This window comes from Sphingobium cyanobacteriorum, assembly GCF_030580935.1.
In the GTDB taxonomy this organism is placed as follows: domain Bacteria; phylum Pseudomonadota; class Alphaproteobacteria; order Sphingomonadales; family Sphingomonadaceae; genus Sphingobium; species Sphingobium cyanobacteriorum.
Genome location: NZ_JAUQOM010000003.1, coordinates 170309 through 227979, shown reverse-complemented (window position 1 = coordinate 227979; position 57671 = coordinate 170309). Strand labels below are relative to the sequence as shown.

The 57671-nt window shown below is 65.2% G+C and carries 50 protein-coding genes (2 of these 50 running past the window's edge); 16 read left to right on the top strand and 34 right to left on the bottom strand.

Annotation, left to right across the window (positions count from 1 at the left end):
• The 9 genes from Q4610_RS09515 to Q4610_RS09475 form a co-directional block, all read right to left on the bottom strand.
• A protein-coding gene (locus tag Q4610_RS09515; protein WP_304535711.1) for an MFS transporter crosses the window boundary here: on the bottom strand, nt 1-636 show its beginning. It extends 957 nt beyond the left edge of the window; only the first 636 of its 1593 coding nucleotides appear in the window; it begins with the start codon at nt 634-636; the stop codon falls past the left edge of the window.
• Between the two features lie 131 nt (nt 637-767).
• A complete protein-coding gene (locus Q4610_RS09510) occupies nt 768-3188 on the bottom strand; it encodes a Hint domain-containing protein (RefSeq protein ID WP_304535710.1) in 2421 nt (806 codons plus the stop codon).
• A gap of 195 nt (nt 3189-3383) precedes the next feature.
• The gene (locus tag Q4610_RS09505) at nt 3384-5384 is read right to left on the bottom strand and encodes an acetyl-CoA carboxylase biotin carboxylase subunit (RefSeq protein WP_304535709.1); all 2001 of its coding nucleotides are present in this window, start codon (nt 5382-5384) and stop codon (nt 3384-3386) included.
• Nucleotides 5385-5503: 119 nt separating this feature from the next.
• Nucleotides 5504-5743 carry a hypothetical protein gene (locus tag Q4610_RS09500; RefSeq protein ID WP_304535708.1) on the bottom strand — a complete coding sequence of 80 codons (240 nt, stop codon included), beginning with the start codon at nt 5741-5743 and terminating at the stop codon, nt 5504-5506.
• Complete coding sequence (gene bioB / locus Q4610_RS09495; RefSeq protein WP_304535707.1) at nt 5740-6738, bottom strand: biotin synthase BioB; 999 nt, start codon at nt 6736-6738, stop codon at nt 5740-5742. The genes Q4610_RS09500 and bioB overlap by 4 nt, the downstream gene beginning before the upstream one ends.
• The gene (locus Q4610_RS09490) at nt 6731-7030 is read right to left on the bottom strand and encodes a hypothetical protein (protein ID WP_304535706.1); all 300 of its coding nucleotides are present in this window, start codon (nt 7028-7030) and stop codon (nt 6731-6733) included. The genes bioB and Q4610_RS09490 overlap by 8 nt, the downstream gene beginning before the upstream one ends.
• On the bottom strand, nt 7027-9180 hold the full coding sequence (gene scpA, locus Q4610_RS09485) for a methylmalonyl-CoA mutase (RefSeq protein ID WP_304535705.1): 2154 nt from the start codon (nt 9178-9180) through the stop codon (nt 7027-7029). The genes Q4610_RS09490 and scpA overlap by 4 nt, the downstream gene beginning before the upstream one ends.
• Nucleotides 9181-9227: 47 nt before the next feature.
• Complete coding sequence (gene mce, locus Q4610_RS09480) at nt 9228-9665, bottom strand: methylmalonyl-CoA epimerase (protein ID WP_304535704.1); 438 nt, start codon at nt 9663-9665, stop codon at nt 9228-9230.
• Between the two features lie 108 nt (nt 9666-9773).
• The gene (locus Q4610_RS09475; protein ID WP_304535703.1) at nt 9774-11306 is read right to left on the bottom strand and encodes an acyl-CoA carboxylase subunit beta; all 1533 of its coding nucleotides are present in this window, start codon (nt 11304-11306) and stop codon (nt 9774-9776) included.
• 121 nt (nt 11307-11427) lie between these two features.
• Between Q4610_RS09475 and Q4610_RS09470 the strand changes: the two genes are divergently transcribed.
• Nucleotides 11428-12843, top strand: a complete 1416-nt coding sequence (locus Q4610_RS09470; RefSeq protein WP_304535702.1) for a helix-turn-helix domain-containing protein — start codon at nt 11428-11430, stop codon at nt 12841-12843.
• A 3-nt stretch (nt 12844-12846) separates the two neighbouring features.
• On the opposite strand, the gene Q4610_RS09465 is transcribed toward Q4610_RS09470, so the two are convergent.
• Nucleotides 12847-13818 (bottom strand): nucleoside hydrolase, encoded by a 972-nt coding sequence (locus Q4610_RS09465; protein WP_304535701.1) that lies wholly within the window; start codon nt 13816-13818, stop codon nt 12847-12849.
• A 272-nt stretch (nt 13819-14090) separates the two neighbouring features.
• Here Q4610_RS09465 and Q4610_RS09460 point away from each other — a divergent pair, with 272 nt between their 5' ends.
• Nucleotides 14091-14816, top strand: coding sequence for a 2OG-Fe dioxygenase family protein (locus Q4610_RS09460; RefSeq protein ID WP_304535700.1), 726 nt, complete (start codon nt 14091-14093; stop codon nt 14814-14816).
• Between the two features lie 100 nt (nt 14817-14916).
• Here Q4610_RS09460 and Q4610_RS09455 read toward each other — a convergent pair whose 3' ends face one another.
• From Q4610_RS09455 to phhA, 5 genes are all read right to left on the bottom strand, one after another.
• Nucleotides 14917-15840, bottom strand: a complete 924-nt coding sequence (locus tag Q4610_RS09455) for a fumarylacetoacetate hydrolase family protein (RefSeq protein WP_304535699.1) — start codon at nt 15838-15840, stop codon at nt 14917-14919.
• 159 nt (nt 15841-15999) lie between these two features.
• Nucleotides 16000-17235, bottom strand: a complete 1236-nt coding sequence (gene kynU / locus Q4610_RS09450; protein WP_304535698.1) for a kynureninase — start codon at nt 17233-17235, stop codon at nt 16000-16002.
• Nucleotides 17235-17891 (bottom strand): arylformamidase, encoded by a 657-nt coding sequence (gene kynB / locus Q4610_RS09445; RefSeq protein ID WP_304535697.1) that lies wholly within the window; start codon nt 17889-17891, stop codon nt 17235-17237. The genes kynU and kynB overlap by 1 nt, the downstream gene beginning before the upstream one ends.
• Nucleotides 17878-18777 (bottom strand): tryptophan 2,3-dioxygenase, encoded by a 900-nt coding sequence (locus tag Q4610_RS09440; RefSeq protein WP_304535696.1) that lies wholly within the window; start codon nt 18775-18777, stop codon nt 17878-17880. Before Q4610_RS09440 ends, kynB begins: the two co-directional genes overlap by 14 nt.
• A gap of 38 nt (nt 18778-18815) precedes the next feature.
• On the bottom strand, nt 18816-19964 hold the full coding sequence (phhA, locus tag Q4610_RS21795) for a phenylalanine 4-monooxygenase (RefSeq protein WP_425262544.1): 1149 nt from the start codon (nt 19962-19964) through the stop codon (nt 18816-18818).
• Between the two features lie 184 nt (nt 19965-20148).
• On the opposite strand from phhA, the gene Q4610_RS09425 reads away from it, so the two are divergent.
• From Q4610_RS09425 to Q4610_RS09400, 6 genes are all read left to right on the top strand, one after another.
• On the top strand, nt 20149-20640 hold the full coding sequence (locus tag Q4610_RS09425) for an Lrp/AsnC family transcriptional regulator (protein ID WP_304535695.1): 492 nt from the start codon (nt 20149-20151) through the stop codon (nt 20638-20640).
• Nucleotides 20641-20869: 229 nt separating this feature from the next.
• Nucleotides 20870-22345: a glucose-6-phosphate dehydrogenase gene (zwf, locus tag Q4610_RS09420; protein ID WP_304535694.1), complete on the top strand. Its 1476-nt coding sequence runs from the start codon at nt 20870-20872 to the stop codon at nt 22343-22345.
• Nucleotides 22338-24164 (top strand): phosphogluconate dehydratase, encoded by a 1827-nt coding sequence (edd, locus tag Q4610_RS09415; RefSeq protein WP_304535693.1) that lies wholly within the window; start codon nt 22338-22340, stop codon nt 24162-24164. Before zwf ends, edd begins: the two co-directional genes overlap by 8 nt.
• Before the next feature lie 89 nt (nt 24165-24253).
• A complete protein-coding gene (glk, locus tag Q4610_RS09410; RefSeq protein WP_304535692.1) occupies nt 24254-25222 on the top strand; it encodes a glucokinase in 969 nt (322 codons plus the stop codon).
• A 1-nt stretch (nt 25223) separates the two neighbouring features.
• The gene (eda, locus tag Q4610_RS09405; protein WP_304535691.1) at nt 25224-25844 is read left to right on the top strand and encodes a bifunctional 4-hydroxy-2-oxoglutarate aldolase/2-dehydro-3-deoxy-phosphogluconate aldolase; all 621 of its coding nucleotides are present in this window, start codon (nt 25224-25226) and stop codon (nt 25842-25844) included.
• A 38-nt stretch (nt 25845-25882) separates the two neighbouring features.
• Nucleotides 25883-26395: a hypothetical protein gene (locus Q4610_RS09400; protein WP_304535690.1), complete on the top strand. Its 513-nt coding sequence runs from the start codon at nt 25883-25885 to the stop codon at nt 26393-26395.
• An 80-nt stretch (nt 26396-26475) separates the two neighbouring features.
• Here Q4610_RS09400 and Q4610_RS09395 read toward each other — a convergent pair whose 3' ends face one another.
• From Q4610_RS09395 to Q4610_RS09365, 7 genes are read right to left on the bottom strand one after another with little or no spacing between them, the layout of a single operon-like run.
• Nucleotides 26476-27681 carry a class I SAM-dependent RNA methyltransferase gene (locus Q4610_RS09395; RefSeq protein WP_304535689.1) on the bottom strand — a complete coding sequence of 402 codons (1206 nt, stop codon included), beginning with the start codon at nt 27679-27681 and terminating at the stop codon, nt 26476-26478.
• Nucleotides 27678-29042, bottom strand: a complete 1365-nt coding sequence (locus Q4610_RS09390) for an NAD(P)H-hydrate dehydratase (RefSeq protein ID WP_304535863.1) — start codon at nt 29040-29042, stop codon at nt 27678-27680. The genes Q4610_RS09395 and Q4610_RS09390 overlap by 4 nt, the downstream gene beginning before the upstream one ends.
• Nucleotides 29043-29053: 11 nt before the next feature.
• Nucleotides 29054-29416 carry a hypothetical protein gene (locus tag Q4610_RS09385; RefSeq protein ID WP_425262550.1) on the bottom strand — a complete coding sequence of 121 codons (363 nt, stop codon included), beginning with the start codon at nt 29414-29416 and terminating at the stop codon, nt 29054-29056.
• Nucleotides 29417-29418: 2 nt separating this feature from the next.
• Nucleotides 29419-30135, bottom strand: coding sequence for an N-formylglutamate amidohydrolase (locus tag Q4610_RS09380; RefSeq protein WP_304535687.1), 717 nt, complete (start codon nt 30133-30135; stop codon nt 29419-29421).
• Nucleotides 30132-31013, bottom strand: coding sequence for a 4-(cytidine 5'-diphospho)-2-C-methyl-D-erythritol kinase (locus tag Q4610_RS09375; protein ID WP_304535686.1), 882 nt, complete (start codon nt 31011-31013; stop codon nt 30132-30134). The genes Q4610_RS09380 and Q4610_RS09375 overlap by 4 nt, the downstream gene beginning before the upstream one ends.
• Nucleotides 31000-32619, bottom strand: coding sequence for a tetratricopeptide repeat protein (locus Q4610_RS09370; protein ID WP_304535685.1), 1620 nt, complete (start codon nt 32617-32619; stop codon nt 31000-31002). The genes Q4610_RS09375 and Q4610_RS09370 overlap by 14 nt, the downstream gene beginning before the upstream one ends.
• A gap of 22 nt (nt 32620-32641) precedes the next feature.
• Nucleotides 32642-34294: an electron transfer flavoprotein-ubiquinone oxidoreductase gene (locus Q4610_RS09365; protein ID WP_304535684.1), complete on the bottom strand. Its 1653-nt coding sequence runs from the start codon at nt 34292-34294 to the stop codon at nt 32642-32644.
• Between the two features lie 134 nt (nt 34295-34428).
• Between Q4610_RS09365 and Q4610_RS09360 the strand changes: the two genes are divergently transcribed.
• From Q4610_RS09360 to Q4610_RS09345, 4 genes are all read left to right on the top strand, one after another.
• Nucleotides 34429-35160: a uracil-DNA glycosylase family protein gene (locus tag Q4610_RS09360; protein ID WP_304535683.1), complete on the top strand. Its 732-nt coding sequence runs from the start codon at nt 34429-34431 to the stop codon at nt 35158-35160.
• Entirely contained in the window at nt 35157-36938 is a 1782-nt protein-coding gene (locus Q4610_RS09355; protein ID WP_304535682.1) for a lytic transglycosylase domain-containing protein, read from the top strand. Before Q4610_RS09360 ends, Q4610_RS09355 begins: the two co-directional genes overlap by 4 nt.
• Nucleotides 36938-37465 (top strand): molybdenum cofactor biosynthesis protein B, encoded by a 528-nt coding sequence (gene moaB, locus Q4610_RS09350; protein WP_304535681.1) that lies wholly within the window; start codon nt 36938-36940, stop codon nt 37463-37465. Before Q4610_RS09355 ends, moaB begins: the two co-directional genes overlap by 1 nt.
• A 113-nt stretch (nt 37466-37578) precedes the next feature.
• The gene (locus Q4610_RS09345) at nt 37579-38646 is read left to right on the top strand and encodes a PA0069 family radical SAM protein (RefSeq protein WP_304535680.1); all 1068 of its coding nucleotides are present in this window, start codon (nt 37579-37581) and stop codon (nt 38644-38646) included.
• A gap of 14 nt (nt 38647-38660) precedes the next feature.
• On the opposite strand, the gene dnaE is transcribed toward Q4610_RS09345, so the two are convergent.
• Nucleotides 38661-42203, bottom strand: coding sequence for a DNA polymerase III subunit alpha (dnaE, locus tag Q4610_RS09340; RefSeq protein WP_304535679.1), 3543 nt, complete (start codon nt 42201-42203; stop codon nt 38661-38663).
• Between the two features lie 121 nt (nt 42204-42324).
• Between dnaE and Q4610_RS09335 the strand changes: the two genes are divergently transcribed.
• Nucleotides 42325-44133 carry a diguanylate cyclase gene (locus tag Q4610_RS09335; protein WP_304535862.1) on the top strand — a complete coding sequence of 603 codons (1809 nt, stop codon included), beginning with the start codon at nt 42325-42327 and terminating at the stop codon, nt 44131-44133.
• On the opposite strand, the gene Q4610_RS09330 is transcribed toward Q4610_RS09335, so the two are convergent.
• From Q4610_RS09330 to Q4610_RS09320, 3 genes are all read right to left on the bottom strand, one after another.
• The gene (locus tag Q4610_RS09330) at nt 44130-44807 is read right to left on the bottom strand and encodes an ABC transporter ATP-binding protein (protein ID WP_304535678.1); all 678 of its coding nucleotides are present in this window, start codon (nt 44805-44807) and stop codon (nt 44130-44132) included. The two genes, Q4610_RS09335 and Q4610_RS09330, sit on opposite strands and share 4 nt — an antisense overlap.
• Nucleotides 44800-46050 (bottom strand): lipoprotein-releasing ABC transporter permease subunit, encoded by a 1251-nt coding sequence (locus Q4610_RS09325; RefSeq protein ID WP_304535677.1) that lies wholly within the window; start codon nt 46048-46050, stop codon nt 44800-44802. The genes Q4610_RS09330 and Q4610_RS09325 overlap by 8 nt, the downstream gene beginning before the upstream one ends.
• A gap of 382 nt (nt 46051-46432) precedes the next feature.
• A complete protein-coding gene (locus tag Q4610_RS09320) occupies nt 46433-47872 on the bottom strand; it encodes a calcium-binding protein (protein ID WP_304535676.1) in 1440 nt (479 codons plus the stop codon).
• A gap of 299 nt (nt 47873-48171) precedes the next feature.
• On the opposite strand from Q4610_RS09320, the gene Q4610_RS09315 reads away from it, so the two are divergent.
• Entirely contained in the window at nt 48172-48642 is a 471-nt protein-coding gene (locus tag Q4610_RS09315) for an Hsp20 family protein (protein ID WP_304535861.1), read from the top strand.
• A 51-nt stretch (nt 48643-48693) separates the two neighbouring features.
• Here the strand turns inward: Q4610_RS09315 and Q4610_RS09310 are convergent, their stop codons facing one another.
• The 8 genes from Q4610_RS09310 to ccmC form a co-directional block, all read right to left on the bottom strand.
• Nucleotides 48694-50622 carry a potassium transporter Kup gene (locus tag Q4610_RS09310; RefSeq protein WP_304535675.1) on the bottom strand — a complete coding sequence of 643 codons (1929 nt, stop codon included), beginning with the start codon at nt 50620-50622 and terminating at the stop codon, nt 48694-48696.
• A gap of 121 nt (nt 50623-50743) precedes the next feature.
• Nucleotides 50744-51388 (bottom strand): tetratricopeptide repeat protein, encoded by a 645-nt coding sequence (locus Q4610_RS09305; RefSeq protein WP_304535674.1) that lies wholly within the window; start codon nt 51386-51388, stop codon nt 50744-50746.
• Nucleotides 51385-51795 carry a cytochrome c-type biogenesis protein gene (locus tag Q4610_RS09300; RefSeq protein ID WP_304535673.1) on the bottom strand — a complete coding sequence of 137 codons (411 nt, stop codon included), beginning with the start codon at nt 51793-51795 and terminating at the stop codon, nt 51385-51387. The genes Q4610_RS09305 and Q4610_RS09300 overlap by 4 nt, the downstream gene beginning before the upstream one ends.
• Nucleotides 51792-52319, bottom strand: a complete 528-nt coding sequence (locus Q4610_RS09295) for a redoxin family protein (protein WP_304535672.1) — start codon at nt 52317-52319, stop codon at nt 51792-51794. The genes Q4610_RS09300 and Q4610_RS09295 overlap by 4 nt, the downstream gene beginning before the upstream one ends.
• Nucleotides 52316-54244, bottom strand: coding sequence for a heme lyase CcmF/NrfE family subunit (locus Q4610_RS09290; protein WP_304535671.1), 1929 nt, complete (start codon nt 54242-54244; stop codon nt 52316-52318). Before Q4610_RS09290 ends, Q4610_RS09295 begins: the two co-directional genes overlap by 4 nt.
• Before the next feature lie 165 nt (nt 54245-54409).
• Nucleotides 54410-54856 carry a cytochrome c maturation protein CcmE gene (gene ccmE / locus Q4610_RS09285; RefSeq protein ID WP_304535670.1) on the bottom strand — a complete coding sequence of 149 codons (447 nt, stop codon included), beginning with the start codon at nt 54854-54856 and terminating at the stop codon, nt 54410-54412.
• Complete coding sequence (locus tag Q4610_RS09280) at nt 54853-54984, bottom strand: hypothetical protein (RefSeq protein WP_304535669.1); 132 nt, start codon at nt 54982-54984, stop codon at nt 54853-54855. Before Q4610_RS09280 ends, ccmE begins: the two co-directional genes overlap by 4 nt.
• A gap of 15 nt (nt 54985-54999) precedes the next feature.
• A complete protein-coding gene (ccmC, locus tag Q4610_RS09275) occupies nt 55000-55725 on the bottom strand; it encodes a heme ABC transporter permease CcmC (RefSeq protein ID WP_304535668.1) in 726 nt (241 codons plus the stop codon).
• Between the two features lie 204 nt (nt 55726-55929).
• On the opposite strand from ccmC, the gene purF reads away from it, so the two are divergent.
• Entirely contained in the window at nt 55930-57390 is a 1461-nt protein-coding gene (purF, locus tag Q4610_RS09270; protein WP_304535667.1) for an amidophosphoribosyltransferase, read from the top strand.
• An 87-nt stretch (nt 57391-57477) separates the two neighbouring features.
• Nucleotides 57478-57671, top strand: the 5' end (the start) of a protein-coding gene (locus Q4610_RS09265; RefSeq protein WP_304535666.1) for an SDR family NAD(P)-dependent oxidoreductase. The gene runs 517 nt beyond the window's last position; the window shows 194 of its 711 coding nt (coding positions 1-194); the start codon lies at nt 57478-57480; its stop codon lies off the right edge, out of view.

Here is a 57671-nt window from a genome sequence, read left to right as displayed (position 1 = left end):
CCGCATCCACAGCGATATGCCCAGCAACGCCAGCGACAGGATGAACGGGATGCGCCATCCCCATGCCGCCCACACCGCCGGCCCCACGATCGCCTGCGTGCCGACCACGACGATCAGCGACAGCACGAATCCGCCGATCACCCCCGCCTGGATGAAGCTGGTATAAAAGCCCCGCTTCCCCGGCGGCGCATGTTCGGCGACATAGATCGCCGCCCCGCCATATTCCCCGCCCAGCGCCAGCCCCTGCGCGATCCGCAGGCCGATCAGGATGATCGGCGCGGCGATCCCGATGCTGGCGGCGGATGGCGTCAATCCCACGCCCGCCGTCGCCACCCCCATCAGCACGATGGTCGCCAGAAACGTATATTTGCGCCCCAGCCGGTCGCCCAGATAGCCGAACAGCATCGCCCCGATCGGCCGGAAGGCGAAGCCGATGGCGAAACCGGCGAGCGTGTAGAGCAGCTCGACGGTCGGATTGTCGGTCGGGAAGAAGGTCCGCCCGATGATCGGCGCCAGAACGCCATAGATGTAAAAATCATACCATTCGAACACGGTGCCCAGCGCCGACGCGGTGATGACCAGCCGGTCGCGCCTTGCATCCATCACATAATCGCTGCGCACCATTCCCACGGCCATTGCTCTGCATCCCTCGCCCCATTCCGATCATCGCGGAATTTAGCGAAATGCGTCAGCGCGGCCAGCAATAATATCGCGGCGTCGGTTCAGGCGGCTTCCGCTTGTCCCATGCTCTTTGCGGCGCAAATATATCAGGCGCGCAGAGCGACCACATTGCTCGCGGGCATGGACATATCCTCTTGCTGCACTGGAGCCACCCAGCGACGGCCGCTGGACGCAAGCATGTCCAGCCGCAGAATGACATGCGACCGCAGGCCATCCCATAGCGCCGGGTCCAGGCGCATGGCGCCTTTGGTCCAGCGCCATTGGCGCCCGCCCCCTTGTTCCAGCGCGTGCTGGCTGTCGAACATTGCATGGTCGATCGTCACCGTCCGTTCGGCACGCAATCCGTCCGAAAGGGTGAGGCCGGTCAGGCAGATGCCCAACGCCCGCTGGTCGCCCTCAATATCCGCATGCGCCGGCACGAAACAGTGCGACCGCAGCACGACTTCGCGCGCCGTGGCGGGGAAGATGAAGCGCGCAAGGTCGCCGTCCATATCACCATCAACCCGCACGCCATCGACCACCAGATGCACATCCATGTCGCTGGTGTCGGCCCAGCCGATCCGCCGCGCCTGCTCCGCCAGCCGCAGCCGTATCGCCTCGACGATCGGACCATTATCGACAAACGGGCGGGCATATCGACCGGAATCCTGTGCCGCGGCATCGGGCAGATCCGTGCCAAGTCCTGAGAACCAGGCGCGGTTGCCGACGTCGAGATAGCTTTCACTGGGCAGGTTGTTGGACAGCAACACGTCGTGCTGGTCCAGTTCGACGTGCCAGTATGTAACCGTGTCCATTGGCACGCGTGCAATCGTGCCGCCGTTGACCAGCCGCCCGACCGGCACGAACATCTCGCCCATGACATCCACGCAGACGGCGTGGCCAGCCGACAGCAGCAGGTCGCGATCCGGCCGGTTCGTCCCGAACGCGCCTGCCTTGACCCGCACGGGCCACGCCGCCGCCTGCGCCGCGTCCGCAATGCCCGTCAATGTCCGCTGCCCGATCCAGGTGACGGGCTGCAACGCGCCGGAGGCCGTCATCACCCGATCCCCGACCGCCAGTTCCTCCACCGCCACGTCACCGCGATCGGTGCGGATCAGCGTACCCGTGACGAAGCAGACATAGTTGATGACGATCTTGGTCGTCGGTGGATCCGACGAGAAGGTGCGGCCTTCGCTCAGCGCAAAGCTGCTATTGTTAAAATTGCCGCTCAATTGGAGCGTCACGACGCTCGTGCCGTCATTGACGGTGAGCGTGCCGCCCGTGGCGCTGCCCAGATAGCTTGCAGTGGCGCTGGAGAAATTCACATCCTTCAGGACGACATTCCCTGCCAGCGTGCCGTCGGCCGTCCCTGCATAGGGCGTGAGCGTGCCGGTAAAACTGTCAGGATCACCGATGATGAGGGTGGCGCGGCTGTCGTCAAATATCACATCATTGCTGGACGCGCCGGCAATATTGAGCGTGTAGCCCGAACCGTAGGTAAAATGATCGCGACCGAAAATATGGATCACGCCATCGCCGGTCAGCGGACCTTGTATCGACAGGGATGAAGGTGAGAAGCCACCTGGCATACCGACATTGATGACGCCGTCATTATCGACTGGCCCGTTAATGACGCCAAGTCCACCTACGACGCCGGTGTCACTGATGTGAATACTTGAGGAGGAGACAAGGACGGAACCAGTGAGATTGAGCGCGCCGTCGATATCAAGCGCACCGAATTCAAAGCTTCCGTTACTCAGCGTCAGACTGCCCTCTTGCTGGATTTCCTGCAAAGTGGTTGTCATATCGACATAGCTGTTTGACGTCGTATCAAAGCTATAGATGGATGCATTGCCTTGCAGGCTGACGTCGGCCAAAAGGGAGGTGATATTCCCTCCGCCCACATTCAGCAAAATTCCCTGTGGGTCGCCCGGTTGGACGCCGGTGGTATCGGACGAAAGCCCGAAGTCTGTAGCGTTATAGGTGCCGCCATCCAGCACGCCGTTCACCAAGTTTGAAAAGGCACCTGGATCAGTTGTCAGACTGAGGTTGCCATAGGCTCCTCCCCCCAGAGAGCCGTCGTTCAGAGTGAGCGTATCAAAGGTAGCGACTACCCCTCCCTGTCCCGCCGTCATAGCACCGCCGTCCGCCAGAACCACATTGTCCGCCCCCAATGTGCCTGCTGCAATGATGGCGCCGCCCGTGACGGTAATGTCGCCCGCTGCCAGAGCGGCGCCTTCCGACATCGAGATCGATCCACCCCCACCCAGAGTCAGGTCTCCGGCCGTAAGGCTGCCCAGCAGAAAAACCGCATTATTCTCAACGAATAGCGAATTCACGGTAACTGACGAACCCGCCGCGATATTTATCCCGGAATTCTGCACCTCGCCTGTGCCGATATTCGTGATCGTGTTGATAAACACGTCCGCATCCGACGCATTCGGTACGGTCCCGGTGGACCAGATCAATGGATCGAACCAGCTCTTGCCGTAGCCAGGCGATGGCGGCGTATAAGTATAGGTTGTCATGATCCAGCTCCCAAGATGACAGGGGAGCTGGGATCATGCAGATCCAAGTAATAAAATCAACATATAATAATACGAAACATGCGGCCGGCAGATTTTTTTGCCGCATGTTTCCGATTTTGGCGGAAAGACAGAATCAAAAAATTGCGATCGATCATTAATCCATGATAAGAATATAAATCGTGTAGTAACTGGGCTTCATTCCAGTTCCAATATCACCGCATCCACCGGCAGGCTCTCGCCCTGTGCCGCCGACACGCTCTTGACCGTGCCGGCCTTGCCCGCGCGCAGGATATTTTCCATCTTCATCGCCTCGATCACGGCGAGCGGCTGGCCGATCTCCACCTTGTCGCCGACCTTGACGTTCAGCGCGACCAGCAGGCCCGGCATCGGGCAGATCAGGAAGCGCGACAGGTCGGGCGGGATCTTCTCGATCATGTGCCGCGCATAGGGTGCCGCATGGGCGGGCAGGATACGCAATTTATGGCTCGCCCCATGCGCCGTCAGGACAAAGCCCGACCGCACCGGCGCGATCCGCACCGCCAGCAATTCGTCGCCGAACTCCGCCTCGATCAGTCGGTCGCCCGGCGTATATTCCAGCGCCATGTCGATCGCCTGACCATCCACGGTCACATCGTCGCCGTCGATTTCTACATCATGGATGGCGTCCCCGATCTTGACCTGCCAGCCGGTCGGCGGGCTAAGGCGACGGCCCAGTTGCCCGTCGATCCGCCGCGCCCGATCCGCCTGCGCCATCGCCGCGAACGCGCCGATCGCCGACAGCCGCCGCAGCAGTTCGGGCGAAGCGGGTGCGCCCTGGAACCCGTCGGGATATTCCTCCGCGATGAAGCCGGTGGTGATATTGCCGGACCGGAACCGTTCATGCTGCATCAGCGCGGACACGAAATCGATATTATGCCCCGGCCCCTCGATCTCGAACTTGTCGAGCGCCTCGATCTGCTTGTCGATCGCCTCCAGCCGCGTGGGCGCCCAGGTGATCAGCTTGGCGATCATCGGATCGTAGAAAATCGACACTTCGCCGCCCTCGACCACGCCATCATCCACCCGGATCAGCGCACCATTGTCGTCCGTCCCGGTTTCGGGCGGATTGTAGCGGATCAACCGGCCGGTCGACGGCAGGAAGCCGCGATAGGGGTCTTCGGCATAGACGCGGTTTTCGATCGCCCAGCCGTTGATCTTCACATCATCCTGCGTGAAGCTGAGCTTCTCGCCATTGGCGACGCGGATCATCTGCTCGACCAGGTCGACGCCGGTGATCTCCTCGGTCACGGGATGCTCGACCTGCAACCGGGTGTTCATTTCGAGGAAGTAGAAGCCGTCGCCGGTCTTGTCCTCGCCCGACACGATCAGTTCGACCGTGCCTGCGCTGAAATAGCCGACCGCGCGGGCGAGCGCGACGCACTGCTCACCCATCTTGCGGCGCATTTCGGGGCTGACGAAGGGCGACGGCGCTTCCTCGACCACCTTCTGGTGGCGGCGCTGGATCGAACATTCGCGTTCGTTGAGGTAAACGATATTGCCATGCTGGTCGCCCAGCACCTGAATTTCGATATGGCGCGGGCTTTCGATGAACTTTTCGATGAACACGCGATCATCGCCGAAGCTGGCGAGGCCTTCGCGCTTGGTCGCCTCGAACCCTTCGCGCACATCCTGCTCGGAATAAGCGAGGCGCATCCCCTTGCCGCCGCCGCCGGCCGACGCCTTCATCATCACCGGATAGCCGATCTCGTTGGAGATGCGGACGGCATGTTCGGTGTCGTCGATCACGCCGACGAAGCCGGGAACGACATTGACGCCCGCCTCCAGCGCCAGCTTCTTGGATTCGATCTTGTCGCCCATCGCCGCGATGGCGTTGGCCGGGGGTCCGACGAAGATGATGCCTTCCGCGTCGAGCGCGTTGCGGAAACTTTCACGTTCCGACAGGAAGCCATAGCCCGGATGCACGGCGTCCGCGCCGGTCTGCTTGCAGGCCGCGATGATCTTGTCGGCGATCAGATAGGATTGGGCGGCGGGCGACGGGCCGATATGCACCGCCTCGTCCGCCATCAACACATGCGGCGCGCGCGCATCCGCATCGGAATAGACCGCGACGGTCTTGATGCCCATCTTCTTGGCCGTGCGCATGACACGGCACGCAATTTCGCCACGGTTCGCGATCAGGATCTTGGTGATTGCCATGTTATTCCCTGTCCCAGTCCTATCCTATCAGCCGTTCGGGCTGAGCCTGTCGAAGCCCCGTTCTTTACTTCGAGAAGAAGTGCGCCCCTTCGACAATCTCAGGGCGAACGGATATTGAATTATTGCTTATCCACTCCCGAAAGCCGGGCCTTGAAAAAGCCAAAAGCAAGTCCAGCGAAAATCAGGAACGAAAGCACTCCTGTAATTGCTGGCGAGATACCATCGCAGTCGGCCGGAGCATCCGGCCCCATCCCGCAATTGCCGATTGACGCCAGCAGAATGACGATCATAGCAATCAGCCAATAGGCTATGCTGAGCACCACAAAGAGTCCGATCTTCAAGGCGCTCGGCTTGCTCACTCCGCCGCCTCCATCGCAACCTTCACCTCCGCCTGCATCGGCACGACGCCCAGCTTCGCGAACAGCGCGGCATCCGCATTGTCGCCCGCATTGGCCGTGGTCAGCAGCTTGTCGCCAGTGAAGATGCTGTTCGCGCCCGCCATGAAGCAGAGCGCCTGGCACGCATCCGACATGCTCTCACGTCCCGCCGACAGCCGCACCATCGACTCCGGCATCACGATCCGTGCCACCGCGACCGTGCGGACGAACTCGATCTCGTCGATCTTGGCGAGCGGCGTGTCGGCCAGCATATCGCCCAGCACCGTGCCCTTGACCGGCACCAGTGCGTTGATCGGCACGCTCTGCGGATGGGTGGGCAGCACCGCCAAAGCGTGGAGGAAGCCGACGCGGTCCTCGCGCGTCTCGCCCATGCCCACGATGCCGCCGGAGCAGACGTTGATGCCCGAATTGCGCACATTTTCCAGCGTTTCCAGCCGGTCGTCGAACGTCCGGGTGGTAATCACCTTCTCATAATGTTCGGGCGAAGTGTCGATGTTGTGGTTGTAATAGTCGAGGCCCGCGTCGGCCAGCACCTTGGCTTGGCTCTCGCTGAGCATCCCCAGCGTCATGCAGGTTTCCATGCCCATCTGGCGCACGCCCTTCACCATCGCCACGATGGCGGGCATGTCCCGTTCCTTGGGATTGCGCCAGGCCGCGCCCATGCAGAAGCGCGAGCTGCCCGCATCCTTGGCCTGCGCCGCCGCCTGCATCACCGCCTGCACGCTCATCAGCTTTTCAGCCTTGAGGCCCGACTCCGCCGATGCCGACTGGTTGCAGTACCCGCAATCCTCCGGGCAGCCGCCGGTCTTGATCGACAGCAGCGTCGACAACTGCACCTCGTTGCGCGGGAAATTCGCGCGATGGATCGACTGCGCCTCGAACATCAAATCATTAAAGGGCAGGTCGAACAGCGCGGCGATTTCTTCGCGGGTCCAGTCGGTGCGGGCTTCAGTCATGAGAAGTCTCCAGGCGTCCGGCAAGACGCTTGAGGAGAAGCGCACCGGCGAAGAAAATTACGATGGCTCCAACCCATGCGAGGTTTTCAGCGGTCGCGCTACAGTCGATGCGGCGGGTGCCTTCATCATCACACATCGCACGAAGGTGAGCAGCGTAATTCGCCAATGCCGCAATCAGGAAAGCCCATCCGGCAAAGGCAAGCAAAAAGGCGACCTTGCCGCGTACCGACATGCCCTCCCCTAATCCCTCCCGCAAGCGGGAGGGGGACTTTTCGGTCAGTTTGTTACTCAAGCGGCGTCCTCCAGCCCGGCGGGGGGCATGTTGTGGCCGAGGAGGCGCAGCACGTCGGCGGCGCATTCCACGACATTGGAGCCTGGTCCATAAATGCCCTGGACGCCCGCGTCACGAAGGAAGTCATAATCCTGCGGCGGGATGACACCGCCCGCAATCACCTTGATATCGCTGCGCCCCGCTGCGCGCAGCTTGGCGATCAGGTCCGGGATCAACGTCTTGTGCCCCGCCGCCAGCGACGATGCGCCAACCACATCGACGCCGTTTTCCAGCGCCAGCACCACCGTTTCCTCCGGCGTCTGGAACAACGGCCCCGACACCACATCGAACCCCATGTCCCCGAAAGCGGACGCGATCACGTTGGCGCCCCGGTCGTGCCCGTCCTGGCCCATCTTTGCGACGAGCAATTTGGGCTTGCGGCCGAGGCGCCGCTCGACGGCCTGCACGCCGTCAAGAACCTGTTGCCAGCGGCTGTCGCCGGCATAGGGCGCGCCATAAACGCCCTTCACCGGCGTAGGCTGCGTGCCATAGCGCTGGAAGCTGTCCTCCATCGCGGAGGAGATTTCGCCCAGCGTGGCACGCGCCCGCGCCGCTTCGACCGCATGGGCGAGCAGATTATTGTCGATCGACTGCGGCCCCGCCGCCGCCTGCCGCAACGCCTCCAGCGCCGCCTGGCAGCGGTCCTCGTCACGCTCCGCCTTCACCCGGTTGATGCGCGCGATCTGGCCTTCGCGCACCTTGGCATTGTCGACCTCCAGCGTTTCGAGCAGATCTTCGGTCGCCAGCTTATATTTGTTGACGCCCACGATCACGTCGTCGCCGCGATCGACCCGCGCCTGCCGGGCCGCCGCCGCCGTCTCGATCATCGCCTTGGGCCAGCCCGCCGCCACGGCCTTGGCCATGCCGCCTTCCGCCTGCACCTTTTCGATGATGGCCCAGGCTTCGTCGACCAGTTGCTGGGTCAGCGCCTCGACATAGTAACTGCCGCCCAGCGGATCGACGACATTGCACATGCCCGTCTCTTCCTGGATCACGATCTGCGTGTTGCGCGCGATCCGGGCGGAAAAGTCGGTGGGTAGCGCGATCGCTTCGTCCAGCGCATTGGTGTGGAGCGACTGGGTGCCGCCCAGCATCGCGGCCATCGCCTCGATCGTCGTACGCATGACGTTGTTATAGGGGTCTTGCTCGGTCAGCGACACGCCGCTGGTCTGGCAGTGGGTCCGCAGCATCTTGGAGCGCTCGTCCTTCGCGCCCAGTTGCGTCATCGCCCGGTGCCACAGCACACGCGCCGCGCGCAGCTTGGCGATCTCCATGAAGAAGTTCATGCCGATGGCGAAGAAGAAGCTCAGCCGTCCGGCGAACTTGTCGATGTCCAGGCCCGACGCCACGCCATATTTCACATATTCCATGCCATCGGCGATGGTGAAGGCCAGTTCCTGCACCTGCGTCGCGCCCGCTTCCTGCATATGATAGCCGGAAATGGAGATGCTGTTGAACTTGGGCATTTCACGCGACGTATAGCCGAAAATGTCGCTGATGATCCGCATCGAGGGTTCGGGCGGGTAGATATAGGTGTTGCGGACCATGAACTCCTTGAGGATGTCGTTCTGGATGGTCCCGTCGAGCAATTTACGGTCGACGCCCTGTTCCTCGCCCGCGACGATGAAGAAGGCTAGGATCGGGATGACCGCGCCGTTCATGGTCATCGACACGCTCATCTTGTCGAGCGGGATGCCGTCGAACAGGATCTTCATGTCCTCGATCGTGTCGATCGCCACGCCCGCCTTGCCCACGTCGCCGGTGACGCGCGGATGGTCGCTGTCATAACCGCGATGGGTGGCGAGGTCGAACGCGACCGACAGGCCCTTCTGCCCGGCGGCGAGGTTCCGGCGATAGAAGGCGTTGGATTCCTCCGCCGTCGAAAAGCCCGCATATTGCCGGATGGTCCAGGGACGGCCCGCATACATGCTGGCCTTCACCCCGCGCGTGAAGGGCGCGAAGCCGGGCAGGCCGGGGTCGGCGGTCACGTCGGCGGCGGTGTAGAGCGGCTTGACGGCGATCCCTTCCGGGGTCTGCCAGGTCAGATCCTTGCCCTTCACTTCCTTCGCGGCGGCGGCGGCCCAGTCGTCCAGTGTCGGCTTGTCGGTCATCTTCTACCTTACCTTCTATCCCTCTCCCGCCTGCGGGAGGGGTGGTGTCAGTGCGCCTCTTTGGGCGTCTCCATGATCTCGGTCAGCACCCCGTTCATATCCTTGGGGTGCACGAAGAAGATCGGCGTGCCATGCGCGCCGATGCGCGGCTCGCCCAGCACGCGCTTCCCCAAGCCTTCAAACCAGGCCTTCGCTTCGTGAATATCGGCCACTTCATAACACATATGATGCTGGCCCCCCGCCGGGTTCTTGGCGATGAAGGCCGTGATCGGCGAGCTTTCATCGAACGGCTCGATCAGTTCGATTTGCGTCCCCGCCGTGCCATTCTCGCCCGGCGTATCGACAAAGCACACCTTCACCCCCTGCGCGGGCAGGTCGAAAGGTTCGTGGATTGTCGTCGCGCCCATCACATCGCGATAATAAGCAATGCTCTTTTCGAGGCTCGGCGTGGCGACGCCGATATGATTGAGACGGCCGAGTTTCATACTATCCTCACATCGTCACCCCAGCGAAAGCTGGGGTCTCAGGCCATGACGGGCCGAGCAGGCCCCACGCGATCCCAGCCTGCGCTGGGATGACGACCCTGCGGGCCGTCACAGCGGAATATTGTCATGCTTCTTCCACGGATTCTCCAGCGCCTTGTTCTTGAGCTTCCGCAGGCCCAGCGCGATCCGCCGCCGTGTCGAATGCGGCTGGATCACCTCGTCGATGAAGCCCTTGCTCGCCGCCACGAACGGGTTCGCAAAGCGCGCCTCATATTCCGCCGTGCGCTCGGCGATCTCGTCCGCCGTCTTGCCGCGGAAGATGATTTCGACCGCGCCCTTCGCGCCCATCACCGCAATCTCGGCGGTCGGCCAGGCATAGTTCAGGTCGCCGCGCAGATGCTTGGAACTCATGACGTCATAAGCGCCGCCATAGGCCTTGCGCGTAATCACCGTGATCTTGGGCACCGTCGCCTCGGCATAGGCGAACAGCAGCTTCGCGCCATGTTTGATGATGCCGCTATGCTCCTGCGCCGTCCCCGGCAGGAAGCCCGGCACGTCCACGAAGGTCACGATCGGTATCTCGAACGCATCGCAGAAGCGCACGAACCGCCCCGCCTTCTTCGATGAATTGATGTCCAGCACGCCGGCCAGCACCATCGGCTGGTTGGCGATGATGCCCACCGTCTTGCCCTCGATCCGGCCGAAGCCGCACAGGATATTGCCGGCATGGGCGGGCTGGACTTCGAAGAAATCGCCTTCGTCCACCACCTTGCGGATCAGTTCGTGCATGTCATAGGGCTGGTTCGCATTGGCCGGGATCAACGTGTCCAGGCTCTCCTCGATCCGGTCCCACGGGTCCGCGCTGGGACGCTCCGGCGCGGGTTCGCGGTTCGATGCGGGCAGGAAATCCACGAAATCGCGCACCGCCAGCAGCGCCTCGATATCATTCTCGAACGCCACGTCGGCCACGCCCGACCGGGTGGTGTGCGTCACCGCGCCGCCCAGTTCCTCCTGGGTCACGACTTCGTTCGTCACCGTCTTGACCACGTCCGGGCCGGTGACGAACATGAAGCTGCTGTCCTTCACCATGAAGATGAAGTCGGTCATCGCGGGCGAATAGACCGCGCCGCCCGCGCACGGCCCCATGATGACGCTGATCTGCGGCACCACGCCACTGGCCAGCACGTTGCGCTGGAAAATCTCGGCATAGCCGCCCAGCGACGCCACCCCTTCCTGGATGCGCGCGCCGCCGCTGTCGTTCAACCCGATCACCGGCGCGCCGACTTTCAGCGCCATGTCCATGATCTTGCAGATTTTCATCGCATGCCGTTCCGACACCGCGCCACCATAGACGGTGAAATCCTGGCTGAACAGGAACACCAGCCGGCCGTTGATCGTGCCCGATCCCGTGACCACGCCGTCGCCGGGGATATGCTGTTCGTCCATGCCGAAATCGGTGCAATTATGCTCGACATACATGTCCAGCTCTTCGAAGCTGCCTTCGTCCAGCAACACCTCGATCCGTTCCCGCGCGGTCAGCTTGCCCTTGGCATGCTGGGCGTCGATGCGGCGCTGTCCGCCGCCCATGCGGGCGGCGTCGCGCTTGGCTTCAAGCTGTTCGATGATGGCGAGCTTCGACATATCAGGCAATTCTCCGGCTTGTCGCGGACCTCTATGCTCCGCCCATCTCAATCTTTCGCGGTTTCCGCAAATGCAATTTTGCTAATTTGCAAATCGCGATTTCGCAAATTAAGGACGATCCATGGCACGTGGCAATCGAATCTTCGCAGGACCGCGCCTGCGCCAGTTGCGCCTGGACCATCGCATGGACCAGGCGACGATGGCGCAGGCGCTGGGCATCTCCGTCTCCTACCTGTCCCAGATGGAAAATGACGACCGCCCCCTGACCGCCAAGGTCAAGGCCGCGCTCGCCAGCGCCTTCCCCACCGACTGGGCCAGCTTCGACAGCCGGGAGGAGGAACAGCTTCTGGGCGCCTTCACCTATGCGCTCGGCCATCCCGAACTGCCCGGCACCCAGATGGAGCCGGAACGGATCGAGAAACTGCACCTGCAATTCCCCGAATTTGCCGCCCGCTATGTCGATCTCTACAACGCCCATATGCGCGCCAACGAACGCATCAACATGATCGAGGAAGCGATCGCCAACGATCATGAGGTGCAGGCCCGCCTGCCGTGGGAGGCCGCGCGTGACTGGTTCCACGAAGCCGGCAACTATGTCCACAGCCTCGATTGCCTGGCGGAGGACATGGCCGAAAGCTTCACCGCCGGCCAGACCCTGGACGAAGGGATGCTGGTGGAGGCGCTCGCCCGCCGCCATGGCATCGAAACGCTGATCGCCGACACCCCCGACAGCGCACTGCGTTCCTATACCAGCGCGACCAAGAAGCTGTTCATCAACGCCGCGCTGCCGACCGAAAGCCGCAAGTTCATGCTCGCGCACCAGCTCATGATGCTGGAGGGGCAGGCCGTGATCGCCGATGTGGTGAACAAGGCCGCCCTGCCCGTCCCCGGCGCGGACCGGCTGCTGGCGATCGGCCTTGGCAATTATGCCGCCGGGGCATTGCTCATGCCCTATGCCCCGTTCCGCGAAGCGGCGCGCACGATGCGCCACGACATAGACCGGCTGGCGCGCACCTTCGGCGTCAGCTTCGAACAGGCCTGCCATCGCCTCTCCACGCTGCAACGCCCCGGCCTGCGCGGCATCCCCTTCTTCTTCTGCCGCGTCGACATGGCCGGCAACATCACCAAACGCCACAGCGCCACCCGCCTGCAATTCGCCCGCTTCGGCGGGGCCTGCCCCTTGTGGAACGTGCATGAAGCCGTCGCCGTGCCCGACCGCATCAATGTGCAACTGGGCGAAACCCCCGATGGCGTGCGCTATGTCTCGATGGCCAAGGGGCTGGTGAAGCCATCGGGCAGCTACAAGCGCACCCCGCGCCGCTACGCCGTGGTACTGGGCTGCGAAGTCGCCCATGCCGCCAACTTCGTCTATGCCGACGGCCTTCACCTGACGGAGGAAGGCGCCGCCACCCCCATCGGCATCACCTGCCGCCTCTGCCCCCGCCAAAGCTGCGACCAGCGCGCCTTTCCACCCGCCGACCGGCCGATCCATGTCGACCCGGACAACCGCCAGATCGTGCCCTACTGGATCGGGTGAGCATCATCCTTGCGCGGCATGGATCCGCATCAGTGACAGGAAATCTTCGAAGGTCAGGCGCGCGTCCAACCTTTCATAGACACGCACCATTCGACCGCCGCCGACGGGGGCGCCATACTGACCGTCCGGCTTGATCCGCAGCGCCGGGCGGTCAACATAGTGGCTGCTCTCTTGCGAGATGGCACTCAGCAAAACGGTTGGGCTGTCGCCCAGCGGCCAGCTCCCCCCTACATCCACAAAGGCAGGCGGCGTGGTGAATTTGTCATAAAGCCAGGCACCGAAATCGGAAATAGGCCGCAACCGATCCTGCAACTCCGCAACGGAAAATTGCATCTGGCGATAAGCATTCTGGGGAATTTGCCATAGCGGGATGGCGGACTGCTCGATCACGATTTTCGCCGCCGGCAGATCGGCCGTCAGATTATACTCCCAGGAACCGTGCGGGTAACGGCCACCACCGATCCAGATCAAAGTCATCCGCTTGGCAATTTCGGGCTTCAACCGGATCGCTGCCGCAACATTCGTCAATGGACCGCCACAGCTAATGTAGAGGGGCAACATATCGTCGCGCATCGCCTCCGCCACGATCGCCCTGGCAGCCGCGCTGCTTTCAGGATGCTCCGGATCGAGTCTTTCAGAGCCGGCCTCGACCGGCGGCGCATCAGCGATGCGCATCCGGCGGATGAGGTCCAGCGCGATATCCTTGCCGGCCGATGCGGAAAGATCCGGCGGCACGCTGCCGACCAGCTTGCGGTCCAGGGCTGACGATGTGCAGAGCACCGTGCGGGTCTTGGGCGTGAGCAATTGATGCGCCAGCGCCACCAGCCCGTCCGGATCGCCGGCAAAATCATTGTCCACGATGATGCGGGCGGAGGCGCGTTGCGGGATCGTGCGAAAGGGCGCAGACCATGAGGCAGCCGGCAGCAACGCCGCCGACGCGCATAGCGACTGCCCGAACTGACGGCGTGACAGCATGGCCCCATCTCTCCAAGATAGAATAAGAATTTTCATATAAAGGGGAACAGGGAACAGGCAATGCGCATCCTCCCACCACCATCTCCCCTTTCGGGCGGCATGGTCCCGATCATCGCCTGACGACGCGCTCGTCCGCATCCCCTGGGTTCGATCCTGCCGGAACCTGGCGCGCCAGAAGGCGCGACCAGCCGCGCACCGACCGGGGGCGATGGAACCCACCCTGCGGAAACTGGCCCTGTCGCTCGTCTCCTGCCTCCGCTACAGGAGCGAAGATGCACGACACGGACAGCCCTTCCCGGATCGGATATGGCCTCGCCCAGGACGGCTATGCCCGTGTCCCCGGCGCTGTGCTGTTCGACCGGCTGGACATCGCCGAACCGCAATGGGCGGCTTTCGCGGCAAGCTGGAACGATCTTGGCCCCGATCTCTTCATGGCCGATGGCGGCCGCTACCGCCGTCGCCGCCACGCCACCTTCCATTGTGTCGCTGGCCGCTTCACCCGCATGGCCCATCAACCCCATTATCAGAGCCGCGACTATAACCCGCTCAACGGCGATGTGCAGCGCTGGTTCGATCCGGTGGAGGACGCCACCGTCGCCAGCCCGGTCCTCACCGCGATCCTGTCCTTTTGCGTCGACAGTTTCGATCCCGCCCGGAAGGGCGACTGGCATGTCGAGATGCACCAGTTCCGTATCGAGGCGAAGGCGCATGAAAGCGGACGCCCCACCCCCGAAGGAATGCACCGCGACGGTGTCGACCATGTGCTGGTGATGCTGATCGATCGGCGCAACGTGCGCGAAGGCGTCACCCGCATCGGCGCGCCCGATGGCGCGCCGCTGGGCGAATTCACCCTGGCGGAAGCGGGCGACACGATGCTGATCGACGATCGCCGCATCTTCCACGGCGTGACCGAAATCCATGCCCTGGACCCGGCCCAGCCCGCCTGGCGCGACGCGCTGGTCCTGACCTTTGCCAATGGCCGCGCTCCTGCCCGGTAAAGGGCCGGCGCCGCTTCCCTGACGACCGGCGGGCCATGGCCCGGCGCACATGGGCAGAGCATGGCAGGGGCAATCCGCCCAGCCCGGCCTTGCGCCAAATTCAGATCGCGATGATCGGATTGCGCAGGGCGCCGATGCCTTCGATAACCGATTCCACCACATCGCCCGGCCACATGAATTCCTGCGGCGTGCGCCCCGCCCCGACGCCTGCCGGGGTGCCGGTGGCGATGATGTCGCCCGGCTCCAGCGTCATCACGCGCGATATGTCGGCGATGATGCGGTTGACGTTGAACAGCATGAAGCGGGTGTTGCTGTTCTGCTTTTCGACGCCGTTAACATAGGTGGCGAGGTTCAGTGCATGCGGATCGCCGATCTCGTCGGTGGTGACGATGCATGGTCCCATCGGCGCGAACGTGTCCTGCCCCTTGGACACGATCCACTGCCCGGCACGGCGGCAATCGCGCGCGCTGATGTCGTTGATCACGGTATAGCCGAACACATGGTCCAGCGCGTCCTGTTCGGCCACGCGCCGGGCGGTGCGGCCGATCACCACGCCCAGTTCGGTTTCCCAGTCCAGTTGCTGCGTGATCGCGGCGTCATGATGCACCGGATGGTCCCATGCGACCACCGCGGTCGGCGGCTTGGAAAAGATCACCGGCTCACTGGGCAATGCGTTCGCCGTGTCGAGCGCGCGCGCGGATTCGGCGACATGCTCGGTATAGTTGAGGCCGATGCCGAAGATATTCTTGCGCGGACGCGGAATGGGCGCCAGCAGCGCGACATTGTCGACCGGAACGGCACAGGCGATCCGGGTCGCGTCATCCAGCGTCTCCAGCGCCGTCGCCACCACCCGCACCGCCGCCGGTCCCATGTCGATGAAGTCCAGCATGGTGGATGGCAGCGCCAGCCCCACGCACGCGCCGAACCGCTCCAGATCGATCACCAGATCGTCGTGCAGCACGCCCAGGCGCGCCTGGCCATGATCCTTGCCGCCCTGGCGGCTGCTGAAAGTAACAAAACGCATATATGCCCCCTGACGGTCGTTTCTGCCGGTCGTTTCTGCCGGTCATTCCTGCCGGTCCTTGCTGTCTGTCCTTGCTGTCTGTCCTTGCTGTCTGTCCTTGCTTGTCCGTTGCCGGCTTGCATCCCCGATGATCGGGCATCGTCCGGCCGGCCGCGACTGTCATGTCACGGCGGCACGCTCCCTATATTCGGGCTTGTCCCAACTGCGCGTGCGGCACACCGTCCCGATCCGGTCGACCAGATCGGCCATGTCGGCATAGCGCAGATACAGCGGCGTCAGGCCGAAACGGATGATGTCGGGCGCGCGGAAATCGGCGATCACGTCGACCGCCTTGAGCGCCTGCACGATTTCATAGCCCTGCGGATGCGCATAGGCGACCTGGCTGCCGCGCGCCTGCCCGTCCTCCGGGCTGATCAGGCAGAAACCGTGGTCGGCGCAAAGCGGCTTCATCAACTGGATCAGGATATCGCCCATCTGCATCGACTTGCGCCGTACCTGGGCCATGTCCGCCGACAGCATCAGGTCGACGCCGACTTCCAGCGCCGCCAGGCCAAGGACCGGCGGCGTGCCGCACAGGAATCGTTCGATCCCCGGCGCGGCGGCATAATCCTCCTCGAAGGCGAAGGGGCGGGCATGGCCGAACCAGCCCGACAGAACCGGGGTCGCGCCATGGTGGCGGCGCGCGGCGAACAGGAATGCCGGCGCGCCCGGCCCGCCATTGAGGAATTTATAGCCGCAACCGACCGCGAAGTCGGCATTGGCGCCGTTCAGGTCCACCTCGACCGCGCCGGAACTATGGCTGAGGTCCCAGACCACCAGCGCGCCCACGGCCTGCGCGCGCCGGGTGATCTCCGCCATGTCGCGCACCCGGCCGCTCTTGTAATGGACCTGGGTGAGCAGCAGCACGGCGACATCCTGGTCCAGCCGGTCGACAATATCGTCGGGCGCGACGGTGACGGCCCTGATCCGCCCGCCGCTAAAGGCTTCGATGCCCTGCATCATATAGACATCGGTGGGGAAATTGGTCGCTTCCGATAAAATGACCGGGCGACCGGGACGCAGGGACAAGGCCGCCGTCAGCGCCTTGAAGATGTTGACCGACGTGGAATCGGCCGCAACGATTTCACCCGGCCCGGCGCCCAGCAGGCGGGCGATCTTGTCGCCGATGCGCGCGGGCGCGGTGGACCAGCCGGCCCCCAGCCAGGACGTGATCAGGCCCTCGCCCCATTCCTGGCTGACCGCCTGGGCGAGCCGGGCCGCGGTGGCGCGCGGCAACGCACCAAGCGAATTGCCGTCCAGATAGAGAAGGCCCGGCCGCAAGGCGAAGGAATCGCGGAACCCGGCCAGGGGGTCGCTGGCGTCGAGCGCCGCGAGCGTGGAGCATGGATCAGTCATCAGGCGGCAATCTCTCTCAGGATCGCGCGGACGGGGCTGGCGTCCGCGCCATGGATTTTCAGCGGCAGGGCGATGAGTTCATACCGGCCGGGGGGCACGCCATCGAGCACCAGCCCCTCGATGATGCGCATGTCGGCTGTGCGGACCGCATGATGGGCGGCCAGCGTCTTGGACTGTTCCGGGTCGATCGAGGCCGCATCGGTCCCGATCAGGCGCACGCCGCCGTCGCCCATGCGCCGGAGCACGGCCGGCGCGATCGCCTTGAAATCGCTGTCCCACGCATCGGATGGAAAGACCCTGTAGGTTCGCAGCAACACCCGTTCCGCGCCGTTCACCGCATCCCAGTCGATATCGCCTTCCCCCACCACCGGGCCTGCCTGGGTCACGTCCAGCAGGACGCACGGGCCGATATAGGGCGTCAGATCGCACGCGGCAGAAGCGACCCCCGCCCGGTCATAGTGAAGCGGCGCATCGGCATGCGTGCCGGCATGCAGGGGCATGGACAGGGCGCCGACATTGACGGGGCAGCTTTCGCTGATCTGGGCATGGCGGGTCAGTATGAAGGGCGGCTCGCCCGGCCAAAGCGGCGTCTGCGGCCCCAGCACCTGCGATATGTCGTGGATGCGACCACCCATGCCGGGTTCAGGCATCGACATAATCGCCCCCTTCGCGCGGCGCGACCATGCGTGTGCGCATCGACCAGAGTTCGGGAAAGAAGCTGTGGCCCAGCGCCTTGACCAGATAATCGACCCCGGCCGACCCGCCCGTACCCGGCTTGTGCCCGATAACGCGGGCCACGGTTTTCATATGTTTGAAACGCCACTCCTGAAAATAATATTCCAGCGCCGTGACCTTTTCGGCCAGGTCGTAAAGCGGCCAATGCGCCGAAGGATGGCTGTAGATGGTCAGCCAGATATCCTCGATCGCCGGCGATGGCACATGCGGCTGCCTGACATCGCGATCCAGGCAGTCGGCGGGGACCGGGTGGCCATGCCGGGCCAGCACATGCAATATCTCGTCATAAAGCGACGGCGCCTCGAAGGCGGCGGTCAGCCGCTCCATCGCCTGCGGATCGTCACGGTGGACGATCATCATGTCCGCGCGCTTGTTGCCCAGCATGAATTCCAGTTCGCGATACTGGTATGACTGGAAACCCGACGCGCGACGCAAATAGCCACGGAAGGTCAGGAAATCATGCGGCGTCAGCGTGGCCAGCACTTCCCAGGAATGGATCATGTGCCGCTGGATGGTGGCGATGCGATCCAGCGTCTTGCCCGCCCGCGCAAAATCGTCGGCGCGCAGGCTTTCCACCACGATCCCCACTTCATGCAGAACCAGCTTCAGCCATAATTCCATCGTCTGGTGCATGATGATGAACAGCATTTCGTCGGGCTTGTCGGACACCGGCACCTGTGCGCTCAAAAGCTGTCGGGTCTGGAGGTGCCGGGCATAGGTCAGGCCATTGTCCCATTCGATATTCTCGCCATCGATCCGGGCCTGAAAAATCGCGACCCCATCCTCATCGCGCTGCCGAACGTCCATATCCACCTCCCTTGAAAGCCGCTGTGCGACGCTGCGGTTCATGCCGACGCGGCCAGCGCGTCCAGCGCGCGCGCCAGTGCGATGTCGCGCATCGAAAGCCCGTCGGCGTCATGCGTCGTCAAACGCACATCGACGCGGTTATAGACATTGGCCCATTCGGGATGATGGTTCATCCTTTCCGCCACGATCGCGGCACGGGTCATGAAGCCGAATGCCGCCACAAAGTCGCCGAAAACGAAGCGCCGCGCAATCGCCGCGCCGTCATCGGCCAATGTCCATGCCTCCAGCCCCGGCAGCAGGGCGTCGCGTTGCCGCGGGGACAATCGCTCGACCGGCCTGTCGTCGCCCGCCTTCGCCGGCATGAACGGCCGGTCCTCCTGCGTGCGTGCCGACGGTGCCAGGTCGGGCAGGGGCATGACCTGCGCATAGACATCGGCGAAACGGGTTTCCTCGGTCTGGCGCAGCAGCTCGTCAAAGCTTTCGACGACGAAATAGACATGCTGGAAACTGTCGAAATTATAGCCGGTGCGCATCACCCGCGGAATGTCCAGCCACAGGCGGCGCGCATCCGGCGCAGTCACCGCATGGGTCGTTTCGGCCAGACTCGACAACAGCCCCCCGCCATAGGCGCGCAGTTCGCCATCCTCGACCACCAGCCCGAATTCGACGGTATAAAGCCACAGGCGGCCCAGATAATCCGCCGCGCCCATATGCTCGGCGCGCAGCCCGGCCTCGCCATAGGCAACCAGAAAGTCGGAAAATACTGGATCGGTCAGCATGGGGACATGGCCGAAAATGTCGTGAAACATGTCCGGCTCTTCATTATAGTCCATATTCTTGCCGTCACGCATGAAATTGGCCGCGGGAAAGCGCTTGTTGGCCAGATGCGTGAAAAACGGCTTGTTCGGGATCCAGCCGGGCACGGCCACCACTTCCCAGCCGTTGCTGTCCTTGAGGCGCGCATTCAGTTCCCGATGGTCGGGAATGCCCGGACGGGACATGTTGAGAATGTCCAGCCCCTTCAGAAAAGCCCTGGAGGCCAGCGGTTCAAGCGCCTGTGCATGTTTGGCGAGCAGCATATCCCAGACCTGATGCTCCTGCGCGGTGAACGCATCCCAATTCTGGGGCATCGTCCAGTCGCTCGCACAGCCGGGCGGTGGCGCATCGAAAATATGGGTAGCGGCCATGACCATCTCGCATGTTTGTCGGATGCGGCGATGTTACGCCTGTTGTTGACGAACATTGTCCCTTTCTGATGGGCATTTTCGCCATCTGGCAGAACAATGTCCTTTGTCCTGCGCCATCATGCCATTATCGTTCCGCCACCAGCCTGACAGATCAGGTGACGACGACGATTCAGGGCCAGGGACGATGGACAGGATAGACTGGAAAATTCTTCAGGCGCTCGAACGGCAGGGACGGATTTCCTATGCCGACCTGGCCGAAAGCGTGGGCGTGTCGAAATCCCCCTGCTGGGCGCGCGTTCGCCAGCGCGAGGAGGACGGCGTGATCGAAGGCTATACCGTGCGCCTCGATCCCGCCGCGCTGGGGCTGCATGTACAGAGCTTCGTCCGGGTGATGATCCGCCTGGGCGCGCACCGGGATTTCGAAGAGGCCGTCATGGCGCATCCGGCGGTCATCGAATGCCATACCACCGCAGGCAGCGGTGACTATCTGCTGCGAATCTATGCCCGGTCGGTGGGCCATTTCGACGATCTGTTGCGGTACGAACTGTCCAAGCTGCCTGGCGTGGACCGGCTCGACAGCACCATTTGCCTCAAGACCATCAAGCAGCATGGACCATTGGCGACATGGGCGGCCAGCCTGGCCAACGTCACCGACCGGGCCAAGGCCGACATGTAGCGCTTGTGCGCCGGTTATCTGCGCGCTTTGAACCGGCGGCGATCCGGCCCTGGCCAACTGGCGCCGCAGCCTTCATGCCGGCCCCTCCCCACCCGCCTGCCCACCTGCCCGCCTCACAGTGTTGCAGCGCACAGGCATGCGCGATAGCCTCCTTGCCTAACCATCTGCGCTCGCTATAAGGGCGGCTTCGTGCAGACATAGACAATTCAAACCGGAGAAGGACCATCCTTTGACCGAACCGTCTGCTACGTTTCTGCTATTTGGCGCCACCGGGGATCTGGCGCGCCGGATGATCTTTCCCTCGCTCTACAATCTCCTGTCCGACGGGCTGCTGCCCGACGATTTCCTGATCATCGGCTCTGCCCGGTCCGACATGACGGATGACGCCTTCCGCGCGGAAATCGACGCGGCGCTGCGGCAATTCCTGCCCGCCGACCGCTATGATGCGGACATCGCGACGCGCTTCGCCGCGATGATCCGGTATCAGGCGGTCGAGGCCGGCAATGCCGGTCAGTTCGCAACGCTGGCCGATCGCATCGACGGCCGGCTGGAACGGGGCCTGTCGGTCTATCTGTCCACCCCGCCGTCGCTGTTCGCGCCGACCGCCCAGGGGCTGAGCGATGCCGGGCTGATCACGCCGACCACCCGGATCGCGATGGAAAAGCCGATCGGCAAGGATCTGGTCTCGTCCCGGCAAGTGAATGACGGCATCGGCCATCTGTTCGTGGAAGAACAGATTTTCCGCGTCGACCATTATCTGGGCAAGGAAACGGTCCAGAACCTCCTCGCCCTGCGCTTTGGCAACGTCATGTTCGAACCGCTGTGGAACGCCACCGCAATCGATCATGTCCAGATCACCGTTGGCGAGACGGTCGGGCTGGAAGGCCGCGTTTCCTATTATGACGGGGTCGGCGCGCTGCGCGACATGGTGCAGAACCACATGCTCCAGATCCTCTCGATCATCGCGATGGAACCGCCCGCCCGCATGGACCCGACCGCGGTGCGCGACGAAAAGGTCAAGGCGCTGCGCTCGCTCCGCGCGATGACGGCGGAAACGGTCAAGAGCCACAGCGTGCGCGGCCAATATACGCCCGGCGCGGTGCAGGGGCAGATCGTCACCGGCTATGCCGACGAACTGGGCCAGTCGTCCGACACCGAAACCTTCGTCGCCCTGAAGGCCTTTGTCGACAACTGGCGCTGGCAGGGCGTGCCCTTCTACCTGCGCACCGGCAAGCGGATGCCGACGCGCCAGTCCGAAATCGTGATCCAGTTCAAGCCGGTGCGCCACAGCATCTTCGGCCGTGACGGGCAGCATGGCGCGGGTGGCACGGGGCTGGAACCCAACACGCTGGTCATCCGTCTCCAGCCGGAGGAATATATCCGTCTCCAGATCATGACCAAGCGGCCGGGGCTGGAGCGGCAGGTGCATCTGGAAGAAGTGACGCTGGACGTGTCGCTGACCGCTGCCTTTGCCGGGCAGCGCCGCCGCATCGCCTATGAACGGCTGATCCTGGACCTGCTGGCCGGCGACCAGACGCTGTTCGTCCGCCGCGACGAGGTGGAGGCGCAATGGGCCTGGATCGACAGCATCATCGACGGGTGGAAAGAAGCGCATATGAAGCCCGCCGCCTATTCTTCGGGGAACTGGGGTCCGTCTGCGGCCATTGCCCTTATCGAACGCGACGGAGCAAGCTGGCATGACTGATCTTCACCCCGTAATCGCCAAGGTGACGGCGCGCATCATCCAGCGCAGCGCCGCATCCCGCCGCAAATATCTGGACCTGATCGAACGCGGCCGGGACGCCGGCACCAATCGTGATCAACTGTCCTGCGGCAACCTGGCCCATGGCTTTGCCGCGAGCGGCGAGGACAAGGCTGTCATCCGCACCGGCACGGCGACGAACATCGGCATCGTCACGTCCTACAACGACATGCTTTCCGCGCACCAGCCCTATGGCCGCTACCCGGAACAGATCAAGATCGCCGCGCGCGAAGTGGGCGCCACGGCGCAGGTGGCGGGCGGCGTGCCGGCCATGTGCGACGGCGTGACGCAGGGGCAGGCGGGCATGGACCTGTCGCTGTTCAGCCGCGACACCATCGCGCTGGGAACGGCCGTGGCGCTCAGCCACGCGATGTTCGAAGGGACGCTGCTGCTGGGCATATGCGACAAGATCGTGCCGGGCCTGCTGATCGGCGCGCTGCGCTTTGGCCATCTGCCCACCATCCTGATCCCCGCCGGGCCGATGCCATCGGGCCTCGCCAACAAGGAAAAGGTCCGCATCCGCCAGCTTTATGCCGAAGGGAAAGTCGGGCGCGAGGAATTGCTGGAGTCCGAAAGCGCCTCCTATCATGGCGCGGGCACCTGCACCTTCTACGGCACGGCCAACAGCAACCAGATGATGATGGAAATGATGGGCCTGCACATGCCGGGCGCCGCCTTCGTCAATCCGGGTACGAAACTGCGCAGCGAACTGACCCGCGCGGCCACGCATCGGGTGGCCGGCATTGGATGGAATGGCGATGACTATCGCCCGCTCGGCCATTGCGTCGATGAAAAGGCGATCGTCAACGCGATCATCGGCCTGATGGCGACGGGCGGCTCCACCAACCATGCGATCCATGTCCCCGCCATCGCGCGCGCGGCGGGCATCCATGTCGACTGGACCGACTTTGCCGAGATTTCGGATGTGGTGCCGCTCTTGGCGCGGGTCTATCCCAATGGATCGGGCGACGTGAATCATTTTCATGCGGCTGGCGGCATGGCCTATATCATCCGGGAATTGCTGGACAATGGCCTGCTGCATCGGGACATTATGACGGTCGCGCGCGCTGACCTGACCGACTATGGCAAGGAACCCGTGCTGGAGGATGAGGCGCTGCAATGGCGCGACGTGCCCGCCTCGCGCGACGACGCGATGCTGCGGCCTGTCGCCAATCCGTTCAGCGCCGATGGCGGCATGAAGCTGCTTCAGGGCAATCTGGGCCGCTGCGTCATGAAGGTGAGCGCGGTCGATCCGGTCCGCTGGACGATCGAGGCGCCCGCCGCCCTGTTCCACGATCAGGACGATGTGCTGCGCGCGTTCAAGGCGGGCGAACTGGAACGCGACGTTGTCGTCGTGGTCCGCTTCCAGGGGCCAAAGGCCAACGGCATGCCCGAACTGCACAAGCTGACCCCGGCATTGGGCGTGTTGCAGGATCGTGGGTTCAAGGTCGCGCTGCTGACCGACGGGCGCATGTCCGGCGCGTCCGGCAAGGTGCCTGCCGCCATCCACCTGTCGCCCGAAGCGCTGGGCGGCGGCCCGATCGCCAGGCTGCGCGACGGCGACATGGTGCGGGTCTGCGCGCAAACCGGCACGGTCGAGGCGCTGGTCGATGCCGCGACATGGGCCGCGCGCGACATGCCCGCCGCCCCGCCCCCGCCCTATGACACCGGCCGCGAACTGTTCGCTTTGTTCCGCCATCATAGCGACCTGGCCGAACAGGGCGCGTCGCCGATCCTGGCGGCGATGGAAAGCGAAGTCTAGGTGAGCCGCGCTCCTGCGCAGGCAGGAGCCCAGTTCGAAGCGCGGGACTGGGTTCCTGCCTTCGCAGGAACATGAAACTGGAAGTATCTATGACCGACATTATCGCCGCCGACATCGGCGGAACCAACGCCCGTTTCGCCCGCGCGTCGCTCGACGCGAAGGGGGTGCCGACACTGCGCACCGTACGCAAATACAAGGTCGCCGACTATCCCAGCCTCCAGGCATGCTGGGCCGCCTTTGCCGAGGATGAAAGGGCCGCCGGCCCCTTGCCCAGGGCCGCCTCGATCGCCTTCGCCACCGCGATCGGGCGGGACGTCATCAAGCTGACCAACAGCAATTGGGTGATCCGTGCCGACACGCTGGCCGATGATATCGGCGTCGACACCGTGCGGCTGGTCAATGATTTCGAAGCGGTCGCCCATGCCGTGTCGCGCCTGCCGGACGAAAACCTCCCGCTGCTGTTCGGCGAGGATCGCCCCTTCCCGCGCGACGGCGGCGTCACCATCCTTGGCCCCGGCACGGGCCTTGGCGTCGCGATGATCGCCTATGATGATGGCCATCCCCATGTCATCGCAACCGAAGGCGGCCATCTCGACTTCGCCCCGCTCGACCAGATCGAGGAAAAGATCCTCTCCTACCTGCGCGACAAGTTCCTGCGCGTGTCGACCGAACGGATCGTCTCCGGGCCGGGCCTCAACTATATCTACAAGGCGCTGGGCACCATCGGCCATGATCGCGTCATGCTGATGGAGGACCCCGAATTGTGGCAGGCGGCGCTGGAGGGCAGCGATCCCTTCGCCCGCGCCGCGCTGGAGCGCTTCTGCCTGTGCTACGGGTCGGTCGCGGGTGACCTGGCGCTGGCCCATGGCCCGCATGCCGTGGTGCTGGCCGGTGGCCTGACCCAGCGGATGCGCGACTTTCTGCCACACAGCGGGTTCCACACCCGCTTTACGGCCAAGGGCCGGTTCGAAAGCCTGATGGCGACCGTGCCGATCCGCATGGCCATCCACGATGAAATCGGCCTGTTCGGGGCCGCCGCCGCCTTCCGGGAGAAATAAGATGAGCAAGCTGACCGTCGAACAGGTGATGGCCCTGGCCCCGGTGATCCCGGTGCTGGTGGTCGACCGGGTCGAGGATACGCTGCCGATTGCGCGCGCCCTGGTCGCGGGCGGCCTGCCCGCGCTGGAGGTGACGCTGCGTACCCCCGCCGCGCTGGACGTGATCCGCGAAATGAGCCAGGTCGAGGGTGCCGTGGTCGGCGCGGGCACGGTGCTGAACCCGGCCCAGCTCGACGCGGCGATGGAGGCGGGGGCGCGCTTCATCGTCAGCCCCGGCCTCACCAAGCCGCTGGGCAAGGCGGCGATCGCGGCGAAAATCCCCTTCCTGCCCGGCACCGCCACGGCGGGCGACATCATGCGCGGCATGGACATGGGCCTCACCCACTTCAAATTCTTCCCCGCCGAAACATCGGGCGGCCTGCCCGCCCTGAAGGCGCTCGCCGCGCCGCTGCACACGGCGCGCTTCTGCCCGACCGGCGGCATCACCGCGCACAGCGCGCCCGAATGGCTGGCCCAGCCTTTCGTCACATGCGTCGGCGGCAGTTGGGTCGTGCCCAAGGGGCCGGTGGACGCGGCCAGGATAGAGGCGCTGGCGCGCGAAGCCGCCGCGCTGCCGCGATGAGGTTGCGCCCGGCGCCCGGCCGACCTAGATGCAGGGGCATGACACCGCGCCGCCTCCTCACCGCCCTGGCCCTGTTGCTGTCCGGCTGCGCCGGCGCGCCGCAAAGCTATCCCTCGCTCGCCAAGCGCCCGATCGAAAGCGCCCCGCTGGCGGAGGTCGCGCCGCCGCCCGCACCCGCGCCGGCCGACAGCGCCCTGTCGGCCGAAATCAGCCGCCATGTCGCGCAGGCGGACAAGGGCGCGGCCGGCTTCGACGCCGCGCTCGCCAGAGCGGACAAGGCGGTACGGGCCGCATCGGGCACATCGGTGTCGAGCGACGCCTGGGTCGCGGCGCAGGTTGCGATCAGCGCGCTGGAAGCCGCGCGCAACGACAGCGTATCGGCGCTGGCCAGCCTCGACACCCTCTATGTCACGCGCAGCAACGCCATCGCCGATGGCAAGGCCGCCGGCGGCCTGGACGACATCGCCGCCGCCCGCAGCGCCGCGCTGGCGCTGGTCGACCAGCAGAATGACCGCATCGACGCGATGAAGGCGCGATTGCCGCAACCGTGAGATTTACGGGGCGAACAGGCTGATCGCGACCCATATTTGCCGGTCACGATTTGACGTTGCGGTCATCAAAGCCGTCCCCTTCATCGCCGGAATATGCCGACCAGTTCGACATGGGTGGTCCAGCGGAACTGGCCCACCGGCCTCACGCTCTCCAGCATATAGCCCGCCGCCGTCAGATGCGCGGCGTCGCGCGCGAAACTGGCGGGATTGCAGGAGACATAGGCGATCAGCGGCACCTGCGACGCCGCCAGTTGCCCCACCTGCTCGCGCGCGCCCGCGCGCGGCGGGTCCAGCACCACGGCGGCAAAGCGGTTCAGCTCCTCCGGCGTCAGCGGGCGCCGGAACAGGTCGCGATGGTCCGCCGCCAGCCGCCGCTGCGCCAGGGCCGCGCCACGCTTGAGCGACAGGATCACCTCCCGCGCCCCCTCCGCCGCATAGACCGGCCGCCGGTCGCCCAACGCCAGGGCAAAGGTGCCCAGCCCGCAGAACAGATCGGCGATGGCGCCCGTGTCCGGCAACGCATCGCGCACCGCACCCACCAGCGCCGCCTCGCCATCGGGCGTCGCCTGCAGGAAGGAAAAGGGCGGAAAACCGACCGGCACCCCGCCAAAACTGACCGTCGCCGCTTCCGGCTCCCAGCGCGTCTGCGGCCCGTCCCCTTCATCGATGGTCAGCCGCGCCAGCCCGTGGGCGCGCGCGAAATCGCCCAGCCCCTCGTCCGCCGCAAGGCCCTCGACCTTCACCCCCTCCAGCAGCAGGTCGACGCCCTGGTCGATCAGCGACATGCGCACATGCGCCGCCCGCCTGTCCGGCAGGATCAGCGCCAGCAGATCGCGGAGCGGCGCGACCAGCGCAAACAGCCGGGGATCGAGCACCGCGCACATCTGAAGGTCGATCAGCGTGTGGCTGCCTTCCTCTGCGAACCCGATCGTCACGCGCCTGCCCGCCCGCGCCGCACGCAGCGACGCGCGCCGCCGCGTCATCGGCGGCGAGATATGGGACGGCATCACCGCCCCCGGCGTCACCCCCTGTCCCGCCAGCGCACCCGTCACCCGCGCCGTCACGAAATCGGCATAGCTCGCTTCGTCCAGATGCTGGAGCTGGCACCCGCCACAGGCCGGAAAATGGACGCAGGGGGGCACGGCATGATGCGGGCCGGGGATGACCGCGCCGTCCGGCCCGATCCGGTCGCCCGGCGCGGTCAGCGGGACATGGCGGCCATCGGCCGTGATCCCGTCGCCCCTGGCGGCGACGCGGAGGATGATGTTCGTATCGCTATCGGTCACAATCGCGCGGCGATAGCCGCTGGCAGCGCGCCAAGCAAATCATCCGCGACAAAGGCCGCCCCGGCCCGCCGCGCCGCCTCCCCATGCAGCCACACCGCCTCGCCCGCCGCGCGGAACGGATCGCCCGTCACCGCCAGCCGCCCGGCGCAAAGCCCGGCCAGCACATCGCCGGTCCCCGCGGTCGACAGCCAGGGCGACGCACCGCGCGCCACCGCCGCCCGCCCGTCCGGCGCGGCGATCACGCTGTCCGCGCCCTTATAGACGACAACCGCACCCGATTTGCGCGCCGCCGCCAGCGCCCGGTCGATCTTGCTGCCCGGCAGATCACCGAACAGACGCTGGAACTCGCCCTCATGCGGCGTCAGGATCGCGCCCGCCGGAATGCGTTCGATCGCACCCGCCAGCAGCATCAGCGCATCGGCATCCAGCACCGTCGGATGCCCCGCCGCCAGCGCGCGCGCCAGCCGCTGCGCCGCTTGCGCGTCGCGCCCCAGCCCCGGCCCGACCAGCAGCGCCCGGATGCGCGGATCGGTCAGATCATCCGCCGCTTGGCTCACGATCGCATGCGGGATCGCCTGCCCGGCCGCCGCGTGCAACCGCACCATGCCAGCGCCCGCATGCGCCGCCGCGCCCGCCGCCAGCGCCGCCGCGCCGGGCATCGCCCCGCCGACCACCGCCACCAGCCCCCGGCTATATTTATGCGCGCCCGCGTCCGGCGCTGCCAGCTTCGGCGCCGCCAGCCGCCGCACCGTGCCGGGCGTTGCGATGCCGATGTCGGCCAGCATCAGCCGCGCCACGACTCCCGCCGCCGGATGCAGCAGATGCGCGGGCTTGTAGGCGCCCAAGGCGATGCAGGTGCCAAATTGCGGCACGGCGGACAGGATCGCCCCGCTGTCCGTCTCCACCCCGCTCGGCAGGTCCACCGCATGGGTCAGCACCGCCGCCCCGGCCAGCGCGCAAAGCCGCGCCGCCACCCCTTCGTCCAGCCCCCGCGCCAGCCCGGTCCCGAATAAGGCATCGACCAGTTGCGTCGCGGGCGCGGCGGTCATCATATCCTCGACCGGCCCGGCCCAGGCCGCCCGCGCGCGCTGGCCCGACGGCGTGCGGCTCTCGCCCAGCGCCGCCACCCGCACCGGCACGCCATGGTCGCGCAAAATCCGCGCGATCACATAGCCATCGCCCCCATTATTGCCCGGCCCGCACAGGATCAGCGTGTCGCGCCGGTGCCCCGCGCGCCAGATGATCGCCGCCGCCGCCGCGCCGGCCGTCTCCATCAACCCATAATCATCCACGCCCGCGTCGAAAGCCGCCTGTTCCGCCGCGCGCATCTGCGCTGCGGTCAGCACTGGCCCGCCCACTATTGGCCCGCCCGTCACTGGCCCGCAATCTGGGCGGGCAAGCGATAGCGGTCGTCGCCGGCCGCCACCTCGATCTGCCGATCGCCCACGATCCTGAGCCTCGCCGGCTCGGCCCCGTCCGCCGCCTCCAGCCCGCGCCCGTCGGCCAGCACGCGAAAGCGCCGGAATCCGCCATCGGGGTGCCGGATGGTCAGCCTGTCGCCCGCCCGCTCGATCAGGCAATCATGCGCCCAATCGGTCGCATCGCCGGTGATGCAATCGGCCTTGCCATCATCGACCGGCGGCGCGGGCGCCGGCGTCGTGGTGGCGTCATTGCCCGCCCTGGGCGCGTCTCCATCGCACCCGGCCAGCGCAAGCGCCGCGACAAGAACAGCCATCCTCATGCCAATCGACTCCGGCATGCCAGCGCGACCGGCCCGATAATGTCGGCAAAGCGCCTCTGCCCCACGGCATCCCCCACCAGATCCTGCCGCATCTCGACCCCCAGATAGGGAATGCCATTGGCCTCCGCATGGCGGTTCATCGTCGCGTTGAGCAACTGCCCCGAATAGGGCAACTGGTCGCCGACCTTCAGCCCCGCCGCTTCCAGCAGGGGAATAGCGATCCGCGCCGCACGATCATCCTGATTGTAGAGGATGCCGATGTCCCACGGCCGCGCCTGCCCCGGATCGCTGGCAAGGCGCGGCGTGAAACTGTGGACCGACAGGATGAAGGGAGCCGTCATGCCGTCGATCAGCGCCGCCACCGCATGATGATAGGGGTGGTGAAAACGCCGCATCCGGTCCGCCAGGTCCGCGTCGCGATTGCCCGGAATGGCATGGCCGTCGCTCATCACCGGCAGCAGGCCAGGCGCATCCTCCTCGCGGTTCAGGTCGATCACCAGCCGCGACACCCCGCCCAATATCGCGGTGCACTGGAGCTGCGCGGCCAGCAGCGCGCTCACCTCCGCCACGCCGATATCGATGGCCACATGCTCTTTCAGCAGCGCCGCATCGATGCCCAGGTCGATATCGCCGGGCACATGCGCCGACGCATGATCGCCCACGATCAGCAGGTCGAGCGCGCCGCCGTCGATCCGGGTGAAAGCCTCGCTCATCCGTTCCTGATCCTCGTTTCCATCACCCACCAGCCCGGCTGCGCCCATCGGATCGCATCGGCCGCGCGCGCCATCGCCGCATCCTCGTCGAACAAGGCGAAACATGTCGCGCCCGATCCCGACATGCGCGCCAGCCGCACCCCCGGTGCCGCGCCCAACGCCGCCAGCACCGCCGCGATCACCGGGGCGACCGCCATCGCCGGCGGCTCCAGGTCGTTCCGCCCCGCCGCGACCAAGGCGTCCAGGCTCCCGGCATCCAGCGCGCCCCGGTCCTGCCGGTCCCATCCCGCAAAGACGCTGGCGGTCGACACGCCGACGCCCGGATTGACCAGCAGCATCGGCATCCCCGCCAGCCCCGCAACCGCATGCCGCACCAGTTGCTCGCCGCGCCCCGTCACCAACTGGGTCACGCTCGCGACGCAGGCCGGCACGTCCGATCCCAGGTCCAGCGCCAGCCCTGCCAGTTCCGCCGCGTCGATCCGCACATCCCACACCCGCGCCAACAGCCGCAGCGTCGCCGCCGCATCCGCCGACCCGCCGCCTATGCCCGACGCGACCGGCAGGGCCTTGGTCAGCCGGATCGCCGCGCCCCGCTGTTCGCCCAGATAGCATTGCAGCGTCCGCGCCGCCCGCACGACCAGATTGCCCGGCCCGGCCTCCAGCCCCGCGCCGAACGGCCCGTCGATCACCAGGTCGATCGCGCCATCGTCGCTCGCCTGCGCCTCCAGCCGGTCGCCATCGTCGGCGAACACGAACAGGCTTTCCAGCGCATGATAGCCATCCGCACGCCGCGCCCGCACATGCAGCGCGACATTGACCTTGGCATAGCCGATCTCGACCAGCCTGTCGGCTTCGGCCGCCGGTTCAGGGGGCTGCATATTCGGGTTTCAACCCTTCCTTGCTCTTGGCCGCCAGCCGCGCGGCGACTGCACCCTGCGCATAGACGGACGCCGCCGCCCAGGCATAGCGCGCTTCGTAACGGCGTCCCACACTCCACAGCGCATCGCCCAGATGCTCGTTGATCGTGCTGTCGGACGACGCACCTGCCGCCGCCTGCTCCAGCACCGGCACCGCCGCCGCCGCATCGCCGGTCACATATTGCGCCCAGCCAAGCGAATCGGTGATGGCCGCATCCTGCGGTTTCAGCGCATTCGCCTTCTTGATCAGTTCCAGCGCCGCCTTCACATTCTGCCGCCGCTCGATCTGCGCATAGCCCAGATAGTTGAGGATCAGCGGCTCGTTGGGCGCGATCCGCGCCGCCCGTTCCAGCACGACGCGCGCCTCGTCCCAGCGCCTGGCCTGATCCAGCGCCGTGCCTTCGAACAACAGCAGCGTCCAGGGCATCTGGTCGGGCGCATAGCCCGCCTGCGCCGCCCGGAATGCCGCTGCCGCGCCGATGAAGTCGCCGGTTTCGGCCAGCAACCGGCCCAGTCGCACCTGCCGCTCCGGCTCCGCGCCCGGTTCGGCGGCCTGCGCGCGCGCCAGCGTCAGCGCCGCCTCGCTGTTCCCCGCTCCCGCCAGCGCGTCGATCCGTTCCGCCTGCGCCAGTGGCGCGTACCAGCTTTGCGCCGGCACCCTGCCCGCTTCCTCGACCCCGCCGGCCGCATGGCCCTGCGCGGTCAGCAGACGCGCCGCGACGATATGCGCCTCCGCCCCGGCCGGATCGGCAAAGGTCGCCATCCGCGCCAGCCGCAGCGCCAGCGTGCCGCCGGCCGTATCCGACCCGACATCGACCGCCAGCCGCGACAGCAGCCGCGCAAAGCCCTGTGCCGGCGTCACCGCCGCGCCGGCCGCCTTCAGCCCCTTGCGCCTGTCGATGTCCGCGCGCGCCCGCACGAAACCCGCTTGCCCCACGGGCAGCAGCATCAGCGCCTCGGCCCGCGCGCCCTGCGCCGCCAACTGCCCGGCAAAGGCCAGCCGCAGCGCCGCGCCGTCACTGGCCCGCGCGCCCAGCGCCTTGCGGATCGCCGGCACTGCCGCCGCCATGTCGCGCCGCGCCAGCGCCTGCAACGCGCCATGTTCATCGGCGTAGCGCAGGCCCAGCGACGCGAAACGATCCCTGGTGTCGATCACCGGCGGGGCATAGCCGCCCTCGCCGATCGCGATCCAGCTTCGCACGATCGGCGCGATGAAGGCGAAATTGCCTTCCCCCGCCATCCGGTCGGTCAGCGCCTTCGCCCCCGCCCAGTCCTTGCGGCCCAGCGCCTCGCCGATCAGCAGCAGCGTGCCGTCGCGCGGCAACATGCCCGCCTGGTCCAGCAGCGCCGCCGACCGCAGCGCCAGCGCCTTGTCCCCGCTCTCCAGCCCCTGGACATAGGATCGGCGGGCGATCTCGATCCGCGCCGGGTCTTGCGTCAACGCCTCGCGATAACTCGCCACCGCCAGCCCCGCCGCGCCGTCGCCATCGGCCAGCCGCGCCCGCGCATAGGCGTGCAGCGGCCCGCGCGGATCGACCGACGCGCCGGCCGCCACCGGCGCGCCCATCAGGGCCAGCAGGATCAGACGCTTACATATTGGGATAGTTCGGTCCTCCGCCGCCTTCGGGCACGACCCAGTTGATATTCTGGGTCGGGTCCTTGATGTCGCACGTCTTGCAATGGACGCAATTCTGCGCGTTGATCTGGAACCGGGGATTGCCCTCTTCCTGACCGACCACCTCATAGACGCCTGCCGGACAATAACGCTGCGCCGGCTCGTCATAAAGGGGCAGATTATAGCGGATCGGGATCGACGGGTCTTTCAACTGGAGGTGGACCGGCTGGTCCTCCTCATGATTGGTGTTGCTCAGGAACACCGACGAAAGCCGGTCGAAGCTAACGACATTGTCGGGCTTGGGATAGGCGATCTTCTCGCACTGGTCCTTGCGCCACAGCTTCTCCGCGTCGGGCTTGTGCTTCATCGTGAAGGGCAGGCCGATCTTGAGCGTGCGCATCCACATGTCGATGCCCGCCAGCAGCGTGCCGATCGTGCCGCCGAACTTGGACAGCAGCGGTTCGGCATTCTTCACCAGCTTCAGCTCGTCCGCGATCCAGCTCGACCGCAGGCGCAGCTCATAATCGTCCAGCACGTCGCGCGCGCGCTCATTCTGGATCGCCTCGAACGCCGCCTCGGCCGCCAGCATCCCCGACTTCATCGCCGTATGCGTGCCCTTGATTCGCGGCACGTTGACGAACCCGGCCGAACAGCCGATCAGCGCGCCGCCGGGGAAGACCAGCTTGGGAATCGACTGCCAACCACCCTCGTTGATCGCCCGCGCGCCATAGGATATGCGGCGCCCGCCTTCGAGGAACTTGCGGATTTCCGGGTGCTGCTTCCAGCGCTGAAACTCCTCGAACGGGTAGAGATGCGGGTTGCGATAGCCCAGCCCGACCACAAAGCCCAACGCCACCTGGCCATTGGCCTGATGATAGAGGAACCCGCCGCCATAGGCATCGGTCAGCGGCCAGCCCTGGCTGTGGATAACCAGCCCCGGCTGGTGCAGCGCGGGGTCGATGTCCCACAATTCCTTCATGCCCAGGCCATAGACCTGCGGCTCGCACTCGGCGTCCAGCGCGAACTGGCGCTTCAGCACCTTGGTCAGGTGGCCGCGCGCGCCTTCGGCAAAGAAGGTATATTTCGCGTGCAGTTCCAGGCCGGGCTGATAGTCGCCCTTCTTCACCCCCTCACGGTCAACGCCCATGTCGCCGGTGGCGACGCCCTTCACGCTGCCATCCTCATGATAGAGGATTTCCGCCGCGGCAAATCCGGGGAAGATTTCCACGCCCAGCCCCTCGGCCTGTTCCGCCAGCCAGCGGCACAGATTGCCCAGCGACCCGGTATAGGTGCCCTTGTTGTGCATCCAGCCCGGCGTCATGATGTGCGGCATGGCCATCTTGCCGGTCCTGGTCAGGAACCAGTGCTGGTTGTCGGTGACGGGCGTGTCCGCCAGCGAACAGCCCATGTCGCGCCATTGCGGGAACAGTTCGTCGAGCGCCTTGGGATCGATCACCGCGCCCGACAGGATATGGGCGCCGATTTCCGACCCCTTTTCCAGCACGCACACGGCCAGTTCCTGTCCCGCATCGTTCGCCAGTTGCTTCAGCCGGATCGCCGCCGACAGGCCGGCAGGACCGCCGCCGACGATCACGATGTCATAGGGCATCGAATCCCGTTCGCTCATGTCTATCCCTCCAATATGCGCGACTGGCGGGCAGCATGCCTGTCTATCCAATCGCCGCATTACTCCAACCGTTTACCTGTCATGGCGATGAAGCAGCTTGACCACCTCGTCAACCTCTGGCCCAAGGAAAGACGATGCGGGGTTCAATGCAAGACAATGCGGCGCTGGCCGTCGACGCCTTCATGGCGTGGTGGCAGCTTGCCGGCGTGGACAGCGCCGTGGTGGAAACGCCGGTCAACTGGTTGCGCCCCATGCCGGCGGCGGCATCCGGCCTGCCGACAGGATCGCCCGCCGACCCCGCCGCACCGCCCAAGCCCAGGGATTTAGCGACCTTTCACCAATGGCTCGAAAGCGATTCCGCGCATCCTGAACGGCGCTGGCCGGCGCGGACCATCTATCCCGCCGGGGCGGCCGACGCCCCGCTCATGATCGTCACCGACATGCCCGACCCTGCGGATATCGACGCGGGCATCCTGTTTGCCGATCGGGCCGGCGCGCTGTTCGATGCGATGTTGCGCGCGATCGGCCTTGATCGCAGCCAGATTTATATCGCATCTCTGTTTTTTGCCCGGCCGCCCGGCGGCATGGTGGAGGCAGGCGACCTGACCGCCGTGGCCGCACGGATGCGCACCCATGTCCATCTCGCCCGGCCGCGCCGCCTGCTGCTGCTGGGCGACCGGACGATCCGTGCGCTGATGCCGACGGACGGTGACGCCCCGCCCGATAGTTTACGCGAATTTAATCATGATGGCGGCACTGTGCCTGCCGTCGCCACATTTCACCCGCGCCTGCTGCTCGGCCAGCCGGCGGCAAAGGCGGAATGCTGGCGCGTCCTGCAAAGCCTGATCGAGGAAGCCCGTCCGTGATTCGCGCCGCGACCCAGATTTCCCGTCTCGCCCTGATCGCCACGGGGCTGGCCGCAGCCATCCCGGCACAGGCCGAAAATGCCCCCGTCCTGCCCGCCGTCGCCTCCGCGCCGGCCTCCCCCCTGCAACTGAGCGACGGCGATAAGGCCCGCTATCGCGCCATCTTCTCCGCGCTGGCCGCCCAGCAATGGACCGACGCGCAGGCGATGATCGCCACGCTCGATCCGCAGGATGCGGTGCGCGCGCTGGCGTTGCAGGACTATTATCTTGCCAAGGGGTCGCCCAGAGTCGAACTGTTCGACCTGCTCGACCTCATCAACAAGGCTGCCTGGCTGCCCAAGGCCGACCAGCTTTCCCGCCTGGCGCAAAAGCGCGGCGCGACCATATTGCCCACCCTGCCGCAAATCCAGAAGATGGTCTGGCTGGGTTCCGCGCCGCGCCGCCAATATGTCGCCCCGACCAGAACCGATATGGCCGCACAGGCGCTCGCGGGACAGATCCAGACGTTCATCAAGAATGACGATCCGATCGGGGCCGAAGGGCTGCTCGCCACCGGCGAAGCCAATCTGACGCCCGAAGGGCTGACCGAAGTGCGCCAGCGCGTCGCCTGGGCCTATTATATCGAAAATGACGATGTGAACGCCCGGCGCATGGCCGCGCGCGCGCTCGAAACCCGCACCGGCGGCGACTGGAGCGTGCAGGCGCACTGGACCAACGGGCTGGCGTCATGGCGTCAGAATGACTGCCGCACCGCCGCCCCCGCCTTCGCCAATGTCGCCGCGCTCGCCTCCGATGCCGACATGCGCGCCGCCGGGGCCTATTGGGCCTCGCGCGCCTATATGGTCTGCGGCGAAGCGGAAAAGGTCGCCGCTTATCTGAAACAGGCCGCCCGCTCGGACGAGACATTCTACGGCCTGCTCGCCCGCGAATCGCTGGGCCTGCCGCTCGGCGGCGCGCCGGTCGGCGGCCGCTTCGGCGCGGCGGAGTGGAACAAGCTGAAATCCAGCCCCAACGCCCGCGCCGCGATCGTTCTGGCCGCGATCGGCGACAATGCCCGCGCCGACGAACTGCTCCGCTATCAGGCGAAGATCGGCGGCAGCGATCAATATGACGCGCTGCTGCGCCTCGCCAGCGCCCTCAATCTGCCCGCAACCCAGCTCTGGCTCGCCCATAATGGCCCGGCCGGCACCCAGCCGGGCAGCTTCGCCCGCTTCCCCGCGCCCGACTGGCGGCCCGATGGCGGCTGGCGGGTCGATCCCTCGCTGATCTACGCCCATACGCTCCAGGAATCGGGCTTCCGCTCCGATGTGGTCAGCAGCGCGGGCGCGCGCGGCCTGATGCAGGTGCGCCCCGGCACGGCGGGCGATGTGGGCCTCGCCAACCCCGCCCAACTGTTCGTGCCATCGACCAACATGGAATATGGCCAGCGCTACCTCGAATCGCTGCGTGACATGAGCGCGACGGGCGGCCTGCTGCCAAAGGTGATGGCCGCCTATAATGCCGGTCCCATGCCGGTCGAACGCTGGAACACGCAGGTCCATGACAAGGGCGATCCGCTGCTCTTCATGGAATCGCTGCCCTATTATGAAACCCGCGCCTATGTGAACATCGTCATGCGCAACTACTGGATGTACCAGATCCAGGCGAAGGGCAGCGCCGATTGCCTCACCGGCATGGCGCAGGGCCTGTGGCCGACCTTCCCCAATGCCAAGGGGGTGAAGCTGGTGCGCCTGAGCAAGGCCGATGGCCGCGGGTCCATGGGCGGCGGTTCCGACTGATGCCGATCGATGAAAGCCGGGCCTTCATCCCGGTGCGTATCGCCGTCCTCACCGTGTCGGACACGCGCGGCCTGGCCGATGACCGTTCCGGCGACGCGCTGGTCGAACGGCTGGAAAGCGCCGGCCATATCCTCGCCGCCCGCTATATCGAACGCGACGACCGTTCCGCCATCGTCGCCCGCCTCCATGCCTGGATCGACGATCCCGAAATAGACGTGATCCTCACCACCGGCGGCACCGGCGTCACCGGGCGCGATGTCACCCCCGAAGCGCTCGCCCAGGTGCGGGACAAGGACATTCCCGGCTTTGGCGAACTGTTCCGCTGGCTCAGCTATCAGAACATCGGCACCTCCACCATCCAGTCCCGCGCCACCGCCTGCGTCGCGCGCGGCACCTATATCTTCGCGCTGCCCGGCTCGACCGGCGCGGTGAAGGATGCCTGGGACGGCATCCTCGTCACCCAGCTCGACAGCCGCTTTCGCCCCTGCAATTTCGTGGAACTGATGCCGCGCCTGACCGAACGCTGAGGCTGCGCCATCGATTCATTAGTTCGCTAACTAATGAAAATCGCAAAAGCGATTCAAGCTGTACCACTCGTTGTATCACTTGACCTCATGTTCTTGATATGTTCCAATGCCCCATGGCGATCGAAAAGGGCAGAGGCGCAACGCAGAACGGGGAAAGCCACCGCTTCAACCTGCCCCGGCGGGAGGCCGACGGCGACTGGCTGGACATGGCGGAGGCGCTGGACGGCCCGCTGCCCCGCACCCGGACCCAGGTGACGGTCGAACGCCCCCGCACCATCCTGACCCGCAACACCAGCCCCGACATCGGCTTTTCCCAGTCGATCAATGCCTATCACGGCTGCGAACATGGCTGCATCTATTGCTTCGCCCGGCCGTCCCATGCCTATCACGACCTGTCGCCCGGCCTGGACTTCGAAACGAAGCTCTTCGCCAAGCCGGACGCCGCGACCCTGCTCCGCGCCGAACTGTCGAAGCGCGGCTATGCCGTCGCGCCGATCGCCATGGGCACCAATACCGATCCCTATCAGCCGATCGAAAAGGACTGGCGGATCACGCGGCAGATATTGGAATTGCTGGTCGAAACCCGGCATCCAACCTTCATCACCACCAAGTCCGACCGTATCCTGCGCGACATCGACCTGCTGGCCGACCTGGCCCGCGACGGCCTTGTCGCGGTGATGCTCTCCGTCACCAGCCTCGACCCCGCTATCGCCCGCACGCTCGAACCGCGCGCGCCCCATCCGCAGCGACGGCTCGACGCGATCCGCACACTGGCCGACGCCGGCATCCCCGTCACCGCCAGCATCTCCCCCGTCATCCCCGCCATCACCGACCATGAAATCGAGGCGCTGGTCGCCCGCGTCGCGCAGGCCGGCGCGCGCGATGTCCTCTATATCCCCGTCCGCCTGCCGCACGAAGTCGCGCCCCTGTTCCGCGCCTGGCTCGACGCGCACTATCCCGACCGCGCGGGCAAGGTGATGACGATCATCCGCGACATGCGCGGCGGCCGCGACAATGACCCGAATTTCGGCACCCGGATGCGGGGTCAGGGCGTCTGGGCCGACCTCATCCGCGCCCGCTTCATCAAGGCCCGCAGGCGCGCCGGCCTCGACGGCGACCGCCTCATCCTGCGCACCGACCTCTTCCGCCCGCCCGAAGGCGCGCAGATGCGGTTGTTATGAGGCTTTGTTTTTCATCACCCCACCAACCGCATCGCCGTCCGCCGCGTCCGCGTCCTGTAGCCGTCCGCCTTCACGTCCATCCGCTCGAAACGATGGATCGACAGCCCCCTGATCGTCGCGATCGCGTCCACCTGGTCCGCGCCCAGGCTGAACCTGTCGCCCAGAAAGACCCGCGCCGCCTGCCCGTCGCCCACCGGCGCGCGCAGGAACACCTCGCTGCGCCCGCCATCGGCATCCGCCAGCAGCAGCGCCAGCGCCTCCACCGCCTGCGGCGTCTCCACATCGACCGTCAGTTCCATCCGCGACGCGCTGGCGATTGCCCGGAACGGTTCGACCCCCCGCACCGTGACGCGCGGCGTTTCCTCGCCCGGCAGCCGGTCCAGTTCCACCACCAGCAGCGCGCAATCGCCATCAGCCGCCAGTTCCTCGATCGCCTTGCACGCGCCCTCATCGAAGCAACTCGCCTGAAACTGGCCGCTCTGGTCGGAGAAGGTCGCATTGGCGTAGCGCGCCCCGCGTTTGGTTTCGCGCCAACGCACATCTTCCACCATCGCCGCCATGATCGTCATCGCCCGCCCTTCGGCGTTGGGCGCGGGCATCGGCGCCTGACACACCGCGCCATAGCTGCGCGCGCCCCGCGCTTCGGCCAGATGCCTGTAGCGGTCAACCGGATGGGCCGAGAAATAGAAGCCGAACGCCTCCTTCTCCTGCGCCATGCGGTCCGCCACGGTCCAGGCCTGATGCGGTGGCACACGCACATCGGCATGGGGCGTTTCAACGTCGCCGAACAGTCCGCCCTGCCCGCTTTCGCGTGCCTGCGCATTGCTCGACGCGACCGACAGGATGGTTTCCGCCGCCGCATGAACCCCCGCACGGTCGGGATGGATGCCGTCGAACGCCCCCGCCGCCGCCAGGCTTTCCAACTGCCGCCGGTTGAGCAGGCGCGGCTCGATCCGGTCGGCGAAATCGTCCAGGCTCTTGAACGGCCCGGCCGCCTCGCGCTCGGCGACCAGTTGCTCCATCGCCTTCTCGCCCACGCCCTTCAGCCCTCCCAGCGCATAGCGCACGGCAAAGCCCAGTCGCTTGTCCTCGCCCTCGCACGGCACCGGCTCTACGGTGAAGTCGGCCTGGCTGCGGTTGAGGTCGGGCGGCAGACAGGTCAGCCCCATGCGTCGCATGTCGTCGACGAACACGGTCAGCTTGTCGGTCAGATGGATGTCGAAGGCCATCGAGCCAGCATAGAATTCGGCGGGATAATGCGCCTTGAGCCAGGCCGTCTGATAGGCCAGCAGGGCGTAGGCGGCGGCGTGCGACTTGTTGAAGCCATAGCCGGCGAACTTGTCGATCAAGTCAAACAGCTCGTTGGCCTTGGCGGGCTTGATGTCGCTGGCCGCGCAGCCCTCCACGAAGCGGGAACGCTGGGCGTCCATCTCCGCCTTCACCTTCTTGCCCATCGCGCGGCGCAGCAGGTCGGCGTCGCCCAGCGAGTAGCCCGCCAGGATCTGCGCGGCCTGCATCACCTGTTCCTGATAGACGAAGATGCCATAGGTTTCTTCGAGGATCGGTTTCAGCAGGATGTGGGGATATTCAATCTCCTCCTGCCCGTTCTTGCGCCGCCCGAACATCGGGATATTGTCCATCGGGCCGGGGCGGTAGAGCGAAACGAGCGCGATGATATCGCCGAAATTGGTCGGTCGCACCGCCGCCAGCGTCTTGCGCATCCCTTCCGATTCCAGCTGGAAAACGCCCACCGTATCGCCACGCTGGAGCAGGTCATAGACCGCGCTGTCATCCCAGGCGAGCGTATCCAGGTCGATCGTCACCCCCCGCGCGCTGAGCAACTGCACCGCCTTCTGCAACACCGACAGCGTCTTGAGACCCAGGAAGTCGAACTTCACCAGCCCCGCGCCCTCGACATATTTCATGTCGAACTGCGTCACCGGCATGTCCGATCGCGGATCGCGATAGAGCGGCACCAGTTGCTGCAACGGCCGGTCGCCGATCACCACGCCCGCCGCATGGGTGGAACTGTGGCGCGGAAAGCCCTCCAGCTTCATCGCATAGTCGATCAGGCGGCGGACCTGCGCGTCATTGTCATATTCCGCCTTGAACTCCGACACGCCGTTCAGCGACCGCTCCAGCGTCCAGGGATCGGTCGGATGGTTCGGCACCAGCTTGGCGAGCCGGTCGACCTGGCCATAGCTCATCTGAAGCACGCGGCCAGTGTCCTTGAGCACCGCGCGGGCCTTCAACTTACCGAAGGTGATGATCTGCGCCACATGGTCCGCGCCATATTTCTGCTGGACGTAACGGATCACCTCGCCCCGCCGGGTTTCGCAGAAATCAATGTCGAAGTCGGGCATCGACACACGTTCCGGGTTCAGGAATCGTTCGAACAGCAGGCCCAGTTGCAGCGGATCGAGATCGGTGATCGTCAGCGCCCAGGCGACCAGCGACCCCGCGCCCGAACCACGGCCCGGTCCCACCGGAATGTCATGGTCCTTCGCCCATTTGATGAAGTCGGCCACGATCAGGAAGTAGCCGGGGAACCCCATCTGGATGATGATGTCCGTCTCGAACGTCAGCCGCTCATAATAGGGCGCACGCGCCTCCTCCGTGACGATCCCGGCCCTGGCCAGCCGCATCTCCAGCCCGGCGCTCGCCTGATCGCGCAGCATCCGCGCTTCACCCTCGATATCGCCGGCCAGGCTGGGCAGGATCGGCTTGCGCTTGGGCGCGGCGATGGCGCAGCGCTGCGCCACGACCAGCGTGTTGGCCAGCGCTTCGGGCAAATCGTCGAACAATCGCTTCATCTCGGCCGCCGGCTTCATCCAGGCGTCGGGCGAGCTGGTGCGGCGATCGGGCATGTCGACATAGGCGCTGTCGGCGATGCAGAGCATCACGTCATGGGCCGCGTGGAAATGCGGTTCGGCAAAGCAGGTCGGGTTGGTCGCTACCAAAGGCAGATCGCGGGCATAGGCCAGGTCGAGCAGATGCGGCTCCGCCTTGCCCTCCACCGGGTCCAGCCGACGGCAAATCTCGATAAAGAGCCGCCCCGGAAACAGCGCCTCCAGTCGTTCGACATAGGCGATCGCCGCGTCGGGTTGATCCTCCGCGAACAGCCGCGCCAAAGCGCCCTCGCCACCCGCCGTCAGCGCGATCACGCCATCGGTCCGCCCCGCCAGCGCCTCGATCGTCACATGCGGCACCTCCTCGACCGGCCGGTCCAGATGCGCCATCGATACCAAGGCGCAGATATTGTCATATCCGGTCGCATCCTGCGCATAGAGCGCCAGCCAGTCATGCACTTGAGCCGCATTGGCCGGCCGGCCCGGCCGCAACACGCCCAGCATCGCGCCGATGACCGGCTGCACCCCTTCATCCTTGCAGGCGTCGGAAAAGGCCATCGATCCGTAAAGGCCGTTGCGATCCGTGATGGCAGCCGCGGGGAAACCCAGCGCCTTGGCCTGTTTCGCGATCTTCTTGGGATCGATCGCCCCTTCGAGCATGGTGAAGGAGGAAAAGACGCGAAGCGTGACGAAGGGGGCATGGGGCATGGGGTCAATCTAGGCACCCCGGATGATTCGGCCCAGCCCCCCAGGGACGAAATCTGTGGGTAATCCGTTCCGGCGCAGTCTTAAGCAATTGCCAACGACTGCGGCTTATCCTTTGCCGGTCATGCGCCTCTCCACCATCACCAACTGGGCCTATGGGGCCACCGTCGCCCTCACCCTCGCTTCCGGGACCACGATGCTGATGGCGTCCAGCGCGGAAGAAACCGAGCGCGCCGCCGTTGCCCAGCGTTCGACGTTCGACCAACTCACCGCCACGCTGGAAGAGGATGTCTATCGCCTCACCGAACAGGCACGCGGCTTCGTCATCACCAGCGATCCCAGCCATCTGATCGCCTATCGTCGCGAAAAGGCCGCGTTGAAGTCAGTCGAGGCACGGATCACACATCTGCGCGATGCGGGCGCCAGCGAAGGCGAGCTGGCCGCCCTGCGCCAGGCGCTGCACTGGACCGATGCCCTGACCGATGAACAGCAGGCCGCGATCAGCGCCATGCAGGCCGGCGATGACAGGACAGCCCGGACGATCCTGTTCGGTGACGAATATGGCCGCGAACTCGACCGGGTCGCCGCGCAGGTCGGCAAATTCCAGTATATGCTGGACCAGCGCACCGACCATGCCGTCGCCCGGTCGACCGACACCGCGCGTCAATGGCGCACCATGTCGGAAATCATGCTGGGCATCACCGCCCTCCTGTTCCTGTGCGTGCTCTATTTCGTCCTGAAACAGCGCATCCTGCGCCCGGTCGTGCGGCTGAGCGACGTGGTCACGCGCCTCGCCGCGCAGGATTATGACGCCATCCCGCCCGATTCGAACCATGCCGACGAAATTGGCGACATGGCGCAGGCCATCCGCATCTTCCGCGAAAACGGACTGGAGCGGCAGCGGCTGGAGCAGGAACGCGACGCCGACCGGACCATGCGCGACCTTCTCTCACGCCTGACCCAAAGGCTCCAGGGCTGCGACAGCGTCAACGATCTGGTCGATGTCGTGCGCCGTTTCGCGCCTGAAATCGCGCCAGATTTTCCCGGCCGCCTCTATATCCACGACAATCACCGCAACGCCATGACGCAGGCGTGCGACTGGCTTTCGCCGACCTGTTCCCGGATCGAATTCCCGCCATCGGCCTGCTGGGCGCTGCGACGCGGCCAGACCCATCGGCCCGCCGGCGAGATGGTCGACATTCCCTGTGAACATCTGGGCGCGTCCAATAGCATCAGCACCATCTGCATCCCGTTGGCCGCGCAAAGCGAAAGCATCGGCATGCTCTATTATGAAGAACCTGCCGGCGCGAGCGCAAGCCATCTGGAGCGGACGGGCAAATATCTGGAAATGCTGGCGGAAAATATCGGGCTGGCGCTCGCCAACCTGCGCCTGCGCGATGCGTTGCGCGACATGGCGATGGCCGATGCCCTGACCGGCCTGCCCAACCGTCGCCAGTTCGACATCATGCTCCAGACGCTGGTGGGCGAAGCGGAGCGCACCGCCGCACCGCTCGTCTGCCTGATGGTGGATATCGACCATTTCAAGCGGTTCAACGACACATATGGCCATGACGCGGGCGATGCCGTGCTGCGCGCGGTCGGCGGCGTGCTGGCCGAATCGCTGCGCGAAAACGGCCATGCCTTTCGTCTGGGCGGCGAAGAATTCGTCGTGCTGATGCCGGGCTTCAGCCTCGATCAGGCGCTGGGCCGCACGATGCAGATCCAGCGGCGCATCCAGGACCTGCGCCTCGACCATCGCGGCAAGGAACTGGGCGCGATCACCGCCAGCTTCGGGCTGGCGGCCTTCCCGGACCATGGCCGGGCCGACCGCCTGATGCAGACCGCCGACGCCGCGCTGCTGCGCGCCAAGACCGAAGGGCGGGACCGCATCCTCGTCGCGACCGTGCGGGACGGCGCTTCGGCGGCGGCCTAAGCCCCCTCCAGCACCCCTTCATGCAGCCGGACCACCCGGTCCATCTTCTGCGCCAGCCGTTCATTATGGGTCGCGACCAGCGCGGCCGACCCTTCATGCCGCACCAGCCGCAGAAATTCGCCCAGCACCACGTCGGCGGTGCGCTCGTCCAGATTGCCGGTCGGTTCGTCCGCCAGCACCAGCGCCGGCCGGTTGGCCAGCGCGCGGGCAACCGCCACCCGCTGCTGCTCGCCGCCCGACAACTGGCTGGGCCGATGATCCAGCCGGTGGCCAAGGCCCAGTGCGGTCAGCAGCGCCTCCGCTCGCGCCTTCGCCGCCGCCATCTCCACGTCGCGGATCACCTGCGGCAGGATGACATTTTCGGTCGCGTTGAAATCGGGCAGCAGATGATGGAACTGATAGACGAAGCCCAGCGCATCGCGGCGCAACCGGGTGCGGCCGTCATTGTCCAGCTTCGCCGCTTCCTCCCCGGCGATGCGGATCGATCCTTCGAACCCGCCTTCCAGCAGGCCGACCGCCTGCAACAGCGTCGACTTGCCAGAGCCCGACGGCCCCAGCAGCGCGACGATCTCGCCGGGGCCGACCGCCAGGTCAATGCCGCGCAGCACGTCGATCGTGACGTCGCCCTGGGTGAAGCTGCGGGCAAGGCCCGTGACCTTCAATATGTCATTCATAGCGCAGCACCTGGACCGGATCGGTGTTGGCGGCCTTGAAGGCCGGGTAGAGCGTGGCAAGGAAGCTGAACAGCAGCGCCATCACGCAGATGGTGACGATCTCCACCGGATCGGCCTTGGACGGCAATTCGGTCAGGAAACGGATCGACGGGTCCCACAGATTCTGCCCCGTCACGAACTGGATCGCATTGACCATGCTCTGGCGGAAGAAGAGGAAGGTGAAGCCCAGCACGATCCCGGCCGCCGTCCCCAGCGTGCCGATGGTCACGCCCACCGTCATGAAGATGCGCACCAGGCCCGCCCGGCTCGCCCCCATGGTCCGCAGGATCGCAATGTCGCGCGTCTTGGCACGCACCAGCATGATAAGGGACGACAGGATATTGAACACGGCCACCAGAACGATGATGGACAGCACCACGAACATGGCCACCCGTTCCACCGCCAGCGCCTCGAACAATGAACTGTTCATCTGCCGCCAGTCGGTGATGACGGCCCGGCCCGCGACCTTGCCCGCCAGCGGTTCCAATATCTGCCCGACCCGGTCGGCATCAACCGTCTCCACCTCGATCATGCTGACGACATCGCCCATCAGCAGCAATGTCTGCGCGTCCTCGATCGGCATGACCACGAACGCCTTGTCATAATCATAGATGCCGACCTCGAAGATCGCCGCGACCTGATACCCCACCTCGCGCGGGACCGTGCCGAACGGAGTGGCGCGACCCGACGGGTTGTAGATGGTCAGCGTGTCGCCGATCTGGAGGCCCATATTCTCGGCCAGCCGCGACCCGATCGCCACCTTGCCGCTATTGGGCGTCAGGGCGTTCAGGCTGCCACCGATGATCTTGCCCTTCATCGTCTTGTTGTCGCGAATGTCCGCGACAGTCATGCCGCGCACCAGCGCCGGTTCGAACCGGCCCTGGAAAATCGCGCCCAATGGCTGCTCGATCATCGGCGTGGCGCTGGTGACGCCGGGCGTTGCCCGCGCCTGCTTGAGCACCGATTGCCAGTCGGGCAGCCGCCCGCCATAGCCCTGCACCACGGCATGGCCATTGAGGCCGACGATCTTGTCGAACAGCTCGGCGCGAAAGCCGTTCATGACGCTCATGACGATGATGAGCGCGGCGACACCCAGCATGACCGCGGCCAGGCTGATGCCGGCGACCAGGAAGATAAAACCCTCCCCCTTGCCCGGCAGCAGGTAGCGTTTGGCGATCATGCGTTCGTAACGGGATAGAATCATGTGGCGCTGACGGCCCTTCGATAGTGATGTGGATGCGGGTCTAGGGATGCGCCTGCCCAACGGCAAGCATTGCCGAATTGTTGCATCCCCGCCACAGGCACGGACGGAAAATCACAGCACCCCGATTTTGGCCGTGACTCGAAGCTGCGCCGGTCATAGCAAGACAATCGAAGCACAGGTTAATGGCCGTGGTTCAGGGATACTGCATCCCGCTTCGAGCTTAGGGGGCTGAGAAGCGGTTGAGGCAGACCAAGGGGGAGACGAGCAATCGTCCATTAAACACCCGGATCGTGAAAGCACGATCCGGGTGTTTTTTTATCGCGATATCATCCAGTCGCCAGGACGGGACGACAAACCGACGTCCCGCCCGCACGTCCGCACGTCATATCAGTAAAAAGTCCGATGATGTCAGTTGCAGATTGGGAAGAAGGGTAGCGAACTGCACCGCATCGCCCAGGCCATTCACGCTGCCATTCGCGTCGTAGAACAGCGCGCCCGTCGACCTGTCATACACCAAAAAGTCGTTAGCGTCGGTTGCGCCCCCGGTCACGATCGAGCGGAAATGTGCTGCATTGATTGCGCCGGTCGTCGTTCCGAACGCGCTGAACACGGAATTTTCCAGATAAAGCGTGTCGTCCAACGGGGAAAAATCGTCGATAAAGTCGATATTAGCCGCATTCGACGTGCCTAGAGCCGTATCAAACTGAAATGCATCCTTGCCGGCTCCACCCTGCAGCCAGTCGTTGCCGATGCCACCGCGCAGACGGTCATTACCGGCGTCGCCATAGAGTTGGTCGACACCCGTTCCACCGACCAGCACGTCGTTGCCGGCACCGCCACGGATCATATTGTCGCGCGTGTTGCCGATGATGACGTCGCCGAAGATCGACCCAAGCACATTTTCGATGCTGGTCAGCGTGTCGATCCCCGCACCGCCGCTGGTCTTGCCGGTAGACAGGTTGACCTCAACCCCGAAACCGACATTGCCATATTCCACCGTATCAATGCCGCCACCGCCGTTGATCGTGTCGTTTCCTTGCCCGCCGACGAAAAACTCATTGGCCGCCGACCCTAGCAGCATATCGTTGAAGCGCGACCCGATGACCCGCTCAATCGACACCAGCGTATCGGAACCGCTGCCGCCCGTCGCCGTGCCCAGCGTCAGATTGACCGACACCGCCGACGCAGCATCCAGATAGGATGCGGTATCCAGACCGCCCCTGCCGTCGATGATATCGTTGCCGCCAAATCCCTGAAGCAGATTGTTGCGAACATCGCCGGTCAGCGTATCGGCAAAGGCGCTGCCTTCGACATCCTCGATGCCAACCAGGGTCGAAACGCCGAAAGCAGTCTCGGCGGTTCTGGTCGCCAGATTGACCGTTACCGCGCCCTCAAAACCGTTATATGACAGAATATCCAGGCCCGTACCGCCATCGACATGATCGTTGCCCTTCGATCCGAACAGAAAATCATCCCCGGACGATCCGGTGACGACATCGTCGCCAATTCCCAGAAGCCGATAATAGCCCCCCTGCGATTGCCCGACCTGCAGGGAATTGTTGCGCGCGGCTACATCAAGGTTCAACCCCGTTGCGCTGAACGCGAGTTCACCGTTCGCCGCGAACAGATAATTTTCGTAAATGGTTCCGGTACGGAAAAATCCACCACTATACGTAAAATTCGTACCAATATTCGCTTCAAGCAAAATCCCGGATGCGCTGATGACCTCAAAGTTCGTGGACGTCTGCGCGCCATAAAATTGGGCGAGACGGGTCGTGAAACCAGTATTTCTGTTCGACAGATGAATTGTAATGTCAGCCATGCCGGATCATTCCTTACACGCAACAAATTTCCAAAAATCTAGTGTTCACCAGATCAAATATGCAAGTCCATTTTTTCACCTTCGTGACGAAGCATGAGGAGACGGGGCGCAGAATGCCCGACGGGCAAGGCGCATATTGGCGCTGACGGGCCAGAAATAGACCGCGTTGAAATATCGGCTTGAAAGCGCCGTTCTAACAACCATATCCATTTCGTCCGGCCGCCACATGGGGCCGGGCATCGTATCGCCGGACGCCAGTTTTCAGGGTCCGGCAGGTTCATTTTGCTCTTTGGGAGATGATGACAATGCGTGGTTTTGACCTGACCCCCTATCGCCGTTCGACCGTGGGTTTCGATCGTCTGTTCGACCTGATCGAAAATAATGCCCGGCTGGCGCAGGGCGACAATTATCCGCCCTTCAATATCGAGCGTTTGTCGGAAGATCGCTATCGCGTGACCCTGGCGGTCGCCGGTTTCCGCCCCGATGAAATCGACATCACCGCCCAGCAGAATCTGCTCCAGGTGATTGGCCGCAAGGATGAGAGCAGCAATGACCGCTCCAAATTCCTGCATGTCGGCATCGCCAACCGCAGCTTCGAACGCCGTTTCGAACTGGCCGACTTCGTGCGGGTGGAGAAGGCCGACCTGGCGGACGGCCTACTGACGATCGAACTGTTGCGCGAAGTGCCCGAAGCTATGAAGCCCAAGAAGATCGCCGTCAATGGCGGTCAACTGGTCGATATCACCGCCAAGGACCGCGACGCCGCCTGATCCGGCGCGATCGGCATGACGAAGGGCGCGACCGCAAGGCCGCGCCCTTTTCTATATCTCGACCTGACTGCCCAACTCGACCACCCGGTTGGTGGGCAGGCGGAAAAATTCCATCGCGCTTTCCGCATTGCGCAGCATCCAGGCGAAAATCTTTTCACGCCACAGCGGCATTCCCGGCTTGGCCGAGGGAAGCAAGGTCTGGCGAGCCAGGAAGAAGCTGGTGTCCATCATCTTGAACGCCTGGCCGCAGCCGGTGACATTCTTGAGCGCGGCGGGCACGTCCGGTTCCTGCATGAAGCCATATTGCAGTACCATGCGGAAGAAGCCCCGGCCCAGATCCTCCAGCTTGCACCGGCCGTCATCCTCGACCACCGGCACGTCCCTGATCTTGACCGTCAGCAGGATGACCCGCTCGTGCAGCACCTTGTTGTGCTTGAGGTTATGGAGCAGCGCGTGGGGCACGCCATCGGGGGTCGATGTCATGAACACCGCCGTACCGGGCACCCGCACCGCGCTGTTGGCGGCGGACGCGACGAACACCGGGATCGGCATCGCCGCTTCGCGCAGCCGGTCCTGCACCAGCCGGCGACCGCGCGACCAGGTGGTCAGCAGGGTGAAGATGACGAAGCCGATCAGCAGCGGGAACCAGCCGCCATCGGGCACCTTGGTCAGGTTGGCCGCCAGATAGGCGCCATCGACGATATAGAACACCGCCAGCACCGGAGCCGCGAAATACCATTTCCAGTGCCACAGACGGTACAGCACCACAGTCAGCAGCACATTGTCGATGAACATCGCGCCTGTCACCGCGATACCATAGGCCGCCGTCAGGTTGGACGATGTCTGGAACGTCAGAACCAGCAGGATCACCATCACCATCAGCCCCCAGTTGATGAGGGGGATATAGATCTGGCCCGCGGTCGACGCGCTGGTGTGGGCGATGCGCAGGCGCGGCATGAAGCCAAGCTGGATCGCCTGCTGCGTCACCGAGAAAGCGCCGGAAATCACCGCCTGCGATGCAATGATCGCCGCCATGGTCGCCAGCACGATCAGCGGCAACTGGCCCCATTGCGGCGCGAGATTGTAGAAGGGGCTGTGCAGCGCCGTAGCCCCTTCGCGGAACAGCAGCGCGCCCTGCCCCATATAGTTGAGGATGAGCGCGGGCAGCACGAAGAAGAGCCAGGACACGCGGATCGGATTGCGGCCGAAATGCCCCATATCGGCATAGAGCGCTTCCGCGCCAGTCACCGCCAGCACCACCGAACCCAATGCCAGAAAGGCGGGCAGCGGATCGGTGACGAAGAACATCACCGCCCAATAAGGGTTGAAGGCGTAGAGGATGCCCGGCGTCTTGAGGATGGAGATCACCCCCAGCGACGCGATCGTGACGAAATAGAGCAGCATGATGGGGCCGAACAGGGCGGCGACCTTGTTGGTCCCCAATCCCTGGATCCAGAACAGGCCCAGCAGGATGACGATGACCACCGGCAGGATCGCAGGCGCGAGCGCGGGGTTATAGACCGCCAGCCCTTCGACCGCCGAAAGCACCGAAACCGCCGGCGTAATCATCGAATCACCATAAAAGAGCGCGGTGGCGAACACGCCCAGCAACACGATGCCCCGCGACCAGCGCTGCGTTCTGGTCTGGCCGTTGATCAGCGCCAGCAGCGCCAGGCTGCCGCCCTCCCCCTTGTTATCCGCGCGCATGATGATGCTGACATATTTCAGCGTCACCACCAGCATCATCGACCAGAACATCAGGCTGATGACGCCCAATATATGGTCAGGGTCCAGCGTCAGCTTGTGGTGGCCGGCAAAGGTTTCGCGGAAGGCATAGAGCGGGCTGGTGCCGATATCGCCAAAGACGATGCCGATAGCGCCGACGACCAGCCTGATCGTGGCCTTCTGCCGCGCATGGCCATGGCCGCCATGGTCATCGTCCACCGAAGCGGGCGCCGTGTTGGGAAGAAGGTCAGCCATGAAGGATCATGCTCGTGTCGCCACCCATTCGGGGACATGGGCGGAACCGTCCACCTGCCCCCGCAAACCGCCGCGCCCTAACATGGCTCCGGGAGCCGTGCAATGCGGGCGCTGCACTGCATCATGGTGCAGTCGGAACACCCGCCGCCAGCATGGCATCGATACGCGCGATGCTCGCCTCCAGTTCCGCCTTCACCTGACTGCCCTGCGGCGCGCTGGCGGCGAGCGGTGCCCACAGGGCACGCGCCGCCTGCAACTGGCCGGCGCGGGCCAGCGCCAGACCGTAGAAATAGCGCGGCGCCGGCCCGGTAGGATCGATCGCCAGCGCGCGGCGATAGGCGAAATCGGCGCCGGGCGAGATCACGCCGTCGCTGTGGGAAACCAGCGCATTGCCAAGGCCAAGCCAGAGATTGGCGTCGTCCGGGGAATCGCGCAGGCCCGACAACAACACATTGGCCGCTTCCTTCGTCTTGCCCTGCCGTGCCAGACCATCGGACAGGATCAGCCATTGCGCCGCCGGGCCGTAGCGTTCGGCAAGGCCGCGCCGCTGCTCCGCCAGTTTTTCGTCGAACGTCCCGCCCTTGTCCTGCGCCGCCAGGCGCGGCGCGCCGGCCTGCCCCGGATGCCCCTGCCAGGCATAGCCGGCCAGGCCCAGCAACAGGGCCGCCGCGCTGACTTCCCGTGTCGACCTGGGAATCCGGCCGACCAGCAGCAGCGCGACAAAAGCCAGCATGGCAAGGCCGATTGCGATTATCCAGCCCGTCATGCACCTCTCCTCCGCTTGATCCGCCCGCGCAGCAGCAACAGCCCCAGCCCCAGCAAGAGCAGGGGGGCGGCCCAGAGCGGCCAGAGGATCGGTGCGGCGGTCGGTTCGTAGCTGACCCAGTCACCATAGCGGGCGATCAGCCAGGCGCGGATCGATTCAGGCTGTTCGCCGGCCATGATCCGCTCGCGAATCTGCGATCGCATGTCGCCCGCCATGCTGGCGTTCGAATCGGCGATCGACTGGCTCTGGCAGGTAAGGCAGCGAATCGTTTCCATCAGCGCCCTGGCCCGTCGCTCCTGCGCCGCATCGGGGATTTGCCGGTCGGCCCAGGGCGCGGGCGGCAGGGCGGTCTGGGCCGCGACCGGCGCGGCGAGCAGCGCCAGCAGCAAGGCGAGGATCAGCTTCATTGCGCATCCCTCAGCCGGGCGAGGAGCATCGGCACATCGTCGGCGCGAATGTCGCCGATATGCTGGTAGGCGATCCGCCCCCTGCCATCGATGACGAAGGTTTCGGGCACGCCCGACGATCCCAGCGCGATCTGCACCCCGCTGCGCGCGTCCAGGCCGATGCGGGCATAGGGATTGCCGTATCGCCGGAGGAAGCCGTCGACATCGGGCCGGGCGTCGCGGATGGCGATGGCGTCGATCGCGACCCCGGCCTGTTTCAGCGCCATGAGTTGCGGCGCTTCGGCGGCGCAGGGGACGCACCAGCTTGCAAAGATGTTGAGCAGGCGCGGCTTGCCGGTGGCAAGGTCGCTGCTGGCCAGCGCAGGCCGGTCACTGGCGGCAGCGGGCAGAGTGAAGGCCGGCAGCGGCTGGCCGACGAGACGCGAATGGATGACGCGATCATCGGGTTTGAACAGGCCGCTGGCGAACAGGCCGACAAAGGCCAGAAACAGGCCGAGCGGCAGCCATATCCAGATTGTCCTCATGCCGCAGCCCTCCGTGCGCGCCATTTGAGCAGCCAGCCGCGCCGTTCGCGCCCGACCAGGGCCAGCGCGCCACCCAGCGCGATCATCACCCCACCCAGCCAGATCAACGTGACGAAAGGCTTCCACCAGATGCGGATCTGCCAGCGTCCGCCCTCCACCTCTTCGCCCAGCACGACATAGAGCTGGCCGTTCCAGCGGGTGAGCAAGGCCGCTTCGCTGGTGGTGGTCGGCGGGGAGGCGAAGAAGCGCGACTGGGGGTGGATCATCACCGGCGCGCCGCCGCGATCGACCCGCATGTCGGCCTGAAGCGCGGTCCAGTTGTCGCCGGCGATCGGCACGATCCGGGCGAAGCGGAGCGTCCAGCCCGCGGTCTGGATGGTGTCGCCGGGGCGGGCGGCGACCAGCTTTTCGACGGTGAAGGCCGAATCGCAGGCCATGCCGGCCAGGCTGACCGCGCAGCCCAGATGGGCGATCACCATGCCCCAGGTGAAAAGCGGGGTGCGCAGCAGGTTGCGCTTCCACAGCGGGGCGATGCTGGCCGCACCGACCGACACCGCGACGATGAGGCCGAGGAAGGGCAATAGTCCGATCCGCCCCCAAGCTAAAAGTGACAACGACACGAACAACAGAATCGCAATTGCAGCAGGGATCAGCAAACGTTTGCAAACAGCCGCCGCCCGGTCACGGCGCCAGCGGGTGAGCGGCCCGGCCGCCAGCACGACCATCAGCGCCAGCGCCAGCGGCCCGGCGATCCGGTCGAAATAGGGCGCGCCGACCGATACCTTGTGGCCGAAGGCTTCGGTCATCAGCGGATAGAGGGTGCCGATCAGCACGACGCCCAAAATCACCGAAAGCAACAGATTGTTGGCAACCAGCATCGTTTCGCGGCTGACCAGTTCGAACGGCGCGCCTTCGCGCACCGACCCGATCCGCCAGCCGAACAGCGCCAGCGCGCCGCCGATATAGAGGGCGAGCAGCACCAGGATGAAGCTGCCCCGCGTCGGATCGACCGCGAAGGCATGGACGCTGGTGAGGATGCCGGAGCGGACGAGGAAGGTGCCGACCATCGACATGGAAAAGGCGATCACCGCCAGCATGACCGTCCAGGCGCGCAGCGCGTCGCGGGTCGCCAGTACGGTGACGCTGTGGAGCAAGGCGGTCGCGGCCAGCCAGGGCATGAGCGAGGCATTTTCGACCGGATCCCAGAACCACCAGCCGCCCCAGCCCAGTTCATAATAGGCCCAGTAGCTGCCCGCCGTGATGCCCAGCGTCAGCAGCACCCAGGCGCCCAGCACCCATGGCCGCATCGCGCGGGCAAAGGCGGCGTCCACCTGGCGCGTCAGCAGCGCGCCGATGGCGAAGGAAAAAGCGACAGAAAGGCCGACATAGCCCAGATAGAGCGTGGGCGGATGGAAGGCGAGGCCGGGGTCTTGCAGCAGCGGGTTCAGCCCCTGCCCGTCCGCTGGCGCGGGGTCGATCCGGGCGAAGGGGTTGGAGGAAAAGAGCAGGAACGCATAGAAACCGAGCGAAATCGCCGCCTGCCCGCCCAGCGTCGCCATATGGGTGTCGCGGCGCAGGGCGCGTTCGAACAGGGCCACCGCAGCCCCGGCCACGCCCATGACCGTGACCCATAGCAGCATGGAGCCTTCATGATTGCCCCATGTGCCCGCGAATTTGTAGAGCCAGGGCTTCATCGAATGGCTGTTGGTCGCGACCAGCAGCACCGACATGTCGGATCGCAGGAACAGGGTGATGAGCAGCGCGAAGGCTATTGCGGTCAGCACCCCCTGCGCCACGGCGGCGGGACGCACGGCGACGAGCAGGTCGGGCTTGCCGCCCTTCAACCCGGCGAAGGCGAGGAAGAGCTGGAGCAGCGCCAGCGCCGCGGCGAGCCAGAGCGCGGCGAGGCCGGTTTCAGCGATCATACAGGGTGTCCGCGCAAAGATCATTCTCCCCCTGCGGGGGAAGTGGCTGGCCGCAGGCCAGACGGAGGGGTGTCCCGCCATCGCGAGGGGAATACCCCTCCACCATTTGCTGCGCGGATGATCCCCCTCCCCTTGCAGGGGAGGAATGATGGCAGTGCCACATCCTCACTGCTCCGCCTTCATCTCATGGGTGCTTGCATTATAATTCATGCCTTCCAGTTCGCGCGGCATGTAGCGTTCGTCATGCTTGGCGAGCAGGTTGGTGGCGATGAACGTCCCCTTCGCATCGAACGATCCTTCCGCCACCACGCCGCTGCCTTCCTTGAACAGGTCGGGCGCGATGCCGCTGAACATGGCAGGGACGGTCGCCTTGCCATCGGTAACGTCGAAGCGGATGGTCACGCCGTCGGCGGCGCGTTTCAGGCTGCCCCCGACCACCATGCCACCCAGCCGGATCGCCTTGCCCGGTTCGACGCCCTTGGCCTTGACATCAGCCGGCGCATAGAAATAGGCGGCCTCGTCCTTGAGTGCCGACACGGCCAGCAATCCGGCACCGATGATCGCGACCAGCGCCGCCAGGGCCAGAATCAGCCGTTGATGCTTTGCTTTCATGCCCGTTCCGACAGCTTTGCGGCCGCGCGTTCAGCATCGTGCATCGCGCGCCAGCTCAGGATGCTGACAAGTCCGGTCCCGATTGCCGTCACCGCATAGGCGGCGATCACGAAGGCCCACTGGTTCATCTCATCCCCCCCGGCTTATCCACGGGCGAGGCGCTGCATGCGCGCCTCGACCTTGTTCTGTGCCAATATCGTCCGCATCCGCATCAGCACGATCGCGCCGAACCAGAGCGAAAAGCCCAGCAGGGTCAGGCCCAGCGGCCAGAGCAGATCCATGGCGATGCTGGACCCACGCAGGGTGATGCTCGGCCCCTGATGCAGGCTGTTCCACCACACCACCGAACGGTTGATGATCGGGATGTTGATCGCGCCGACCAGCCCGAAAATGGCGGTGACATTGCTGACGCCCCCTGCCTGCCCGTCCCGCGCGCTGGCGTTGGCGAGGGCGATATAGCCCAGATAGAGAAAGAGCAGGACCAGCATGGAGGTCATGCGTCCGTCCCATTCCCACCAGGTGCCCCAGGTCGGACGCCCCCAGATCGATCCGGTCATCAGGCAGATGGCGGTGAAGAGGGCGCCCGGCGCGGCGATCGCGCGGCCGGCAATGGCGGCCAACGGATGGCGCCAGACCAGTTGCATCAGCGCGGCGACCGCAATGCCGGTCCAACCGCCCATGCCCAGCCAGGCGGCGGGAACATGGATATAGAGTATGCGCACCGTCTGCCCTTGCAGATAATCCGCCGGGGTCACGAACAGGCCACAGGCGCCGCCGACCAGGATCAGCGCCAGGCCAGGCCAGAACAGCCAGCCGGTCAGCGGCCGGGCGATCTTGAGGAAGCGGGCAGGATTGGCGAAACGATGCATCAGGGCTGCGTCTTTAGCCGCGCACGGTGCACTGCGCCAGTAGGGCATTTTGCCGATGGCAAAGCCCGCGAAACACAGCGTTCCCGAAGCGGATCACGCTTTTTTATGACAGGAGGGCGACAAAGCGGGTGGAAGCCACTATATGCGCGCCCATAGACGCCCCCTGGGGGGCTGTCAGGAACGGCTATGGAACCGCTCGCACCCATGATTACGACAAATCCCTTCGACGACGACAAGTTGCGCGAGGAATGTGGCATTTTCGGCGTTTCCAACGGGGAAACGGCGTCGGCCATCGTCGCGCTCGGCCTTCACGCGCTGCAACATCGCGGCCAGGAGGCCGCCGGCATCACAAGCTGGGACGGGCAGGATTTCCATACCCACAGGGCCATGGGCCATGTCGCGGGCAATTTCGACCGGGACGAGGTGATTCGCGCGCTGCCGGGCATGAGCGCCTGCGGCCATGTGCGCTATTCGACCACGGGCGAAACATCGTTGCGCAACGTCCAGCCGCTTTATGCAGAGCTGAATTCGGGCGGGTTCGCCATTGCCCATAATGGCAATATCTCCAACGCGATGAAGGTGCGGCGCGAACTGATTCGCCGGGGGTCCATCTTTCAGTCGACCTCCGATACCGAAGTCATCATCCATCTGGTCGCCACGTCCAGCTATCGCACCCTGCTCGACAAGTTCATCGATGCGCTGAAACAGGTCGAGGGCGCCTATTCGCTGATCGTCATGACGACCGAAGGCATGATCGCCTGCCGCGATCCGCTGGGCATCCGCCCGCTGGTGATGGGCAAGCTGGGCGAAGCCATCATCTTCGCGTCGGAAACCGTGGCGTTCGACGTGGTCGGGGCCGATTATGTCCGATCCATCGATCCGGGCGAACTGGTGATCGTGACCAATGACGGCCAGATCCGGTCGCACCGCCCGTTCGGCGAAACCCATGCGCGCCCCTGCATCTTCGAACATGTCTATTTCAGCCGGCCCGATTCGATCATCGACAATTCCAGCGTCTATTCGGTCCGCAAGGCGATCGGCGCGCAACTGGCGATCGAAAATCCGGTCGACGCCGACTATGTGATCCCGGTGCCCGACAGCGGCGTGCCCGCCGCGATCGGCTATGCCCAGCAATCGGGCATTCCGTTCGAACTGGGCATCATCCGGTCCCACTATATCGGCCGCACCTTCATCCAGCCGGGCGACAAGGTGCGTCACCTGGGCGTCAAGCTGAAGCACAATGCCAACCGCGCGCTGATCGAGGGCAAGAAGATCGTGCTGATCGACGATTCGATCGTGCGTGGCACCACCAGCCTCAAGATCGTGCAGATGATGCGTGAAGCGGGCGCGGCGGAAGTCCATATGCGGATCGCGTCGCCGCCGACCAAGCATAGCTGCTTCTATGGCGTCGACACGCCGGAACGGACCAAGCTGCTGGCGCACAAGCTGGACGTGGGCGGGATGCAGGATTTCATCCATGCCGACAGCCTTTCCTTCATCTCGATCGACGGCCTGTACAAGGCGCTGGGCGAGGCGAAGCGTGCGGATATCCGCCCGCAATATTGCGACGCCTGCTTCACCGGCGACTATCCGACGAAGCTGACCGACCAGGATGACGCGGCGGTGACGAACCAGTTCGAACTGCTTGCCGAGCGCGTGGTCTGACACCGGATCGGGCGGTCCCGCGCGGCCGCCCTTCCCCTTTTCTGATACAAGATGATTCCGGCGATGGCCCGGAGCGATGGGAGTAGCATGTCCGACCTTCCCCTTTCCGGCAAACTGGCGCTCGTGACGGGTGCGAGCCGCGGTATCGGCGCGGCGACCGCGCAGGCGCTGGCGGCGGCCGGCGCGCATGTCATTCTGACGGCGCGGACCAGCGGCGGGCTGGAGGAAGTGGAGGACCGCATCCATGCAGCCGGCGGCCATGCGACCATCGCGCCGCTGGA

What these genes read in the sequence shown, in the direction of transcription:
- Q4610_RS09510 (WP_304535710.1), bottom strand. Translation starts at nt 3,188, where the DNA reads ATGACAACCTATACTTATACGCCGCCATCGCCTGGCTACGGCAAGAGC.
- Q4610_RS09505 (WP_304535709.1), bottom strand. Translation starts at nt 5,384, where the DNA reads ATGGCAATCACCAAGATCCTGATCGCGAACCGTGGCGAAATTGCGTGC.
- bioB (WP_304535707.1), bottom strand. Translation starts at nt 6,738, where the DNA reads ATGACTGAAGCCCGCACCGACTGGACCCGCGAAGAAATCGCCGCGCTG.
- scpA (WP_304535705.1), bottom strand. Translation starts at nt 9,180, where the DNA reads ATGACCGACAAGCCGACACTGGACGACTGGGCCGCCGCCGCCGCGAAG.
- mce (WP_304535704.1), bottom strand. Translation starts at nt 9,665, where the DNA reads ATGAAACTCGGCCGTCTCAATCATATCGGCGTCGCCACGCCGAGCCTC.
- Q4610_RS09475 (WP_304535703.1), bottom strand. Translation starts at nt 11,306, where the DNA reads ATGTCGAAGCTCGCCATCATCGAACAGCTTGAAGCCAAGCGCGACGCC.
- Q4610_RS09470 (WP_304535702.1), top strand. Translation starts at nt 11,428, where the DNA reads ATGGCACGTGGCAATCGAATCTTCGCAGGACCGCGCCTGCGCCAGTTG.
- Q4610_RS09465 (WP_304535701.1), bottom strand. Translation starts at nt 13,818, where the DNA reads ATGCTGTCACGCCGTCAGTTCGGGCAGTCGCTATGCGCGTCGGCGGCG.
- Q4610_RS09460 (WP_304535700.1), top strand. Translation starts at nt 14,091, where the DNA reads ATGCACGACACGGACAGCCCTTCCCGGATCGGATATGGCCTCGCCCAG.
- Q4610_RS09455 (WP_304535699.1), bottom strand. Translation starts at nt 15,840, where the DNA reads ATGCGTTTTGTTACTTTCAGCAGCCGCCAGGGCGGCAAGGATCATGGC.
- kynU (WP_304535698.1), bottom strand. Translation starts at nt 17,235, where the DNA reads ATGACTGATCCATGCTCCACGCTCGCGGCGCTCGACGCCAGCGACCCC.
- kynB (WP_304535697.1), bottom strand. Translation starts at nt 17,891, where the DNA reads ATGTCGATGCCTGAACCCGGCATGGGTGGTCGCATCCACGACATATCG.
- Q4610_RS09440 (WP_304535696.1), bottom strand. Translation starts at nt 18,777, where the DNA reads ATGGACGTTCGGCAGCGCGATGAGGATGGGGTCGCGATTTTTCAGGCC.
- phhA (WP_425262544.1), bottom strand. Translation starts at nt 19,964, where the DNA reads ATGGCCGCTACCCATATTTTCGATGCGCCACCGCCCGGCTGTGCGAGC.
- Q4610_RS09425 (WP_304535695.1), top strand. Translation starts at nt 20,149, where the DNA reads ATGGACAGGATAGACTGGAAAATTCTTCAGGCGCTCGAACGGCAGGGA.
- edd (WP_304535693.1), top strand. Translation starts at nt 22,338, where the DNA reads ATGACTGATCTTCACCCCGTAATCGCCAAGGTGACGGCGCGCATCATC.
- glk (WP_304535692.1), top strand. Translation starts at nt 24,254, where the DNA reads ATGACCGACATTATCGCCGCCGACATCGGCGGAACCAACGCCCGTTTC.
- eda (WP_304535691.1), top strand. Translation starts at nt 25,224, where the DNA reads ATGAGCAAGCTGACCGTCGAACAGGTGATGGCCCTGGCCCCGGTGATC.
- Q4610_RS09400 (WP_304535690.1), top strand. Translation starts at nt 25,883, where the DNA reads ATGACACCGCGCCGCCTCCTCACCGCCCTGGCCCTGTTGCTGTCCGGC.
- Q4610_RS09385 (WP_425262550.1), bottom strand. Translation starts at nt 29,416, where the DNA reads ATGGCTGTTCTTGTCGCGGCGCTTGCGCTGGCCGGGTGCGATGGAGAC.
- Q4610_RS09380 (WP_304535687.1), bottom strand. Translation starts at nt 30,135, where the DNA reads ATGAGCGAGGCTTTCACCCGGATCGACGGCGGCGCGCTCGACCTGCTG.
- Q4610_RS09375 (WP_304535686.1), bottom strand. Translation starts at nt 31,013, where the DNA reads ATGCAGCCCCCTGAACCGGCGGCCGAAGCCGACAGGCTGGTCGAGATC.
- Q4610_RS09370 (WP_304535685.1), bottom strand. Translation starts at nt 32,619, where the DNA reads ATGGGCGCGCCGGTGGCGGCCGGCGCGTCGGTCGATCCGCGCGGGCCG.
- Q4610_RS09365 (WP_304535684.1), bottom strand. Translation starts at nt 34,294, where the DNA reads ATGAGCGAACGGGATTCGATGCCCTATGACATCGTGATCGTCGGCGGC.
- Q4610_RS09360 (WP_304535683.1), top strand. Translation starts at nt 34,429, where the DNA reads ATGCGGGGTTCAATGCAAGACAATGCGGCGCTGGCCGTCGACGCCTTC.
- moaB (WP_304535681.1), top strand. Translation starts at nt 36,938, where the DNA reads ATGCCGATCGATGAAAGCCGGGCCTTCATCCCGGTGCGTATCGCCGTC.
- Q4610_RS09345 (WP_304535680.1), top strand. Translation starts at nt 37,579, where the DNA reads ATGGCGATCGAAAAGGGCAGAGGCGCAACGCAGAACGGGGAAAGCCAC.
- dnaE (WP_304535679.1), bottom strand. Translation starts at nt 42,203, where the DNA reads ATGCCCCATGCCCCCTTCGTCACGCTTCGCGTCTTTTCCTCCTTCACC.
- Q4610_RS09335 (WP_304535862.1), top strand. Translation starts at nt 42,325, where the DNA reads ATGCGCCTCTCCACCATCACCAACTGGGCCTATGGGGCCACCGTCGCC.
- Q4610_RS09330 (WP_304535678.1), bottom strand. Translation starts at nt 44,807, where the DNA reads ATGAATGACATATTGAAGGTCACGGGCCTTGCCCGCAGCTTCACCCAG.
- Q4610_RS09325 (WP_304535677.1), bottom strand. Translation starts at nt 46,050, where the DNA reads ATGATTCTATCCCGTTACGAACGCATGATCGCCAAACGCTACCTGCTG.
- Q4610_RS09320 (WP_304535676.1), bottom strand. Translation starts at nt 47,872, where the DNA reads ATGGCTGACATTACAATTCATCTGTCGAACAGAAATACTGGTTTCACG.
- Q4610_RS09315 (WP_304535861.1), top strand. Translation starts at nt 48,172, where the DNA reads ATGACAATGCGTGGTTTTGACCTGACCCCCTATCGCCGTTCGACCGTG.
- Q4610_RS09310 (WP_304535675.1), bottom strand. Translation starts at nt 50,622, where the DNA reads ATGGCTGACCTTCTTCCCAACACGGCGCCCGCTTCGGTGGACGATGAC.
- Q4610_RS09305 (WP_304535674.1), bottom strand. Translation starts at nt 51,388, where the DNA reads ATGACGGGCTGGATAATCGCAATCGGCCTTGCCATGCTGGCTTTTGTC.
- Q4610_RS09300 (WP_304535673.1), bottom strand. Translation starts at nt 51,795, where the DNA reads ATGAAGCTGATCCTCGCCTTGCTGCTGGCGCTGCTCGCCGCGCCGGTC.
- Q4610_RS09295 (WP_304535672.1), bottom strand. Translation starts at nt 52,319, where the DNA reads ATGAGGACAATCTGGATATGGCTGCCGCTCGGCCTGTTTCTGGCCTTT.
- Q4610_RS09290 (WP_304535671.1), bottom strand. Translation starts at nt 54,244, where the DNA reads ATGATCGCTGAAACCGGCCTCGCCGCGCTCTGGCTCGCCGCGGCGCTG.
- ccmE (WP_304535670.1), bottom strand. Translation starts at nt 54,856, where the DNA reads ATGAAAGCAAAGCATCAACGGCTGATTCTGGCCCTGGCGGCGCTGGTC.
- Q4610_RS09280 (WP_304535669.1), bottom strand. Translation starts at nt 54,984, where the DNA reads ATGAACCAGTGGGCCTTCGTGATCGCCGCCTATGCGGTGACGGCAATC.
- ccmC (WP_304535668.1), bottom strand. Translation starts at nt 55,725, where the DNA reads ATGCATCGTTTCGCCAATCCTGCCCGCTTCCTCAAGATCGCCCGGCCG.
- purF (WP_304535667.1), top strand. Translation starts at nt 55,930, where the DNA reads ATGATTACGACAAATCCCTTCGACGACGACAAGTTGCGCGAGGAATGT.